The organism is Mesorhizobium sp. M0058 (assembly GCF_040323095.1).
GTDB lineage: Bacteria > Pseudomonadota > Alphaproteobacteria > Rhizobiales > Rhizobiaceae > Mesorhizobium.
Genome location: NZ_JAMYUQ010000010.1, coordinates 111,689 through 164,756, shown reverse-complemented (window position 1 = coordinate 164,756; position 53,068 = coordinate 111,689). Strand labels below are relative to the sequence as shown.

At 63.1% G+C, this 53,068-nt stretch carries 64 protein-coding genes (2 of these 64 cut by a window edge); 30 read left to right on the top strand and 34 right to left on the bottom strand.

The window, feature by feature from the left end; all coding sequences use genetic code 11:
- Positions 1–159 carry the 3' portion of a hypothetical protein gene (locus tag NKJ75_RS18935; protein ID WP_023706483.1) on the top strand. It extends 6 nt beyond the left edge of the window, so the window shows 159 of its 165 coding nt (coding positions 7–165); its start codon lies off the left edge, out of view; the stop codon is at positions 157–159.
- A gap of 58 nt (positions 160–217) precedes the next feature.
- Here NKJ75_RS18935 and NKJ75_RS18930 read toward each other — a convergent pair whose 3' ends face one another.
- Positions 218–724: a DUF1993 domain-containing protein gene (locus tag NKJ75_RS18930; RefSeq protein WP_023690171.1), complete on the bottom strand. Its 507-nt coding sequence runs from the start codon at positions 722–724 to the stop codon at positions 218–220.
- Positions 725–849: 125 nt separating this feature from the next.
- Here NKJ75_RS18930 and NKJ75_RS18925 point away from each other — a divergent pair, with 125 nt between their 5' ends.
- A complete protein-coding gene (locus NKJ75_RS18925) occupies positions 850–1,908 on the top strand; it encodes a DUF1176 domain-containing protein (protein ID WP_023690172.1) in 1,059 nt (352 codons plus the stop codon).
- A gap of 36 nt (positions 1,909–1,944) precedes the next feature.
- Here the strand turns inward: NKJ75_RS18925 and NKJ75_RS18920 are convergent, their stop codons facing one another.
- The 9 genes from NKJ75_RS18920 to NKJ75_RS18880 all read right to left on the bottom strand — a co-directional run bounded on the left by NKJ75_RS18920 (position 1,945) and on the right by NKJ75_RS18880 (position 9,755).
- Positions 1,945–2,496, bottom strand: a complete 552-nt coding sequence (locus NKJ75_RS18920) for a hypothetical protein (protein ID WP_245274158.1) — start codon at positions 2,494–2,496, stop codon at positions 1,945–1,947.
- Positions 2,497–2,619: 123 nt separating this feature from the next.
- Positions 2,620–3,150, bottom strand: coding sequence for an epoxide hydrolase family protein (locus tag NKJ75_RS18915; RefSeq protein ID WP_245265829.1), 531 nt, complete (start codon positions 3,148–3,150; stop codon positions 2,620–2,622).
- A 74-nt stretch (positions 3,151–3,224) separates the two neighbouring features.
- Entirely contained in the window at positions 3,225–4,136 is a 912-nt protein-coding gene (locus NKJ75_RS18910) for an alpha/beta hydrolase family protein (RefSeq protein WP_245260151.1), read from the bottom strand.
- Between the two features lie 185 nt (positions 4,137–4,321).
- Positions 4,322–5,932, bottom strand: coding sequence for an NTP transferase domain-containing protein (locus NKJ75_RS18905; RefSeq protein ID WP_352500036.1), 1,611 nt, complete (start codon positions 5,930–5,932; stop codon positions 4,322–4,324).
- Positions 5,929–6,633, bottom strand: a complete 705-nt coding sequence (locus NKJ75_RS18900) for an XdhC family protein (protein WP_023748573.1) — start codon at positions 6,631–6,633, stop codon at positions 5,929–5,931. Before NKJ75_RS18900 ends, NKJ75_RS18905 begins: the two co-directional genes overlap by 4 nt.
- 2 nt (positions 6,634–6,635) lie before the next feature.
- Positions 6,636–6,974 (bottom strand): XdhC family protein, encoded by a 339-nt coding sequence (locus NKJ75_RS18895; protein WP_023700845.1) that lies wholly within the window; start codon positions 6,972–6,974, stop codon positions 6,636–6,638.
- A gap of 57 nt (positions 6,975–7,031) precedes the next feature.
- A complete protein-coding gene (locus NKJ75_RS18890; RefSeq protein ID WP_023748572.1) occupies positions 7,032–8,297 on the bottom strand; it encodes a vWA domain-containing protein in 1,266 nt (421 codons plus the stop codon).
- A gap of 4 nt (positions 8,298–8,301) precedes the next feature.
- Positions 8,302–9,231 (bottom strand): AAA family ATPase, encoded by a 930-nt coding sequence (locus NKJ75_RS18885; RefSeq protein ID WP_352500035.1) that lies wholly within the window; start codon positions 9,229–9,231, stop codon positions 8,302–8,304.
- Entirely contained in the window at positions 9,228–9,755 is a 528-nt protein-coding gene (locus tag NKJ75_RS18880; protein ID WP_023700848.1) for a flavin reductase, read from the bottom strand. Before NKJ75_RS18880 ends, NKJ75_RS18885 begins: the two co-directional genes overlap by 4 nt.
- Positions 9,756–9,934: 179 nt before the next feature.
- On the opposite strand from NKJ75_RS18880, the gene NKJ75_RS18875 reads away from it, so the two are divergent.
- Both NKJ75_RS18875 and NKJ75_RS18870 read left to right on the top strand, forming a co-directional pair.
- Entirely contained in the window at positions 9,935–11,005 is a 1,071-nt protein-coding gene (locus NKJ75_RS18875; protein ID WP_352500034.1) for a branched-chain amino acid ABC transporter substrate-binding protein, read from the top strand.
- Complete coding sequence (locus tag NKJ75_RS18870) at positions 11,005–12,024, top strand: P1 family peptidase (protein WP_023694138.1); 1,020 nt, start codon at positions 11,005–11,007, stop codon at positions 12,022–12,024. Before NKJ75_RS18875 ends, NKJ75_RS18870 begins: the two co-directional genes overlap by 1 nt.
- Before the next feature lie 7 nt (positions 12,025–12,031).
- Here NKJ75_RS18870 and NKJ75_RS18865 read toward each other — a convergent pair whose 3' ends face one another.
- On the bottom strand, positions 12,032–12,286 hold the full coding sequence (locus tag NKJ75_RS18865; RefSeq protein WP_023669083.1) for a DUF2171 domain-containing protein: 255 nt from the start codon (positions 12,284–12,286) through the stop codon (positions 12,032–12,034).
- 137 nt (positions 12,287–12,423) lie between these two features.
- On the opposite strand from NKJ75_RS18865, the gene NKJ75_RS18860 reads away from it, so the two are divergent.
- From NKJ75_RS18860 to NKJ75_RS18845, 4 genes are read left to right on the top strand one after another with little or no spacing between them, the layout of a single operon-like run.
- Positions 12,424–13,149 (top strand): DUF2259 domain-containing protein, encoded by a 726-nt coding sequence (locus tag NKJ75_RS18860; protein ID WP_352498184.1) that lies wholly within the window; start codon positions 12,424–12,426, stop codon positions 13,147–13,149.
- Between the two features lie 56 nt (positions 13,150–13,205).
- Positions 13,206–13,670 carry a hypothetical protein gene (locus NKJ75_RS18855; protein WP_352500067.1) on the top strand — a complete coding sequence of 155 codons (465 nt, stop codon included), beginning with the start codon at positions 13,206–13,208 and terminating at the stop codon, positions 13,668–13,670.
- Positions 13,671–13,729: 59 nt separating this feature from the next.
- Positions 13,730–15,031, top strand: a complete 1,302-nt coding sequence (purB, locus tag NKJ75_RS18850; RefSeq protein WP_352498183.1) for an adenylosuccinate lyase — start codon at positions 13,730–13,732, stop codon at positions 15,029–15,031.
- Between the two features lie 8 nt (positions 15,032–15,039).
- Positions 15,040–15,768, top strand: coding sequence for a metallophosphoesterase family protein (locus tag NKJ75_RS18845; protein WP_023694134.1), 729 nt, complete (start codon positions 15,040–15,042; stop codon positions 15,766–15,768).
- A gap of 15 nt (positions 15,769–15,783) precedes the next feature.
- Here NKJ75_RS18845 and NKJ75_RS18840 read toward each other — a convergent pair whose 3' ends face one another.
- Positions 15,784–16,599 carry a VOC family protein gene (locus tag NKJ75_RS18840; protein WP_023694133.1) on the bottom strand — a complete coding sequence of 272 codons (816 nt, stop codon included), beginning with the start codon at positions 16,597–16,599 and terminating at the stop codon, positions 15,784–15,786.
- A 194-nt stretch (positions 16,600–16,793) separates the two neighbouring features.
- On the opposite strand from NKJ75_RS18840, the gene NKJ75_RS18835 reads away from it, so the two are divergent.
- Complete coding sequence (locus NKJ75_RS18835; RefSeq protein WP_023694132.1) at positions 16,794–17,348, top strand: RBBP9/YdeN family alpha/beta hydrolase; 555 nt, start codon at positions 16,794–16,796, stop codon at positions 17,346–17,348.
- 19 nt (positions 17,349–17,367) lie between these two features.
- On the opposite strand, the gene NKJ75_RS18830 is transcribed toward NKJ75_RS18835, so the two are convergent.
- Entirely contained in the window at positions 17,368–18,141 is a 774-nt protein-coding gene (locus tag NKJ75_RS18830; RefSeq protein WP_023669090.1) for an HpcH/HpaI aldolase family protein, read from the bottom strand.
- Between the two features lie 127 nt (positions 18,142–18,268).
- Positions 18,269–18,589 carry a DUF1476 domain-containing protein gene (locus NKJ75_RS18825; protein WP_023669091.1) on the bottom strand — a complete coding sequence of 107 codons (321 nt, stop codon included), beginning with the start codon at positions 18,587–18,589 and terminating at the stop codon, positions 18,269–18,271.
- Positions 18,590–18,636: 47 nt separating this feature from the next.
- On the opposite strand from NKJ75_RS18825, the gene NKJ75_RS18820 reads away from it, so the two are divergent.
- From NKJ75_RS18820 to NKJ75_RS18795, 6 genes are all read left to right on the top strand, one after another.
- Positions 18,637–18,759, top strand: a complete 123-nt coding sequence (locus tag NKJ75_RS18820) for a hypothetical protein (RefSeq protein ID WP_280790911.1) — start codon at positions 18,637–18,639, stop codon at positions 18,757–18,759.
- Between the two features lie 105 nt (positions 18,760–18,864).
- A complete protein-coding gene (purC, locus tag NKJ75_RS18815) occupies positions 18,865–19,659 on the top strand; it encodes a phosphoribosylaminoimidazolesuccinocarboxamide synthase (protein WP_013532127.1) in 795 nt (264 codons plus the stop codon).
- Between the two features lie 88 nt (positions 19,660–19,747).
- The gene (purS, locus tag NKJ75_RS18810; protein ID WP_023669092.1) at positions 19,748–19,990 is read left to right on the top strand and encodes a phosphoribosylformylglycinamidine synthase subunit PurS; all 243 of its coding nucleotides are present in this window, start codon (positions 19,748–19,750) and stop codon (positions 19,988–19,990) included.
- A gap of 1 nt (position 19,991) precedes the next feature.
- Positions 19,992–20,660: a phosphoribosylformylglycinamidine synthase subunit PurQ gene (purQ, locus tag NKJ75_RS18805; protein ID WP_023711489.1), complete on the top strand. Its 669-nt coding sequence runs from the start codon at positions 19,992–19,994 to the stop codon at positions 20,658–20,660.
- A 41-nt stretch (positions 20,661–20,701) separates the two neighbouring features.
- Positions 20,702–21,112, top strand: a complete 411-nt coding sequence (locus NKJ75_RS18800; RefSeq protein WP_023697575.1) for a hypothetical protein — start codon at positions 20,702–20,704, stop codon at positions 21,110–21,112.
- Positions 21,113–21,116: 4 nt separating this feature from the next.
- A complete protein-coding gene (locus NKJ75_RS18795) occupies positions 21,117–21,761 on the top strand; it encodes a Pr6Pr family membrane protein (protein WP_023834166.1) in 645 nt (214 codons plus the stop codon).
- Between the two features lie 12 nt (positions 21,762–21,773).
- Here the strand turns inward: NKJ75_RS18795 and NKJ75_RS18790 are convergent, their stop codons facing one another.
- Positions 21,774–22,019, bottom strand: a complete 246-nt coding sequence (locus tag NKJ75_RS18790; RefSeq protein ID WP_023834167.1) for a DUF1127 domain-containing protein — start codon at positions 22,017–22,019, stop codon at positions 21,774–21,776.
- A gap of 93 nt (positions 22,020–22,112) precedes the next feature.
- Here NKJ75_RS18790 and NKJ75_RS18785 point away from each other — a divergent pair, with 93 nt between their 5' ends.
- On the top strand, positions 22,113–23,522 hold the full coding sequence (locus NKJ75_RS18785; protein ID WP_352500033.1) for an aminotransferase-like domain-containing protein: 1,410 nt from the start codon (positions 22,113–22,115) through the stop codon (positions 23,520–23,522).
- Positions 23,523–23,552: 30 nt separating this feature from the next.
- Here NKJ75_RS18785 and NKJ75_RS18780 read toward each other — a convergent pair whose 3' ends face one another.
- Entirely contained in the window at positions 23,553–23,717 is a 165-nt protein-coding gene (locus NKJ75_RS18780; RefSeq protein WP_023669098.1) for a hypothetical protein, read from the bottom strand.
- A gap of 188 nt (positions 23,718–23,905) precedes the next feature.
- Here NKJ75_RS18780 and purL point away from each other — a divergent pair, with 188 nt between their 5' ends.
- The 3 genes from purL to NKJ75_RS18765 all read left to right on the top strand — a co-directional run bounded on the left by purL (position 23,906) and on the right by NKJ75_RS18765 (position 26,991).
- The gene (gene purL / locus NKJ75_RS18775; protein ID WP_023706459.1) at positions 23,906–26,137 is read left to right on the top strand and encodes a phosphoribosylformylglycinamidine synthase subunit PurL; all 2,232 of its coding nucleotides are present in this window, start codon (positions 23,906–23,908) and stop codon (positions 26,135–26,137) included.
- Positions 26,134–26,658: a hypothetical protein gene (locus tag NKJ75_RS18770; RefSeq protein ID WP_023706458.1), complete on the top strand. Its 525-nt coding sequence runs from the start codon at positions 26,134–26,136 to the stop codon at positions 26,656–26,658. Before purL ends, NKJ75_RS18770 begins: the two co-directional genes overlap by 4 nt.
- A gap of 99 nt (positions 26,659–26,757) precedes the next feature.
- A complete protein-coding gene (locus tag NKJ75_RS18765; RefSeq protein WP_010909092.1) occupies positions 26,758–26,991 on the top strand; it encodes a BolA/IbaG family iron-sulfur metabolism protein in 234 nt (77 codons plus the stop codon).
- A gap of 12 nt (positions 26,992–27,003) precedes the next feature.
- Here NKJ75_RS18765 and NKJ75_RS18760 read toward each other — a convergent pair whose 3' ends face one another.
- Positions 27,004–27,813: a phosphodiester glycosidase family protein gene (locus NKJ75_RS18760; RefSeq protein ID WP_023706456.1), complete on the bottom strand. Its 810-nt coding sequence runs from the start codon at positions 27,811–27,813 to the stop codon at positions 27,004–27,006.
- A gap of 160 nt (positions 27,814–27,973) precedes the next feature.
- Here NKJ75_RS18760 and grxD point away from each other — a divergent pair, with 160 nt between their 5' ends.
- Together grxD and NKJ75_RS18750 are read left to right on the top strand one after the other, a co-directional pair.
- Positions 27,974–28,309 carry a Grx4 family monothiol glutaredoxin gene (gene grxD, locus NKJ75_RS18755; RefSeq protein ID WP_023669102.1) on the top strand — a complete coding sequence of 112 codons (336 nt, stop codon included), beginning with the start codon at positions 27,974–27,976 and terminating at the stop codon, positions 28,307–28,309.
- 118 nt (positions 28,310–28,427) lie between these two features.
- Positions 28,428–29,696 carry a multidrug effflux MFS transporter gene (locus tag NKJ75_RS18750; RefSeq protein ID WP_023684881.1) on the top strand — a complete coding sequence of 423 codons (1,269 nt, stop codon included), beginning with the start codon at positions 28,428–28,430 and terminating at the stop codon, positions 29,694–29,696.
- 63 nt (positions 29,697–29,759) lie between these two features.
- On the opposite strand, the gene NKJ75_RS18745 is transcribed toward NKJ75_RS18750, so the two are convergent.
- The 4 genes from NKJ75_RS18745 to rpsD all read right to left on the bottom strand — a co-directional run bounded on the left by NKJ75_RS18745 (position 29,760) and on the right by rpsD (position 32,684).
- Positions 29,760–30,170 (bottom strand): UCP034077 family protein, encoded by a 411-nt coding sequence (locus NKJ75_RS18745; protein WP_023669104.1) that lies wholly within the window; start codon positions 30,168–30,170, stop codon positions 29,760–29,762.
- An 85-nt stretch (positions 30,171–30,255) separates the two neighbouring features.
- On the bottom strand, positions 30,256–31,083 hold the full coding sequence (locus NKJ75_RS18740; protein ID WP_023690198.1) for an inositol monophosphatase family protein: 828 nt from the start codon (positions 31,081–31,083) through the stop codon (positions 30,256–30,258).
- Entirely contained in the window at positions 31,073–31,960 is an 888-nt protein-coding gene (ttcA, locus tag NKJ75_RS18735; protein WP_023690199.1) for a tRNA 2-thiocytidine(32) synthetase TtcA, read from the bottom strand. Before ttcA ends, NKJ75_RS18740 begins: the two co-directional genes overlap by 11 nt.
- Before the next feature lie 106 nt (positions 31,961–32,066).
- Positions 32,067–32,684, bottom strand: a complete 618-nt coding sequence (gene rpsD / locus NKJ75_RS18730) for a 30S ribosomal protein S4 (RefSeq protein WP_023669107.1) — start codon at positions 32,682–32,684, stop codon at positions 32,067–32,069.
- A 387-nt stretch (positions 32,685–33,071) separates the two neighbouring features.
- Here rpsD and NKJ75_RS18725 point away from each other — a divergent pair, with 387 nt between their 5' ends.
- Positions 33,072–33,272 carry a hypothetical protein gene (locus NKJ75_RS18725; RefSeq protein ID WP_023684877.1) on the top strand — a complete coding sequence of 67 codons (201 nt, stop codon included), beginning with the start codon at positions 33,072–33,074 and terminating at the stop codon, positions 33,270–33,272.
- An 83-nt stretch (positions 33,273–33,355) separates the two neighbouring features.
- Here the strand turns inward: NKJ75_RS18725 and NKJ75_RS18720 are convergent, their stop codons facing one another.
- A complete protein-coding gene (locus tag NKJ75_RS18720; protein WP_023684876.1) occupies positions 33,356–33,544 on the bottom strand; it encodes a DUF3008 family protein in 189 nt (62 codons plus the stop codon).
- Between the two features lie 159 nt (positions 33,545–33,703).
- Between NKJ75_RS18720 and NKJ75_RS18715 the strand changes: the two genes are divergently transcribed.
- Positions 33,704–35,086, top strand: a complete 1,383-nt coding sequence (locus NKJ75_RS18715) for an RNB domain-containing ribonuclease (protein WP_023834171.1) — start codon at positions 33,704–33,706, stop codon at positions 35,084–35,086.
- An 82-nt stretch (positions 35,087–35,168) separates the two neighbouring features.
- On the opposite strand, the gene murI is transcribed toward NKJ75_RS18715, so the two are convergent.
- The 3 genes from murI to NKJ75_RS18700 form a co-directional block, all read right to left on the bottom strand.
- Positions 35,169–35,957, bottom strand: coding sequence for a glutamate racemase (gene murI, locus NKJ75_RS18710; RefSeq protein WP_352500032.1), 789 nt, complete (start codon positions 35,955–35,957; stop codon positions 35,169–35,171).
- Positions 35,958–36,102: 145 nt separating this feature from the next.
- Positions 36,103–36,711, bottom strand: coding sequence for a DUF805 domain-containing protein (locus NKJ75_RS18705; RefSeq protein ID WP_023834172.1), 609 nt, complete (start codon positions 36,709–36,711; stop codon positions 36,103–36,105).
- An 81-nt stretch (positions 36,712–36,792) separates the two neighbouring features.
- Complete coding sequence (locus NKJ75_RS18700) at positions 36,793–37,641, bottom strand: RNA methyltransferase (RefSeq protein ID WP_023716001.1); 849 nt, start codon at positions 37,639–37,641, stop codon at positions 36,793–36,795.
- On the opposite strand from NKJ75_RS18700, the gene NKJ75_RS18695 reads away from it, so the two are divergent.
- From NKJ75_RS18695 to NKJ75_RS18680, 4 genes are all read left to right on the top strand, one after another.
- Positions 37,624–37,776: a hypothetical protein gene (locus NKJ75_RS18695; protein ID WP_023756448.1), complete on the top strand. Its 153-nt coding sequence runs from the start codon at positions 37,624–37,626 to the stop codon at positions 37,774–37,776. The genes NKJ75_RS18700 and NKJ75_RS18695 overlap by 18 nt on opposite strands.
- 81 nt (positions 37,777–37,857) lie before the next feature.
- Positions 37,858–39,069: an NADP-dependent isocitrate dehydrogenase gene (locus NKJ75_RS18690; RefSeq protein ID WP_023669114.1), complete on the top strand. Its 1,212-nt coding sequence runs from the start codon at positions 37,858–37,860 to the stop codon at positions 39,067–39,069.
- 10 nt (positions 39,070–39,079) lie between these two features.
- Positions 39,080–39,694, top strand: a complete 615-nt coding sequence (locus NKJ75_RS18685) for a glutathione S-transferase family protein (protein ID WP_023684871.1) — start codon at positions 39,080–39,082, stop codon at positions 39,692–39,694.
- A 14-nt stretch (positions 39,695–39,708) separates the two neighbouring features.
- The gene (locus NKJ75_RS18680) at positions 39,709–40,311 is read left to right on the top strand and encodes a demethoxyubiquinone hydroxylase family protein (protein WP_023684870.1); all 603 of its coding nucleotides are present in this window, start codon (positions 39,709–39,711) and stop codon (positions 40,309–40,311) included.
- Between the two features lie 99 nt (positions 40,312–40,410).
- Here NKJ75_RS18680 and alaS read toward each other — a convergent pair whose 3' ends face one another.
- A complete protein-coding gene (gene alaS, locus NKJ75_RS18675) occupies positions 40,411–43,077 on the bottom strand; it encodes an alanine--tRNA ligase (RefSeq protein WP_286461055.1) in 2,667 nt (888 codons plus the stop codon).
- 270 nt (positions 43,078–43,347) lie between these two features.
- A complete protein-coding gene (recA, locus tag NKJ75_RS18670) occupies positions 43,348–44,451 on the bottom strand; it encodes a recombinase RecA (protein ID WP_023684868.1) in 1,104 nt (367 codons plus the stop codon).
- A gap of 283 nt (positions 44,452–44,734) precedes the next feature.
- On the opposite strand from recA, the gene NKJ75_RS18665 reads away from it, so the two are divergent.
- Both NKJ75_RS18665 and NKJ75_RS18660 read left to right on the top strand, forming a co-directional pair.
- Positions 44,735–45,679 (top strand): carbohydrate kinase family protein, encoded by a 945-nt coding sequence (locus NKJ75_RS18665; protein WP_023834173.1) that lies wholly within the window; start codon positions 44,735–44,737, stop codon positions 45,677–45,679.
- 70 nt (positions 45,680–45,749) lie between these two features.
- Positions 45,750–46,667 (top strand): pseudouridine-5'-phosphate glycosidase, encoded by a 918-nt coding sequence (locus NKJ75_RS18660; RefSeq protein WP_023834174.1) that lies wholly within the window; start codon positions 45,750–45,752, stop codon positions 46,665–46,667.
- Positions 46,668–46,869: 202 nt separating this feature from the next.
- On the opposite strand, the gene NKJ75_RS18655 is transcribed toward NKJ75_RS18660, so the two are convergent.
- Positions 46,870–47,193 carry a TfoX/Sxy family protein gene (locus NKJ75_RS18655; RefSeq protein WP_023669120.1) on the bottom strand — a complete coding sequence of 108 codons (324 nt, stop codon included), beginning with the start codon at positions 47,191–47,193 and terminating at the stop codon, positions 46,870–46,872.
- A gap of 83 nt (positions 47,194–47,276) precedes the next feature.
- Between NKJ75_RS18655 and NKJ75_RS18650 the strand changes: the two genes are divergently transcribed.
- Complete coding sequence (locus NKJ75_RS18650; RefSeq protein WP_023834176.1) at positions 47,277–47,774, top strand: GFA family protein; 498 nt, start codon at positions 47,277–47,279, stop codon at positions 47,772–47,774.
- 150 nt (positions 47,775–47,924) lie between these two features.
- On the opposite strand, the gene sufA is transcribed toward NKJ75_RS18650, so the two are convergent.
- The 6 genes from sufA to sufB form a co-directional block, all read right to left on the bottom strand.
- The gene (sufA, locus tag NKJ75_RS18645; RefSeq protein WP_013532156.1) at positions 47,925–48,305 is read right to left on the bottom strand and encodes a Fe-S cluster assembly scaffold SufA; all 381 of its coding nucleotides are present in this window, start codon (positions 48,303–48,305) and stop codon (positions 47,925–47,927) included.
- Between the two features lie 105 nt (positions 48,306–48,410).
- Positions 48,411–48,797 carry an SUF system Fe-S cluster assembly protein gene (locus NKJ75_RS18640; RefSeq protein ID WP_023709315.1) on the bottom strand — a complete coding sequence of 129 codons (387 nt, stop codon included), beginning with the start codon at positions 48,795–48,797 and terminating at the stop codon, positions 48,411–48,413.
- 21 nt (positions 48,798–48,818) lie between these two features.
- On the bottom strand, positions 48,819–50,060 hold the full coding sequence (locus tag NKJ75_RS18635; RefSeq protein WP_352500030.1) for a cysteine desulfurase: 1,242 nt from the start codon (positions 50,058–50,060) through the stop codon (positions 48,819–48,821).
- A 137-nt stretch (positions 50,061–50,197) separates the two neighbouring features.
- Positions 50,198–51,466 carry a Fe-S cluster assembly protein SufD gene (sufD, locus tag NKJ75_RS18630; protein WP_352500029.1) on the bottom strand — a complete coding sequence of 423 codons (1,269 nt, stop codon included), beginning with the start codon at positions 51,464–51,466 and terminating at the stop codon, positions 50,198–50,200.
- 40 nt (positions 51,467–51,506) lie between these two features.
- Positions 51,507–52,262 (bottom strand): Fe-S cluster assembly ATPase SufC, encoded by a 756-nt coding sequence (gene sufC, locus NKJ75_RS18625; RefSeq protein ID WP_352500028.1) that lies wholly within the window; start codon positions 52,260–52,262, stop codon positions 51,507–51,509.
- 29 nt (positions 52,263–52,291) lie between these two features.
- Positions 52,292–53,068 carry the 3' portion of a Fe-S cluster assembly protein SufB gene (sufB, locus tag NKJ75_RS18620; RefSeq protein WP_352500027.1) on the bottom strand. It continues 741 nt past the right edge of the window, so 777 of the gene's 1,518 nt are visible here — the last part of the coding sequence; its start codon lies beyond the right edge, outside the window — the gene reads right to left on this strand; it ends in the stop codon at positions 52,292–52,294.

Here is a 53,068-nt window from a genome sequence, read left to right as displayed (position 1 = left end):
TTCTTCACTGAAATGTTTGCCCGTCCGCGTCCGCAGGAGCATCTGCGTTATCGTTCCGCACTGGCGTTGCTGCATTCGATGAGCAATGCCGACCGCGCCGACATCGGCATCAAGCCGGCCGACTTCCCGCGCATAGCCCGCGAAATGTCCGTGCGCTGAACCAGCGCGAGACGAGGTTTCCCGGCAGCGACCGGGAAACCTCGGAATGCCGAATTCGTCAACGATTCCCGAGATAGGCACCCTTGGTCAGCGGCACGCCATTGTGGCGCAGGATGTCGTAAGCCGTGGTCACGTGGAAATAGAAGTTGGGCATGGCGACATGCAGCAGATACTGCATGCCTGGCATCGAGGCTTCGCGCTGGCCAAACTTCAGTTCGACCACCCTTTCATCCGAACCCTCGAATTCGGCGGCTGAGAATGACGCCAGCAGATCGAGCGTCTTGGTCAGGCGCGCCTGCAACTCGGCGAAGGTCGCTTCATTGTCTTCGTATTTCGGCACCTCGCGACGGGCCAGCCGTGATGGCGCGCCCTTGGCGTGGTCGGTGGCGACCTGCACCTGCCTGACCAGCGCGTACATGTCGGGCGCCAACCTCGCGGTCAAAAACACCTGCGGGTCGATCTTGCGCTCGGTTGCATTCTGTTCGGCCGCCGACAGCACGCCGGACAGCGCCTTCAGCCTGGCCGAAAACACCGGCACCGAGGCTTCATACATCGATAGTGTCACGTTCAAATCTCCATTGCGGCTGAAGCGCCGACGGCGGGACGTAGCGCCTTCCCGGAGGATTTTTCAAGCGTCACCACGTCGCCGCAATCTCTATGATAGACTCCTTTCGTGGTGGAGATTCTCCGATGAGACGCGTCTTTCTGGCAGCGGCCGCCTTTTGCTCCCTTGCCGCATCCGGCCAGGCTGTGTTCGCCGACGATGAACCGGCAGCCGATGACCAAGCCCCTTACGTCGATGACAGGTCGGACGCCGCAGCCGTCATCCGCTCGCTCTACAGCGCCATCAACCGGCACGAATTCGCCCGCGCCTGGGCTTACTACGGCGATACCAAGCCGGCAAAGGATTTTGATACCTTCGTCAAGGGCTATGACGGCACCGACAAGGTCGACGTCGAAACCGGCGCCATTTCCGATGAAGGTGCGGCCGGCAGCATCTATTACAGCGTTCCGGTCGCCATCCGCGCCACCGACAAGGACGGCAAGGAAGCAGTTTTCGCCGGCTGCTACACGCTGCGCCAGGTCAGCGCTCAGATCCAGGCCCCGCCGTTCCGACCGATCTTTATCGACAAGGGCGCGCTGAAGCCATCCAAGGCCGATTTCGAGGGGGCGCTGCCGCCAAGCTGTGGTGACGGGCCGCCGCCGCCGAAGAAGGACACCGCACTCGAGCACGTGAAGAAACTGTTCGCCGCTGATTATGGCGATCAGTGTGACAAGCAATTTCTCGGCGAGGAGCCGAACATCTTTTCGATCAAATACAAGGCAAAGGACGCGGCTGCCAGCGATCCCGACAAGGAAACGCGGCTTTTCGAGTTCTACTGCCAAGCGGCAGCCTATAACGCAAGTTCGGTCTACTACATGACCGACGAAGTATCGGGCGTGCGGCAGTTGCAGTTCACCGAGCCCGAAATGGATATCCGTTACGAGAACAATGACAGCGACGGCAAACTGCTGGGCATGGATATCATCGGCTTCCGCACAACCGGCTGGGCGGCCAATTCCGAATATGACGAAGAAGCCAAGACGCTGACCACGTTCAACAAATGGCGCGGCATCGGCGACGCCTCGGACAAGGGGATATACCTGTTCCGTAACGGCGATTTCTCCCTCGTCCAATATGATGTGGACGCGTCTTACGATGGCGAGGAGAACCCGCAGACGGTGGTCGACTACAACACCGCGCCGTAGGGGTCTTAGCAGGAACCGCCGCGCTCAAGCAGTCCTTCACATTCGCCTTCTCGTTTCAGGCCGGGAACGCATCGGCCGGAAGAAGGCGCGAATGTCTTCGACCAGAAGACTCGGTTCCTCCAGCGCAGCGAAATGGCCGCCTCGCGGCATCGATGTCCATCGCTGAACGTCAAAGACCCGCGCCACCCAGGATCGAGGCGGCATCGGCAACTCGCGAGGGAAAAGCGCTACCCCAAATGGCGGCGAAACGCGTTCCAGCGTCTCGAACGCAAGAGGGAACAGTCGATTCTCCTTGTAGAGCCGCAAGGACGAGGTGAGCGCGTTGCTGAACCAATAGAGCGAAACATCCGTAAGGAGCGTGTCCATGCCGAAGGTGCGCTCCACGTCACCGTCGCAATCGCTCCAGCTACGGAACTTCTCGATCATCCAGGCTGCGAGACCGATCGGCGAGTCTGTCAGAGCATAAGCAAGCGTCTGAGGCTTCGTGCCCTGCAGATGGGCATAGGCGCCCTCCGTTGCCGTCCAGGCCGCGGCGTTGTCCAGAAAGGCCTGCTCCTCAACGGTGACGGGTGGCAGACCTGCACCCAAGGGTGGCCGATAGCTCCCGGGAATGTAATTGACGTGGACGCCAAGCACGCTTTCGGAATGGAGCCGTGCCATCCAGGCGGAAACGCCCGCCCCGATGTCGCCTCCTTGGGAAGCGAAGCGGTCTTAGCCGAGCCCCCGCATCAACTGTACCCATAACTCCGCGATGCGGCCGGAATGGAAGCCTGGTTCCGTCGGCGCCTGGGAAAAGCCGTATCCGGGCAAGGAGGGAACTACCACGTGGAAAGCGTCGGCCGGGTCACCACCATGGGCAGCTGGGTCTGCCAGCAATGGAATGACGTGTTCCATTTCGATGAACGAGCCGGGCCAGCCATGCGTTATGATCAGCGGCAGCGGCGCCGGTCCGTTGCCTGGCTGGTGGACAAAGTGGACATCTAGGTTGTTCAGCCTCGTCAGATATTGCGGCAGCCGGTTCAGCCGCGCCTCTTGCACTCTCCAGTCGAAGCGGTCTCGCCAGTAATCCGCAAGGCGCTTGATGAACGGCAGGTCGGCCCCATCACTCCAGCCCGCTTCGCTTAGCGGAATTGGCCATCGTGTTGCGCTAAGCCGGCGCTGGAGATCTTCAAGTTGTTCGTTCGGAATTTGGATCTTGAAGGGGTGAGCGTCCATCGCTGTGCTTCCGATCTGTTGGATCATATCAGCCTACCCCAGTAAGGATATCGGCCGAACCATGATCGCCAAAACCAACGGGCACCTCTGGGCCATATGCCTCAGGGCGCTTTTGACAGCATCCAGTTCAACGTTTGGCGCCAGTCCACCATGCGGATCGGCGTGCCGTGGGTGCCCGTTTCAAAACGGACGAACCGGGTCGGATAGGCTTTCGAGTTCGCAATGATGGAGCGGAAGAAGGCTTCCTGTTTCTCCACGGGAAAGACCGGGTCCTTGCTGCCCTGGCCGAAAAACACCGGCACGTGACGCCTGTAAGCCGGGCTCGAAAGGAAGCTGTCATCCCATAGCGAGCCGAGCAGCAGCAGCCCGCTGATGCGCCGTCCGGTATCGTCGCGGCCGGCAAGTTTCCAGCACAGCGCACCACCCATCGAGCCGCAGGCGACGAAAATCTTCGCGTCCGGCGAGGCCTCGGCATAGTGGCCGATCAGGGCTGCGATCTGCGCCGCGCCCTTGTCGCCGAAATCGGTGAAATCGGGTGAGAGATAAAGGCCGCCATTGCCGGCCATCAGGTTCTTGATGCGGTTGAAATTGCCGCCGAAGGTGAAGTCGTCGACACCCTGCTTGCGGCTGCCGCCCTGCCCGTGCAGGTAAAGCACGATGATGCCGGCGCCATCGGTCTTGCCGACAGCGACATGCCTGACATCCCCGGCATCGGTTTTCAGCATCAAATCCTGCTGCACCTTGCGCACGCCGGTGTCGGTATACTGCGCATGCACGCGCTTTTCCGGCACTTCGTCGCGGTCGTTGATGTCGCGCATCTCGCGATAGTCGATGACGGTGTAGGCGCCTTTGTCCGTGGACGAGAGCGTCGCCGGATAGGCGAAGAGGTCATCCTTGTAGGGTTTTAGTTCGAGCGCGTCGGCGTGGGCGGCAGAGAACAGGAAAAAGAGCGAAATCAGAAGGCTATGGAGCGCGGCCGCCCCCCTCTGGGCTGCCGGCCATCTCCCCCTCAAGGGGGGAGATTGGATATCACGCCGCCTTCCGCCAATCTTCAAAGCTGCAGGATAGACGCCGCCATCGAGGCTGCTGATCTCCCCCCTTGAGGGGGAGATGGCCGGCAGGCCAGAGGGGGGTAGAAGCGCTGAGGCAAGTAAAGAGAGAGCCATGCTAAAGGCATGCGTTTTTCGGCTTCGCTTTGTCAATCCTGCAGCACGCCGCCGGCGTCTTCCAGCGCCTCGCGGGTGTCGACATCGATCGACGCGCCGTCGCCGATCTCGACGTCGATGACATCCAGTCCCTCGGCCTCGACCAGATGGCGGGCGCCGGTGTCGCCCTCGAGGTGAGCGATGCCTCCAAACAGCGCGCGTGGCAGCAGCACCGGATTGCCGCGGCGGCCGTCATGGGCGGCACGCACCACTGAGCGGCCGCCGTCCCTACGGAAGGCCTCGATCAACCGGTCGAGATCGGCCGATGAGATACCCGGCATGTCGCCGAGGACGATCATGGCGCCGGCCACCTCGGCTCCAACGCGGGCAATGCCGGCTTTTAGAGACGAGGACAGGCCGTCGGCAAAATCCGGATTGTCGGCGAAGATCACGTCGAGGCCGGTCAAGGCTTGGTGCACCCGCTCACGCTGGTGGCCGGTGACGACAACGGTGCTGGTTGCCTTCGAGGCCAGTGCGCGCTCGACTGTCCGGCGCACCAGCGGTTTGCCGTCGAACAGCGCCAGAAGCTTGTTCGGCCCGCCCATGCGGCTGGAGCGACCGGCGGCCAGAAGCACGATCTCGACCTTCAGCCCGGCTCTCGCCGGCAGCGGCTCGCGCGGCTGCGGCCGGGTCGGGATTTCCATCAAGAGGCCGCCAACGCCCATGCCGGCGATGTCCTTGGCGGTGACGTCGAGGCCGGCGATCAGCCTGTCGAGCACCCAATCGAATCCGTTCTCCTTGGGGCTGCGGGCGCAACCGGGCGCGCCGATGACGCGCTTGCCGTCGAGCGTGCCCAGCACCAGCAGATTGCCGGGATCGACGGGCATGCCCGCGCGGATCACCGTGCCACCTGCTGCCTCGATCGCCGCCGGAACGACATCGTTGAAATCGCTCATCGCCGAGGCGCCGAAGATCACCACCATGTCGTTGTCGCGCGCCAGCGCGGCGGCGGCCTCGGCGACGGGCGCAATTTCGTGCGGCGTGCGGCGCTCCGTCGTCAGCCGGCCGCCGGAGCGTGCCAGCCGCGCTTCGGTGACGCGTAGCGTCTTGTCGAGCACGCTCGCCTTGATGCCGGGCAGCACCGTCTGGATGACGCCGACACGCACCGGCCGATAGGCGTTGACGGCGAAGATCTCGCCGCCGGCGCAGATCTTTGTCACCGCATCGACAAGGGCCGAGGCAACGGCGAACGGGATGATCTTGACCGTCGCCACCATCTGGCCCTGCTCAACCGGCGCGTGCTGCGCCAGCGTGGCGATGGTGATGGTCGGGTCGACCGCATTGATGGCGTCGATCATGGCGGCATCGACGGTGAAGAGACCGGCGGCCTTGGCATGGAGGTTGACGCGGCCGGTCGCGGCCGGTTTTGCCTCGATGTTGCGGTGGGCCATGCTGGCAGCAATCTTTTCGGCCGCCGCATCCTCGCTGAGGTCATCGGCGGCAAGCACCGCCACGACGATCTCGGTAATGCCGGCCGCCTTCAGCACCGCCACGTCCTGCGTGCTCAGCCTGTGCGCCTTGCGGAAACGCCGCTCGCCCGCCGTCGTGGCATGCGCCAGCACCGCGCCTTGCGCCTGATCGATCGGGATCGGCCCGAACTTCACGCCGCCGCGCCTTTGGCTTCGAGACCGCGCGAGCGAAAGGCGTGGATCGTCTGCGCCAGGATGGCGACGGCGATCTCGGCCGGGCTCGCCGCGCCAATGTCGATACCGATCGGTGCGTGGATGCGGGCGATCTGGTCGGCGCTGGCGCCGAGCGCCAGCAGGCGCTCGACGCGCCTGGCGTGTGTTTTGCGGCTGCCGAGTGCGCCGACATAGAAACAGTTGGCGTCGAGCGCGGCCTTCAGTGCGAAATCGTCGATCTTCGGATCATGGGTGACGGCGGCGAGCGCCGTATAGCTGTCGAGCGGCTGGCGCTTCACCACATCCTCCGGCCATTCGGCATGCAGGGCTACATCGGGAAAACGGTCCGGGGTGGCGAAGGCGGTGCGCGGATCGACGATCTCCAAGGGATAGCCGGCGATCCTGGCCATCGGCGCCAGCGCCTGACTGATATGGACGGCGCCGACTACCACCAGGCGCGGCTGCGGCAAATGCGCGTTGAGGAAGAAGGTGCGCCCTTCAGCCTCGACCGAACCGGAATTGCCGGTGCGAAATGCCTTGGCGATCGCTTGCCCGAGTTCCCCGGCAACCTGGTCGCCTTCGCGCACGATGCGGTCGCGGCCGTCGCCGAGATCGGTGACCAGGATCGCGGCGCGGCGGGCCCGGCGTTCGGCATTGAGCGTTTTGAGAGCGTAGGGATCCATGCCTAACCAAGCCGCTCCACATAGACCTTGATGCGGCCGCCGCAGGACAGGCCGACCTGCCAGGCGGTTTCGTCGGCAACGCCGAACTCCAGCATCTTCGCTTTCCCCGAGTCGATGACGTCCATCGCCTCGCTCACCACAGCACCCTCGACGCAGCCGCCCGAGACCGAGCCGTGGAAATTGCCTTCGGCGTCGATGACCAAGTGGCTGCCGACCGGCCTCGGCGCCGAACCCCAGGTCTCGACCACCGTGGCGATGGCAACATCCTTGCCGTCCTTCATCCAACCTTCCGCGATGATCAAGGGGTCGCGGGCCTCATCGAGATAGATGCTGTTGTCCATGATCGCTTGCCTCAAAGTCTGTTTTCTCTGGGAGCCTGTTTTCGGAATCCAATATGGCTATGCGGCGCGCCTGACACCAGCGTCCAGCCAGCGACGCGGATCGACCGAAGCGGCGGATTTCTTGTCCAGCGAGGCGCAGAGGTCGGCCAGCGCATCGAGATTGTGCACCGAGCGGAACTCGTCGACATGAGGCAGCATCGCTCTGACGCCGCGGGCGCGGGCCTCGAAACCGTCGAAGCGCAATAGGGGATTCAGCCAGATCAGCCGCCGGCAGGTTTTGTGCAGGCGATCCATCTCCTCCGACAGGCCGGAAACATCGTCGCGCTCCAAACCGTCGGTGATCAAAAGCACCACCGCGCCCTGCCCGAGCACGCGGCGTGACCAGTGCTTGTTGAACTCCGCCAGCGTATCGCCGATGCGGGTGCCGCCCGACCAGTCCTTCACCGCCGCCGAGCAGTCGGCAAGGGCGGCATCGGGGTCGCGATGGCGCATCTGCCGCGTGAGATTGGTCAGTCGCGTGCCGAAGACGAAGGTGTGCACGCGCCGCCGTTTTTCGGTCAGCGCATGCAGAAAGTGCAGGAAGATGCGCGTGTACTGGCTCATCGAACCGGAGATATCGGCGAGAACCACCAGCGGCGGATGCACTTCGCGGGCTGAGCGGAATTTCGGCAGGATCAGTTCGCCGCCGGTGCGCGCGGCCGAGCGCATCATGGCGCGTGGATCGATACGGCGGCCATGCAGGTCTGCCTTGAAGCGTCGGGTACGGACCATGTCGAACGGCAGCCGCAGCCGGGCAATCGCCTTCTTGGCGTCTGCCATCTCGTCGGCATTCATCTGGGCAAAGTCCTTGCCGCGCAGCACTTCATTCCCGGAGAAGGTTAGCCGGGCGTCGACTTCGATCTCCGGGATTTCCCTGACCGGCCGATTCTTCTCGTGGCCTTCGAACATGGCCTGGCTGACGCGGTTTTCTGCCGCGCGCGGCTTTTGCTTCTCCCTGGTGTCGGGCGCCACCGGCGAGAACATCACCAGAAGTTTCTCGATCAGCTCGCGCGATTTCCAGAACAGCCGGAAGGCTTCGTCGAAAACAGGGTGATCCTCGTGCCGCGACACCAGCACGGCATGCAGCGTCCAGTAGAAATCGTCGCGCGAACCGATGCCGGCTGCAAGCACCGCCTCGATCCCATCCTTGACCGAAGCCGGCCCGACCCGCATGCCGGATTTGCGCAACGTGCGGGCGAAATAGACAATGTTGTCGGCGATGCGCCCGTCTTCCGTCGCCTCTCTGGGGTCGGTCTCTTTGGGGTAAGCACCCGGCGCCTTCACTGCCCTACTCCGCCGCCGCCAGTTCGGCCTTGACCTCATCGAGGATGCGCCGGCCCTCGCCCGCGCCGATGCGGGCAATGTCGTCCTGGTATTTCAACAAAACGCCGATCGTGTCGGAGACGGTCTCGGGATCGAGCGCCACCTTGTCGAGTTCGGTCAGCGCGCCGGCCCAGTCGATGGTTTCGGCGACACCCGGCGCCTTGAACAGCTCGACCCGGCGCAGCTTCTGGATGAACGACACCACTTCCGCGGAAAGTCGGCTGTTGGCCTGCGGCACCTTGCGGCGCACGATCTCCAGCTCGCGCTCGGCATTGGGATAGTCGACCCAGTGATAGAGGCAGCGCCGCTTCAGCGCGTCGTGGATTTCGCGGGTGCGGTTGGTGGTGATGATGACGATCGGCGGCTCCTCCGCCTTGATCGTGCCAAGCTCGGGCACCGTCACCTGGAAATCGGACAGGATTTCGAGCAGGAACGCCTCGAAGGCTTCGTCGGTGCGGTCGAGCTCATCGACCAGGAACACCGGGGCCGCACCCGCCTTGCCGGTCAGCGCATCGAGCACCGGCCGGCGGATCAGGTATTTTTCGGAAAAGACATTGCGCTCCATGTCGGAGCGGTCGACCGAGCCTGCCGCCTCCTCCATGCGGATCTCTATCATCTGCGCGGCGTAATTCCACTCATAGACAGCGGACGAGACGTCGAGCCCTTCATAGCATTGCAGGCGGATCAGCCGGCGGCCGAGTGCCTGCGCCAGCACCTTGGCGATCTCGGTCTTGCCGACGCCGGCCTCGCCCTCGAGGAAGAGCGGCCGCTGCATGCGCAGCGACAGGAACAGCACCGTTGCGAGCGAGCGGTCCGCGACATAGTCCGCGCCGGTCAGGAGATCGAGCGTTTCGTCGATCGTCCGCGGCGCGGGGCGCGGTTTCAGCTCGGTCATTCTTTCTCCGTTGCCGCCTCTGCTCCGCTCTGCAGCACGTGGTAGTCGCGGGCGTGGTAGATCAGCGGCCGCAAATTATCGCCCATGCGCAGGCCTGTCACCTTGCCAAAAAGCACACGATGGGTGGCGAGATCCTTGGTGTCCATCAATTCGCAGTCGAAAACCGCAAGAGCGCCCTTCAGGGTAGGCGCGCCCGTCGATATGACATCCCACTCGCCAAGCGCGAAACGCTCATCGGCCGACAGCCCGGTCAGGCCTGAAAACGCCACTGATAGCGGCTGCTGGTGCGAAGCCAGCGTGTTCAGCGCAAACCGGCCGTTTTGCACGAACAGCTCGTTCTTGGCATTCTCGCGGTTGAGACAGACGAGAACCGTCGGCGGTGTGTCCGACACCGAACAGGCGGCAATCACCGTCGTGCCGCGTTTGCCGGCGGGCCCGTCGGTGGTCACCACATGGACGTGGCCGGCAAAATGCGCCATCGCGTCGCGATAGGCCTGAGGCCCTATGTCGTTCAACTTCAACACCGATGATTTTCCATAAGCGGGAACCCAAGCGTTATATATGGCGGCACACAATAGGCCACAAGCGAAGTGGTTGACGCCAATCCGCAATTCCCGTGTTGCGCCTGGGGCGGGCAGCCTTTAGGTCTTGGCACAAGAGACGCTGGAAGCATGCGACCGGCACGGAGGAATTCGTCGTCAGAATGCGACCCCCAACAGCTGTAATAGCGGCACTGCTCTGGCTGCTGCCGGCAAGCGCCGGCGCGCAGACGCTGCTTGTCGGCGTCGCCGCGCCCCTGTCCGGTCCGTCGGCGATCCTGGGCAAGCAGATCGAGGCGGGTGCTGCCCTGGCAGCAGAAGCCAACGGCGCCGAGATCAGGACGGTCGACGATGCCTGCACCGCCGATGGCGGGGCTGCCGCCGCCAGGGAATTCGCCGCTGCGAAGGTCGATATCGTCGTCGGCTTCCTCTGCACCGAGGCGATCCAGGCGGCGCTGCCGATCCTCAAGGACGCCAACATACCGGTCATCACCGTTGGCGTACGCACCGAAAGCCTGACCGATCGCCGCGCCAAAACCGGCTGGCCGGTCTACCGGCTGGGGCCACGCGGCGACGACGAGCGCAATGCCGTGGCCGGCATCCTGACCCGGCTGTGGCAGAGCGAATTGTTCGCCATCGTCGATGACGGGACCATCTATGGCCGCGAAATCGCCGAGACGCTGCGCGCAGCGGCCGAACAGGCGGCGCTGAAGCCGGTCTTCACAGACACGTTCCGGCCCCAGCTCGACAACCAGATCGGGCTGATCGGGCGGCTGAAGAAATCAGGCGCGACGCATGTCTTTGCCGGTGGCGACGGCGACGACATCGCCATTATGGGCCGCGACGCCGGCCAGCTCGAGGCCGGCATTGTCTTTGCCGGCGGCGAGAATTTGCGCACGCCACCCGGCGATGTGCCTTACGCCGTCGGCACGCTGATGATCGCGCCGCCGGAATGGGCCGATGTCGCCGATCCCAAGGTGCTGGCGGCGTTTACGGCCAAAAACATCGCGCCGGATGGCTATGCCTTGCCGGCCTATGCGGCGGTGGAGATTGCCAAGGCGGCCTCGGCCGCGCCCGAGACCTCGGGCAAGGGGCTGGCCGACGCGCTAACCGGGAACGATTTCACCACCGCGATCGGCCCGCTGCGGTTCGACGACAAAGGCGATCTGAGCCAAAACCTCTATCGCGCCTTCCGCTTCGACGGGACGCGTTTCGTGCCGGCGGAGACGAACTGATGTTTCGCACCGGGCCGCGCAATCTGATCACCGATGTCGCCGGCCTGCGCGTCGGCAACGCGTCGGACGCCAGGCTGAAATCGGGCGTCACCACCGTATTGTGCGACGAACCGGCGGTCGGTGGCGTGCAGATCCTCGGCGGCGCGCCGGGCACGCGCGAGACCGACCTGCTCGAACCGCACAATTCCATCGAGGCGGTTCATGCCGTCGTGCTGTCGGGCGGCTCGGCCTTCGGCCTCGACGCCGCCTCCGGCGTTCAGGCAGCGCTGCGCGAAAAAGGCATTGGCGTCGATGTTGGCGGCTTTCGCGTGCCGATCGTGCCGGCGGCGATCCTGTTCGACCTGCGCAATGGCGGCGACAAGGATTGGGGCCGTTATCCTCCCTACCGCGACCTCGGCTACGAAGCCGCCCAGGCGGCAACAGTCGACTTTCCGCTCGGCACAATCGGCGCCGGCACCGGGGCGCTGAGTTCCGGGCTGAAGGGCGGCCTTGGCTCTGCCTCGACTGTGCTCGACAGCGGCGTCACCATCGGCGCACTCGCCGCCGCCAACCCGACCGGCTCGGTAACGATCGCGCGGACCCGCTATTTCTGGGCGGCGCCCTTCGAGATCGGCGATGAGTTCGGCGGGCTTGGCTATCCCTCGCCAATGCCGGACGATGCCAGGCGGATCCTGTTGAAATACCGCGACAAGCGTGTCGGTGGACAAGCCGAGGCCGGTGGCAACACCACCATCGCCGTCATCGCCACCGACGCCGTGCTGACCAAGGCGGCAGCCAAGCGGCTGGCCATTTCAGCGCATGACGGCTTCGTGCGCGCCATCTGGCCCGTGCACACGCCGGCTGACGGCGATCTGGTGTTCGCGCTGGCGACGGGGAAGAGCGGCATAGAACTCAGCGCCGACGATGCCGTCGATTTCTTTGCCGCCGCCGGCGCCACCATGGCGCGCGCCATCAGCCGCGGCATCCATGCCGCGACGCCGGCCGATGGCGATCTGTTTCCGGTGTGGTCGTCGCGCTGACTTTCAGTCAGGTCGGGTCGGACTCCTCTTCCTCGAAGCTGACCGCGACATCCGAATTCGCCGACAGCCAGACTTTCTGGCCCTCGACCTCGGCAAGCAGGCTCAAGGGAATGTAGTGGTGATGCCCCTGATGGGCGCCCTCGCCGCTGTCGGCCTTGGTCAACTTGATCCGCTCGCCATCGACCCTGTCGACGGTGCCGATGTGAACGCCGTCGGCGCCGACCACTTCCATATGCTCGCGAATCTTGCTGGCCTCAGTCATGGGGTGTTCTCCTTTTGAAAACGATCGACGATAACAAACAGAGGCGAAATTGGATGCATCGCCTTTCGAATAGCACGATGTTTTGACTGTCTCGTGATAGGGAACGATCGAACCACGGCAGGCGGAGCGGAACCCCGATGCGAAATCTCGTCCTGATTGGCGTTTGCCTGCTGGTCCATCTGGCATCCGCCATGGCCGCCCGAGCGGGCGATGTCGCCGAGCTTGAAATCCTCGGCTTCAGCAAGGATGGCGGCGTCTTCGCCTTCGAGGAATACGGTGTGGCAGACGGTTCGGGCTTTCCCTATGCCAATCGCTACTACATCAACACCGCCGACGACACGTTCCTGAAGGGCACGCCAATCCGGGTCCGGCTGGAGGATGAGACCGCCTCGCTCGATACGGCCCGTCAGCAGGCCAGGCAGAAGGGCGAAGCAATCATTGCCCAGGCCGAGCTTACCGCCAACCGCGGCATCACCGCCGGCTTCAACCCGGTGACCGAATTGTCGGCCGACCCGTTCCGCATGGTGGTCAACCCACGGCCGATCTTTTCGCCGGTCGACCCGCCGCTGGAATTCCGGCTGGACGAGATCGGCATGAACGACACCGAAAGCTGCCAGAGCCAGGGCGAGGTCAACGGTTTTCGCCTGCTGCGGATCGAGGCCAGGGATGGCGGCCAGACCCATCTGCTGCATGAGGATAAATCGATCCCGAAAAGCCGTGGCTGCCCGAACGGCTACAGGATCGGCGCGGTGCAGACGTTCTCGATGGACAGCATCAGCGCCTATGCGGTGCTGATCGCAGTGCGCCAATACGGCTTCGAAGGACCGGATTTTCGCTGGATCGCCGTGACCGGACGCCTGTGACATCGCTCGATCAATCCAGTTGGCGCAAGCGCGCCGGAAATCGCGTCAGCCGCGCCATACCATCGGCGGGCGCGGCGCTTGTCGGCGCCTTGCTGTGGGCGATGGCCATGGGCGCCAGCGCGCTGACCGGTCTTTGGCTCGACAATTGGGAGACCCCGGAAAAGATCCGCTTCGTCGTCCTGCTGTTTGCGACCGGCGCGGCATTGGCCTTTCCCGTCGGGTTGTTCGCGGCGCGGCTGGTCTCGCTCGACCGGCATTGGGAGGTGGCGTTCGCCGCCGCCTTCGTCTGCCTGCTTGCCACGACGCTCGCCTTCACCGGCGGGTTGTTTGCGCTGCAATACCGCTCCTATTATGCCGAATGGCACGCGGAGGCCTTCACCGCCCGGTGGGCGTTCGAACTGGTCTTCACCTCGCTGACGGCGCTCTACCCGTTCGTGGTGCTGGGTATCAGGCTCTATTTTCCGCTCGGATTCATCGCGCTTGCCGCCGCCAGCGTGTGGTTTGCACGCCAGCAGCGTTGAGCATTCGGTCCGCCTCTGATAGGAGGCGCACTTAACCACCGACATATCAGGACTGACGGATGATCCCTCGCTATTCCCGGCCGGAAATGGTCGCCATCTGGTCGCCGGAAACCCGCTTCCGCATCTGGTTCGAGATCGAGGCCCATGCCTGCGATGCGCTAGCCGAGCTCGGCGTCATCCCCAGAGAAGCCGCCAAAACCATCTGGGAAAAAGGCGGCGCCGCCCAATTCGACGTCGGCAAGATCGACGAGATCGAGGCCGTCACCAAGCACGACGTCATCGCCTTCCTCACCCATCTCACCGAATTCGTCGGGCCGGATGCGCGTTTCATCCACCAGGGCATGACCTCATCGGATGTTCTCGACACCTGCCTTGCGGTGCAGCTCGGCCGCGCCAGCGATATCCTGCTGGCCGACCTCGACGGCCTGCTCGCCGCGCTGAAGCGCCGGGCCTTCGAGCACAAGGACACCGTCACCATCGGCCGCAGCCACGGCATTCATGCCGAGCCGACCACGTTCGGCGTCAAGCTGGCGCAGGCCTATGCCGAGTTCTCACGCTGCCGCGAGCGGCTGGTGCACGCACGGGAGGATATTGCCACCTGCGCCATATCGGGCGCGATCGGCACCTTCGCCAACATCGATCCCTATGTCGAAGAGCATGTGGCGAAAAAGCTTGGGCTGAAGCCGGAGCCGGTGTCGACGCAGGTCATCCCTCGCGACCGCCATGCCATGTTCTTTGCCACGCTCGGCGTCATCGCCTCGTCGGTCGAGCGGCTGGCGACCGAGATCCGCCATCTGCAGCGCACCGAGGTGCTGGAAGCGGAAGAGTATTTTTCGCCGGGCCAGAAGGGCTCGTCGGCAATGCCGCACAAGCGCAACCCGGTGCTGACCGAAAACCTCACCGGCCTTGCCCGCATGGTGCGCTCCATGGCGCTGCCGGCGATGGAGAATGTGGCGCTCTGGCACGAGCGCGACATCTCGCATTCCTCGGTCGAGCGCATGATAGGGCCGGACGCCACGGTAACGCTGGATTTCGCGCTGTCGCGGCTCACCGGCGTCGTCGACAAATTGCTGGTCTATCCCGACAACATGCTGAAGAACATGAACAAGTTCCGTGGCCTTGTGCATTCGCAGCGCGTGCTTTTGGCGCTGACGCAAGCCGGCGTCAGCCGCGAGGATGCCTACCGCCTGGTGCAGCGCAACGCCATGAAGGTATGGGAACATGGCGCTGATTTCCTTGAGGAATTGTTGGCCGACAAGGAAGTCACCGCAGCGCTGCCCGAAGCCGAGATCCGCGAGAAATTCGACCTGGGCTATCACACCAAGCATGTCGACACGATCTTCAAGCGGGTTTTCGGATAGGATCTTCCATGCGGCTGGCTGTCCTTTCCGACATCCATGGGAATCTGCGCGCGCTTGAGGCGGTTCATGCGCAGATCAAAGACGCTTCTCCCGACATCATCGTCAATCTGGGCGATTGTCTCTCCGGGCCGCTATGGCCTGAAGAAACCGCGCAATATCTGATGGCACAGAATTGGCCGACCGTGCGCGGCAATCACGACCGTGTGCTGGTCGAGCCGCCTGCTTCCGGGTTGGAAGACGTCGATGCTTTCACCCACCAATGCCTGTCCCAGGCGTCATTGACCTGGCTCTCCGCATTGCCGGTCACCCTGTCGCCTGCCCAGGACATCCTGCTTTGCCATGGCAGCCCCAGTGACGACGACGTGTTCCTGCTCGAGGAAGACGGAGGCAGCCACTTCCACCCGTCCAATGAAAAGCAGATCAGGCACAAGCTGGGCAGCGCCGGCGCCGGGCTGACCTTGTGCGGCCATACACATACGCCGCGCGTTGTGCGCTTGTCGGACAACCGGACAATCCTCAATCCCGGCAGTGTCGGCGTCCAGGCATTCCCAGGTTTGACTGTGACCGGCAGTCCGGATGCCCGCTATGCCCTTGCCACGCGCAAGGACAGACAATGGTCGTTCAGCCATCATACGGTCAGCTATGACTGGACCGAGGCGTCCACCCGCGCGACAGCCACCGGCTTCGACAGCTGGGCGCATGGGCTGCTGACGGGCTACGCCGCCACTTCCTTGTAAGAACCGAGCGGGCGCTCAGCCGGCGGCGCCCGGCACGGTGCGGATAACCGTGCCCCACGGATCTTCCCGCGTGGTTTCAGCGGTTGTCTTGTCCGACCGCATCTCGACCCAGGCCAGACCCGAGCGGGACGGATCGCGGCGGCCGGCGCCGGCGCTGTGCCACGAATTGCCACCGATATGATGGTGGTAGCCTCCCGACGACAGGAACACCGCCTGCCCTCCATACTTAGCGACCGTGTCGAAGCCAAATTCGTCGTGCCACCAGGCCTCGGCATCTTCCGGCCGGCCGACGCGCAGATGGACATGGCCGATAATGCTGTTTTGCGGCGCGCCCTGCCAGCCGGCGTCACCGGCCGGCACGCTGCCAACCACGGCGGCCAGATTCAGCCGCTCGGTCGCCATGGCGATCTTGTCGCCGTTCCACTTCCACTCCTGCGGCAGACGGTCCCTATAGACTTCAATGCCGTTGCCTTCGGGGTCGGTCAGGTACAAAGCCTCGCTGACCAGATGGTCGGAGGCGCCCTCGATGCGGATCTTGTTGGCGGCGGCATGGTTTATCCAACGGCCGAGATCGGCGCGGCTGGGCAGAAGGAAAGCGGTGTGGAAAAGGCCGGCGCTGCGCGGATCGTCGGGCTTGGCCGCTGCGTCAGGCTCGATGACCAGCAGCGGGCGCTCGGCAGCGCCCAGCGTGATGGCGCCATCGGCGCGGCTCAATTCCTGCAGGCCGACAACAGCCCGGTAGTAATCGGCAAGTCCTTCGGCGTCGCGCGCCTTCAGGCCCACGCGTGACACGCTGACGGGGGTCGTCGCGGCAAAAGGCAGTTCGCTCATAAAACTCTCCGTTCAGCGGGTTATCCCAGGCCGCGCCACCAGTCTATTCTGTTGTCCATCTCTTCCTGCCTCAAATCGTCGATCCTGATCGTTCACACAAGATGGAAAGAATCGAACAGGTTGTTCACGATTGTGATGCACCGCATGCGTCAGCGCGGGTTGCACGAGACACGGCCGCTCGCTATCTCAGCGCCATGAAAGTCAAAGACGCAGATATTCTGATCGTGCCGGGCTACACCAATTCCGGCCCCCAACACTGGCAGACACGCTGGCAGTCGAAACTGTCGACGGCGCGCCGGGTCGAGCAGGCGGAGTGGTCGAAGCCGGTGCGCGAGGACTGGACGGCGAGCGTGGCGAACGCTGTCAACGAGGCCGAGCGGCCGGTGGTGATCGTTGCCCATTCCCTGGGCGTGGCGGCCGCGGTGCAGGCCATTCCGCAGTTCAGGAAGCCGGTCGCCGGTGCGTTCTTTGTCGCGCCGCCCGACGTCGCCAACCCGGAGATAAGGCCGCGTCACCTGATGACCTTTGGCCCCTATGCACGCGAACCGCTGCCCTTCCCGTCCATCGTCATCGCCAGCCGCAACGATCCGTTCTGCGCCTTCGAGGTTGCCGAGGACATTGCCGGCGCCTGGGGTTCGCTGTTCATCGATGCCGGCGAAACCGGTCACCTCAATGAGGATGCCGGCTTCGGCCCGTGGCCGGAAGGGTCGATGACCTTCGCCAAGTTCCTGACCGACCTCAAGGCCTGACCGGGCAAGGCACCACGCCTCAGCCCTTGATCGAATCGTTCATGCTTTTGATGAGTATCTTTGCGCCGAGCGAAATCAGCGCATGGTCCGAGCCCATCGCCAGCAGCCGGTAGCCCATCGCCACGACGCGGCCGGCAATCGCCGGCTCAACGACGTAGATTGCCGCATGCTTGCCCGCCTTGCGCGTCCGCTCGGCGATGGAGGCGACGGTTTCCATCATGCTTTCCAGCGTCGAATTGACGGTGGCGCCATTCGACCAGGCGATGGAGAAATCCGATGGGCCGAGGAAGATGCCGTCAATGCCCGGCGTGTCGAGGATGCCGTCCAGCGCATCGAGTGCGGCGCGCGTTTCGACCATGGCAAAGGCCATGGTGCGTTGATTGGTGTCGCGCAGCCATTCGGCGTGGTCGCCTTTGCCATGGCGCGGAAAAGCATAGGTCGGGCCCCAGGAGCGCTCGCCCATCGGCGGATATTTCATCGCCGCGGCAAAGAGTTTTGCATCGGCCACCGAATTCACCATCGGTGCAATCACCGCCTCGGCACCGAAATCGAGGGCGCGGCTGGCCATGTCGAAGCGGCCGACCGGAATGCGCACCAGCGCCGGCTTGTTGGCGGCCAGCACCGGCACCAGGCCGCGCAAGACCGAGTCTTCGTGGTGTCCGCCATGCTGCATATCGAGGGTGACGGCGTCAAAACCCTGCTTGGCGATGATTTCGACCGTCAAAGCGTCCGGAACGCCGGACCAGGCGGTGAACAGCGTTTCATCCGCCGCCAGGCGTGACTTCAGGGACATGGGTGCTTTCCTCGTTGGGTAGAGCCTTGTAACAGGCCTACGCACAGTTTCAGCCGGAAAAGGCTGAAAAGGCAAAGAAAAACCGCCCGGCTGGACCGGGCGGTCGATTGGTCCAGCGCTACTCGCTCTAGGTGTTCTTGATCTGCTCGATCGCCTGCGCCATCAGTTCGTCCATGGTGCGGCGGATCTGGTGATCCGACTGGTCGACGCCGGCGGCGTCGAAATCCTTGCGGATCTTGCGGAATACGTCGTGATCGCCGGCTTCCTCGATATCGGAAACCACAACTTCCTTGGCATAGGCGTCGGCGTCAGTGCCGGATTTGCCCAGCTTTTCGGCGGCCCACAGACCGAGCGCCTTGTTGCGGCGTGCGGAAGCCTTGAAGCGAAGTTCTTCGTCGAAGGCGAATTTGCGCTCAAAACCCTCTTCGCGGTCTTTCATGCTGCTCATGGCTTCCCTCCGATGAAATCGATTCGCGTTGGCGATGGATATGTGTGTTGCCGCAGCACAAACCAAAAGGGCGCGGGCCGGTCAATATGCTACATCACTTGCTGCGCTGCGGCATTTCATTCCTGAAAGCGGTCGATGGAAAGGATTTGCCGATTGAGCAAACGCTGTGATTGGGATAGACCCGGCATTGAACCCCACCCGTCGCCGCACCAATTTAGGCAGACGGACAGGAACTGGTCGCTTGCCGCCTGCCCGCAAATCCAGAGAAAAATCAGATGAAAAATCGCCGCCGCATTTATGAAGGCAAGGCCAAGATCCTCTATGAGGGACCGGAACCGGGCACGCTTATCCAGTTCTTCAAAGATGATGCGACCGCATTCAACAAGAAGAAACATGAGGTCATCGACGGCAAGGGTGTGCTCAACAACCGCATTTCCGAGTACATCTTCAACCATCTGAACCGCATGGGCATTCCGACCCACTTCATCCGCCGGCTCAACATGCGCGAGCAGCTGATCAAGGAAGTCGAGATCATTCCGCTCGAAGTGGTGGTGCGCAATGTCGCCGCCGGCTCGCTGTCCAAGCGCCTCGGCATCGAGGAAGGCACCGTTCTGCCGCGTTCGATCATCGAATTCTATTACAAGGCCGATGCGCTCGACGATCCGATGGTGTCGGAAGAGCACATCACCGCTTTCGGCTGGGCAAGCCCGCAGGAGATCGACGACGTCATGGCGCTGGCCATCCGCGTCAACGACTTCCTCTCCGGCCTGTTCATGGGTGTCGGCATCCAGCTCGTGGATTTCAAGATCGAATGCGGCCGCCTGTTCGAGGGCGACATGATGCGCATCGTCGTTGCCGACGAGATCTCGCCGGATTCGTGCCGGCTGTGGGACGTGGCAACGCAGGACAAGCTCGACAAGGACCGTTTCCGCCGCGATATGGGCGGCCTCGTCGAAGCCTATCAGGAAGTTGCCCGCCGCCTTGGCATCATGAACGAGAACGAGCCGCCGCGCCCGACCGGCCCGGTGCTCGTCGCCTCGACCGATGGCCTCAAAGGCAAGCCGCATTAAGTCTTCATTTCTTGACGCAATTCCGGACGGAAAACCGCTTCACACTTTTCCTGGAATTGCTAAGTCTTCGAACAGGAACCTGTCCAGCATGATCAAGGCCCGCATCACCGTCACCCTCAAGAACGGCGTGCTCGACCCGCAGGGAAAAGCCATAGAGCACGCTCTGTCCGGACTGGGGTTCGGCGGCGTCGGCCAGGTGCGGCAGGGCAAGGTCTTCGACCTCGAGCTCTCGGAGACCGACAAGGCCAAGGCTGAAGCCGATCTGAAAGCCATGTGCGACAAGCTGCTGGCGAATACGGTGATCGAGAATTACGCGGTGGAGATCGCTTGATATGAAATCAGCTGTCGTTCTTCTCCCCGGCCTCAACCGCGACCGCGACATGATTGCGGCGCTGACCAAGATTTCCGGGCAGGCGCCGGCGACCGTCTGGCAGACCGACACTGAAATCCCCGATGTCGACCTGATCGCCATTCCCGGCGGCTTCTCCTTCGGCGATTATCTGCGCTGCGGCGCCATTGCCGCGCGGATGCCGGTGATGCGGGCAGTCGCTGAAAAGGCCGCCAAGGGCGTCATGGTCATTGGCGTCTGCAACGGGTTCCAGATTCTGGTCGAGGCCGGCCTGCTGCCCGGCGCGCTGATGCGCAATGCTTCGCTGAAATTCGTCTGCCGAGAGGTGAAGCTCGAAATCGCCAACGCCAACACCATGTTCACCCGCCGCTACCAGCCGGGTCAGATCATCCGCACGCCGGTGGCGCATCACGACGGCAATTATTTCGCCGACGCCGACACGCTTGCCCGTCTCGAAGGCGAAGGACAGGTGGTGTTTCGCTATGCCGAGGGCAGCAATCCCAATGGCTCGATGAACGACATTGCCGGTATCGTCAGCGAGAAGGGCAATGTGCTCGGCCTGATGCCGCATCCCGAAAACCTGATCGAGGCAGCGCATGGCGGAAGCGACGGCCGCGCCCTGTTCGAAGGCGCGCTCGGCATCGCCGCCTGATATCTCTTCGAATTCCTTTCAAAACGCGGGGGCGGTTGACCATGAGACTGATGATTGTTCGCCTAGGTCCCCTGGCTGCTGCCGGCTTGGCGTTGGCGTCCTGCCAGTCCAGCCCGAAGAGCGCGCCGGTCCCCACGGGCAAGAGCGCTTCGCTGCTGGCCATGGAACAGGTAGCGATATCGGCCCACAAATGCTGGATCGCCAGCAAGGATCCCGCCTTCAAATCCTATCAGATGGCCAATGAGCTGAATTCGTTCAGCGGCACGCCCCGCTTCCTGCTGGTGCCGGCCAAGCATTATGGCGGCAAGCCGCTGCTGGTCGTCCAGGCGCAAGGCAATTCCAGCCGCGTCGACGTGTTCGGTCCGCTGATGGACGATCCGCTCGGCGCGCGCATCGGATCCGACATTGCGCGCTGGCAAACGGGCAACCCCTCCTGCAACGCGGCCGCCTGACGCCATGGGCCGCTTCCTGCAGTTTGCGGGATTGGTCATAGGTCTGGCCGGGCTTGTCCTGCAAGCGTGCATCACCATCCCGGCATCGATGGAGGCCGGCCGCAGTTTTCTCGGCTCCATCGTCTTTCTGTTCAGCTTCTTCACCATCCTGACCAACATCGGTGCGGTGCTGGTCCATGTCTCGCTGCTGTCGCCTTCGGGCTACGCCTGGCTGCCCGCCTTTGCCGGACCGCGGATGCGGGCCGGCGTCGCCGTGTCCATCGCGCTTGTCTTCATCGTCTATGCGACGGTTCTGGCGCAGCTCTGGCAGCCGCAGGGGCTGTTCCTGCTCTGTGACGTGCTGCTGCACTATGTGACGCCGGTGCTGTTCGTGCTGTGGTGGCTTGTTGCAGGCGCTGACGGCAGGACACGCTGGAGCGACATTTCGTGGTGGATGGCCTATCCGATCGCCTATCTCGCCTATGCGCTGGCGCGCGCACCGATCGCAGGCGAAGTGCCCTACCCGTTCCTCGACGTTGCGAAAAACGGCGCGGCCAACGTCGCCCTTGCGGCGCTGGCCGTCACCGGTGTTTTCCTGGTGCTGTGCATCCTCGCCGTGCTTGCCGATAAGGGCGTCTCACGCCTCAGGGCTCCGGGCACACGCCGCTGACCAGACTACAAGTTAGTCCCAGAATCGCCTGATGCCTTCGCGGTGAGCGTCGTCACGCGACACACCGATGTCCCTGAGCTGCTCGTCGGTCATTTCGAGCAAAGCCAGGCGGCCGCGACGGCGCTCGATCAGCACGTCGATCCATCGCGCCAGCGATCTGACCACATGCACGATCCGGCCGACAAAGCCTCGCCGGCTGGACGGGCAAGGCCCGACCAATTCAATGCCCGCGCAGCGAATTGTCTCGATTGTATCCATTGTCTTTCTGCCAACCTTGCAAATTGTACCCATCTTGGTACGGTTCTGATATGCATTGACACCCGATCTGGTGCAATATACAGAATTGTCACCATGACAAATTGGCTCCCTGACCTCACCATCGGTTCCGGCCCGCTTTACCAGCGCCTTGCCGACAGCATCGAGTCGGACATCGACAAGGGCGTCATCGATGCCGGGGCAAAATTGCCGCCGCAGCGCGATCTCGCCTATGATATCGGCACGACGGTCGGCACGATCGGCCGAGCCTATCAGCTGCTGCGCGAGCGCGGCCTGGTGAGCGGGGAAGTCGGTCGCGGGACCTATGTGCTGGCGCAGCAATCGGAAGCGTCACCCGAATTCGCCGAGCCTGCCGTGCAAGGCACGCGCTATGTCGATGCGCCGCCCGGCAAACTGCGTTTCGACAGCACTGCCGCGCCCGACATCGGCCAGGGCGCCATTGTCGCTGACGTGCTCTCGCGCACGGTGCAGGAACACCCGCACCAGATTTCGAGCTACACCAGGGATTTTCCGGAGCGCTGGTTCGAGGCCGGCGCCCGGTGGCTGTCGCGCAATTCGTTCCGTCCGGCGGCCGACACCATCGTTCCCACGCTTGGCACGCATGCCGCGGTGATGGCGGCGATTGCGGCACTGACCACGCCGGGCGACTATGTCGTCTTCGAGCACCTCACCTATTCGCAGATCGCCCGCAGCGCCGGGCTGATCGGGCGGCGCATAGCACTGGTGGCATCGGACGAAGAAGGCCTCGATCCCGAGGATTTCGAACGCGTCTGCGCGCAGAAGCACCCGAAGATGATCTTCCTGATGCCGACGGTGCAGAACCCGACGCTGGCGATCCTGTCGGTTTCGCGCCGCGAGGCGATCGCCCGCGTCGCGCGCGCGTACAATGTCATCGTCATCGAGGACGATCTCTATGGCGGCCTGACCGAAGATCCGACGCCGCTCATCGCCGAATATGCGCCCGAGCGCACCATTGTCGCCGGCGGTCTGTCGAAATCGGTCGCGGCAGGTGTTCGCGGCGGCTGGCTCTCCTGCCCGCCCGCCTATCGCCATCGCATCCGCGTCGCCCACAAGATGATGACCGGCGGAATGCCGTTCCTGCTGGCGGAGGTGAATGCGCGGCTGGTGCTGTCAGGGCAGGCTGGCGATATCCGCAAACGCAGCATTGCCGAAATTGCCGCCCGGATCGCCATCGTGCGCGAGACACTGGCCGGTTTCGCCTTCAAGTCACACGGCAGCGTGCCCTTCGTCTGGCTGACGCTGCCCGATCCTTGGCTGTCCGGCACTTTCAGGAGCGCATGCCTCGAAAATGGCGTGCTCCTCGACGACGAGGACGAGTTCAAGGCGGGGCGTTCCGAGCAGGTTTTTCACGGCGTGCGTTTCGGCGTCTCGCAGCCAAGGCGGCGCGAGGACATCACCGGCGGCGTCGCGGTGATCCGGCGGCTGCTGGAGGAAGGCCGCGCCGGCTACGACAGTTCGTCCTGACTCGATCCTCCTGTATCCCGATCTTCAGGTTCAGCCCTCTGCCTTGAAGTTTTTGGCTTCCTTCGCGCCCTTGTCCTTGCCGTGCTTCTCGGCCAGGTCCTTGGCCTGCTTGGGCGAAACGTCGGTGGTCTCGGCAATATGCATGGCCTCCTTGTCGGAGAGGCGATTGTCTTTCTTGCCTTGCTTGGTGGCCATGTCGAAATCTCCTGATTGGTTTGAGGCCTAACGGCCGGGATGCCATAGCGTTCCCCAGCGGCTCCCCGCTACCATCGTCGCCCTGTGGTTTTCCGGCGTTTTTCGTCATCCGATGGGGTGTATCACGCCAAAGCTTGCGATATGAGGGGACTCAAATTCCCCTCTCCCATGGACACCAATCGCCGCCCATGACCATTTCCAATTCCGTGCCGATTACCCCGGAACTCATAGCCGCGCATGGGCTGAAGCCCGACGAATACCAGCGCATCCTCGATCTGGTCGGGCGCGAACCGAGCTTTACCGAACTCGGCATCTTCTCGGCGATGTGGAATGAGCACTGCTCCTACAAATCCTCGAAGAAATGGCTGCGCACGCTGCCGACCACCGGGCCGCAGGTCATCCAGGGTCCGGGCGAGAACGCCGGCGTGGTCGATATCGGCGACGGCGACTGCGTCGTCTTCAAGATGGAGAGCCACAACCATCCCTCCTACATCGAGCCCTACCAGGGTGCGGCGACCGGCGTCGGCGGCATATTGCGCGACGTCTTCACCATGGGCGCGCGGCCGATTGCGGCGATGAACGCTCTGCGCTTCGGCGCACCCGACCATCCCAAGACCAGGCACCTTGTCAGCGGCGTGGTTTCCGGCGTCGGCGGCTACGGCAATGCGTTCGGCGTGCCGACGGTCGGCGGCGAGGTCAATTTCGACGCCCGCTACAATGGCAACATCCTGGTCAACGCCTTTGCCGCCGGCCTCGCCAAGACAGATGCGATCTTCCTGTCGGAAGCCAAGGGCGTCGGCCTGCCGGTCGTCTATCTCGGCGCCAAGACCGGCCGCGACGGCGTCGGCGGCGCCACGATGGCCTCGGCCGAGTTCGACGACAAGATCGACGAGAAGCGCCCGACCGTGCAGGTCGGCGATCCCTTCACCGAAAAATGCCTGCTCGAAGCCTGTCTTGAGCTGATGGCGTCTGGCGCCGTCATCGCCATCCAGGACATGGGTGCGGCCGGCCTCACCTGTTCGGCGGTCGAGATGGGCGCCAAGGGCGACCTCGGCATCGAGCTTCACCTCGACCAGGTGCCGGTGCGCGAAGAGCGCATGAGCGCCTATGAGATGATGCTGTCGGAGAGTCAGGAGCGCATGCTGATGGTGCTGCGCCCCGAGAAGGAAAAGGAAGCCGAGGCGATCTTCCACAAATGGGGCCTCGACTTCGCTATCGTCGGCAAGACCACCGACGATCTGCGTTTCCGCGTCATCCATCAGGGCGACGAGGTCGCCAATCTGCCGATCAAGGACCTTGGCGACAAGGCGCCGGAATATGACCGCCCCTGGGTCGAGCCGAAGAAGCCGGCGGCGCTCGCAGCCGGCGATGCGCCGAAGGCCGACGTTGCCGATGCGCTGTTGAAACTGCTCGGCGGGCCGAACCTGTCGTCGCGCCGCTGGGTGTGGGAGCAGTACGACACGCTGATCCAGGGCAATTCGCTGCAGCTTCCCGGCGGCGACGCCGGCGTGGTGCGCGTCGAAGGACATCCGACCAAGGCGCTCGCCTTCTCCTCCGACGTCACGCCGCGCTATTGCGAGGCCGACCCGTACGAAGGCGGCAAGCAGGCGGTGGCCGAATGCTGGCGCAACCTCACCGCCACCGGCGCGCTGCCGCTGGCGGCCACCGACAACCTCAATTTCGGCAATCCGGAACGGCCTGAGATCATGGGCCAACTGGTCGGCGCGGTGAAAGGCATTGGCGATGCCTGCCGGGCGCTCGGCTTCCCGATCGTGTCGGGCAATGTCTCGCTCTACAACGAAACCAATGGCCAAGGTATCCTGCCGACGCCGACCATCGGCGGCGTGGGGCTGATTGCCGACTGGTCGAAGATGACCCGTATCGGCTTTGCCGCCGAGGGCCAGATGATCCTGCTGGTCGGCGCGCCCCCAAGCTGGGGCAGCCATCTCGGCCAGTCCGCCTATTTCAGAGACATTCACGGTCGGACCGACGGGCCGCCGCCACCCGTCGACCTCGCCCATGAAAAGCGCGTCGGCGACCATGTGCGCGCGCTGATCGCGTCGGGCGTCGTGACCGCGGCGCATGACCTTTCCGATGGCGGCCTGGCGATAGCCCTGGCCGAAATGGCGATGGCGTCCGGCATCGGCGCCACCATTCCGGGGCTCGCCGGCACCGACCCGATCCCGGTCTGGTTCGGCGAAGACCAGGGCCGCTACCTGCTGACGCTGTCCGTCGATCCGCAGAGCAAGGAATGGGACGCCATCCGCGACGAACAGAGCAGGCTCGGCATCTTTGCGCCATGGATCGGCTCGACCGGTGGAAACGAAGTGAAGCTCGGCGATGCCAGGGCGATCCCGGTCAGCGAATTGACCGCTGCCCACGAAGGCTGGTTCCCGAACTTCATGGACAAGTCCAGTTGACCAGCCTGGCAGCCCGGACGCTGATCGCAGTCGTCTTCTGGCCGTCGCTGTTCTTCTTCTGGTTCCTCGGGCCGTTCGTCTTTTTCCTGCTGTCGACGACCTCGAGCGAGGTCTGTCCGCTGCTGGAAAGGCGTGACCAGTTCCTTGAGGCGGCCAATGGCACACTGCAGATGCTGGCCTTGCAAAGTCTGATCTATGCGATCCCCATCGTCTGCCTGGTGCTGTGGAGCCGCCTTTTGCCGAACCCGGCGCGCGCAAGGCATGTCGCCACCTGCATCAAGCTATTTGCCATTGCGGTCATTACCGGCGCGCTGTGGGAATACGGGTCATCGCTGATCTGCGACGGCTATGGCCAACCATTCTTTTCGCCCTTGTGGCAGATGACCAGCTATCTCCCGATTATCACCCTGGCGCTCAACATCCCGCTCTATGTCCTGGTGTTCAGCCTTGGCCGGGGGTTCTCGACCCGCGACGACATTACAGAAGATGGTGTGGTTCACCCGCGGCAGGATGGCCCTTAGACACTGCGTCGCCGACAGAACGGCTTCAACCCGGACCAGAAAGGCTTTAGGCTGCCGTCCGAGTCACTCGTGCCTAGCCGCCCAGAACAGGATTTTGCCATGGCAATGGATGCCCACGACATCGAAAAACTGATCAAGGACGGCATTCCGGACGCCAAGGTGACGATCCGCGACCTCGCCGGTGACGGCGATCACTATGCAGCCGAAGTGGTGGCCGAAAGCTTCCGCGGAAAGAGCCGCGTCCAGCAGCACCAGATGGTCTATGATGCGCTGAAGGGCAATATGGGCGGCGTGCTGCACGCGCTGGCGTTGCAGACCAGTGTGCCGGACTGACGCCAGGCTGGCCTAGCGCGTCGGCGGCTGGCTTGCCAACACGGCAATGATCGGCCCTGCCGGATATCTTCCGCCGACAATCATCCTGTCGCCATCCGACAGCGCGGAGACCGCGCCGTCGAGGAACAGCGCGTTGCGGCATTGTAGCGCGTCGCGAAACAGCCGCGCAAAGCTGCCGAAACTTACCTCAGACCGCGAGATCGCCAGCAAAACGGTGTTTTCATCGCGCACGCCGACGCCGTTGCGGACGTAGCGCGAGGTTCCGTTCGGCTCGAAGCGTGGATGAATCTGGCCATCGATCACCAGCATCGGGCCCGACTGCGTGGCGAAGGCGACATCGGGTTTGGCGGCGGCATAGGCGTTGCTTTCCATGACAGCCGCCTTGCCGTCCTTGCCGACCAGAAAGACGCCGTTCGGCTTCAGGAAGAAATTACCTTCGCTATCGGCAAGGTTGAGCGGCGACTTTTCGCTGCCGTTCTCGACCAGCAGGCCGACCGGCGACAAATCCTCGTGATACATGCCGCCATTCATGGCGAGCAGCACCGGCCTCCCCTCGCCCGCAACCGCCTTGCCGAAGGCCTCCAGCGAGCCGAAGGGCTTGCCGTCGGCACCGACGTGAAAGACAGCGAGGTTGTAGGTCCGCAGGTCGACCGTGCAGACGACATAGGTCACCGCCTCGAAGGCGACATTCCGGCAAGGCGCGGGCAGGTCACCGCCAATGACCAGCGGCGGCGGCTCCGGGCGTCTCGGCCACCAGACAACGGCAATCGCGGCCAGCAGGATGGCGATCAGAAGGGCGGCGCCATATCGTCTTTTCATCATGTCCCGGAGGCTGCAATCGGCAGGGATGCTTGGCCCAAGACAGGCGATCCTTTGCGCCATTTCCGCGACGGCGGCGCAAACATCTTGTTTCGGCCCATCTATGGGTTTATTTGATGGCTATGCTTCGAGCCTGACTCCCACAGGCGTGAAAGGATATCTCATGAGCGGCATCAACGACTACATCGACAGCGAAGTGAAGGGCAACGACGTCGTCCTTTTCATGAAGGGCACGCCCGGTTTTCCGCAGTGCGGCTTTTCCGGCCAGGTCGTCCAGATCCTCGATTACATCGGCGCCGACTACAAGGGCGTCGACGTGCTGACCTCGGCCGAACTGCGCCAAGGCATCAAGGAATATTCGAACTGGCCGACGATCCCGCAGCTTTACGTCAAGGGCGAATTCGTCGGCGGCTGCGACATCATCCGCGAAATGTTCCAGGCGGGCGAGCTGCAGACGTTGCTCGTCGACAAGGGCGTCAGCGTCAAAGCGACAGCCTGATTCTGAGTTGAGACGGGGCAGCCCCGCCCCGGCAAAATGTTACCTCCCCCTATCGGAGTGAGGACGAACTTATGCGCCGGCATGCCGGCGCATATTCGTTTTGAAGATCGGACCCGCCGTGGACCAGCCAGCAAAAGCGCCGCAACAGGCACGCAAATTGCCTATTCCGCGCTGGGAATTCATCGCGCTTTGCGCGGCACTGATGGCGTTGAACTCGCTGGCCATCGACATCATGCTGCCGGCACTGCAGCAAATCGGCGCCACGCTTGGCGTTGAGAATGAAAACCACCGCCAGTATGTGATCACCGCCTATATATTGGGCTTCGGTGGCGGACAGCTTTTCTTCGGACCGATCTCGGACCGGTTCGGGCGCCGCGCGCCGCTCGTTGCCGGGCTGGCGATTTATGTCGTGGCGGCGGCAGCTGCCGCCATCGCCCCGTCATTCGCCGTCCTGCTGCTGTGCCGGCTGGTGCAAGGCATCGGTGCGGCGGCGACCCGCGTCATCGCCGTCTCGATCGTGCGCGACACGTTCGACGGTCGGCGCATGGCCGAGGTGATGTCTCTGATCTTCATGGTGTTCATGGCCATCCCGGTGATCGCGCCTGGGATCGGCCAGTTCATCATGCTGTTCGCAACATGGCACTGGATCTTCGTCACCATGGCCGTCGGAGCGCTGATCGTGTCGGCGTGGTCGCTGCTGCGGCTGCCGGAGACGCTGCATCCGGAGTACCGCCGGCCGCTGACAGTCTCATCCGTCGTCGGTGGTTTCCGCATCGTGCTCACCAACCGCATGGCGCTTTGCTACGCCTTTGCCAGCACCTTCATTTTCGCCGCCATGTTCGGCTTCATCGCCTCCGCACAGCAGATCTATGTCGACATTTTTCATGTCGGCGAATTGTTTCCTGTCATCTTCGCGGGTGTCGCCGGCGTTCTCGCTTTTTCGAACTACCTCAACTCGCGCCTGGTCGGCCGCATCGGCATGCGCCGCCTGTCGCAGAGCGCACTGCTGTTGTTCCTGGTGATCAGCCTTGCCTGGCTCACCGTTTCGCTTCAAATGAAGATGCCACTCTGGCTGTTCATCACCTTCTTCGCCAGCGCGATGCTCCCGTTCGGCGCGCTCGGCGCCAATTTCAACGCGCTCGCGATGGAGCCGCTCGGCCAACTGGCGGGCACCGCGTCGTCCATCCTGGGCTTCATGCAGACTTTTCTCGGCGGCATCCTCGGCACGCTGATCGGCCAGGCCTTCAACGGCACGGTGACGCCGCTTGCCGCCGGCTTCTGCAGCGTCTCGGTCGCGGCCCTGCTGATGATCCTGATCGCCGAGCGCGGCAAGATGTTCCAGCCGCACAACCCACCCATTTCAGGGCACGTCACCGACCTGCATTGAGCAACTGTTCTGCGCTACGAGTTTTATTTGTCTCAGACCGCAGCCACCTTCAAGCGACGCGTTTCAGGATGCGCCGCCAATCACTGCCGTGAAACGAGGGAACAGCGGGCGCCCTGCGATGGCGCCACCCATGCTGTCCGAAAGAGGCATCGGCAGAGCCTTGTCGAGAGCTTCGAGCACGGATGACACAAAGACCCGGTTGAGCGAGGCATCATCTCCCATATGGGAGAAAGTGGCGCGCGGTTTGCCCATCAGCGTGCCGTTTTTGCGAATTGAGAAACTCAGCGTCAGGGTCATGCCAGCACTTCCAGGCGGCGGCTGCCAACAGGCAAAGATCGCGGAAAACATCTCGTCTATGGTATCGACGGGATCGCGACTGCCGCACGCGCGTTCCTGCGATCTTGCCTCAGTGGCGCCAGCGGCGGCCAAGGCAAGTGCAAGCGCCGTTGCAACAATTGCGGACCGATGTTTCATTTCGCAGCTTCCGACTTCGCGAGAGATTGGACACTATAACAGAGCCAATATACTTGACGAAAGCCTCTACCAGCAGTTGGACCGATTATTGCGCCCAGAGTTCCCTGCGCAACTCCTGCCAGCTTTCCTTGTCCGGGGCGACAAGAATGCCGCCGTCGATATGCGAGGGCAGATAGGCGCTGCCGTCGATCCGCGCGGTGTAGCCGCCGGCCTCGGCGTGGATCAGCACACCGACCAGATGGTCCCACGGCATCAGTTTGTTGTAGACGACGAAATGGGCATGGCCGCTGGCCAGAAGACGGTATTCATGTGCCGCGCAGCGATAGCCGAACTGCGACAGGGTCTTGGTCTGGTTGCGCGCCAGGAGCGAGCGTTGCGGTTCCGCCAGATATTGCCAGGAGACGGAGCCGGTCATCTGCGAGATCGGCACGGCATCGGCGACATGCACCGTCTCCAGCGCGCCATGCGCATGGCGGATATGGCTGCCGGCGCCCTTGGCGCCGATCAGCCAGTCCCGGCCTACGGGGTCATGGATGATACCGGCGACGGTTTCGCCCTTGACGACGACGCTCAGCATGACGCCGAAGAGCGGCACGCCGGAGGCGAAGTTGAAGGTGCCGTCGACCGGGTCGACGACGAAGGCGAGGTCGGCATCGCCGAGCCCCTGAAGCAGCGCCGGACTGTCGGAACAGGCTTCCTCGCCGACGATCATCGCCGTGGGATAGCGCTCGCGCAGCCTGGCCGTGATCAGCCGCTCAGCGTTGATGTCGGCCTCGGTCACCAGGTCGGCGGCCGAGGTTTTCTGCCTGATGTCACCCTCGCCCAGCCGGCGGAAGCGCGGCATGATTTCGGCCCTGGCTGCATCGGCGAGAAGCTCGGCCAGCCAGTCGATCGCTTGGTCGTCAAATATCATCGGAAACGTCTTGTCCTGTGCTGAGGCTGCCATTGAGGGCGGCAAAGTCGAACAGCTTTCTGTCAAGCAGATGCGACGGCCTGGTGTTGGACAGCGCGCGCAGCATCGTGTCCTTGCGGCCCGGCATGCGCTTTTCCATGTCGTCCAGCATCGCCTTCATGGCGTTGCGCTGCAGGCCTTCCTGGCTGCCGCAGAGATCGCAGGGAATGATCGGGAATTTCATAGCGGCCGCGAATTTTTCCAGATCGACCTCGGCGCAGTAGCTCAGCGGCCGCAGCACCATGACGTCGCCGTCGTCATTGAGCAGCTTTGGCGGCATGGCGGCAAGGCGGCCGCCATGGATTAGATTCATGAAGAAGGTTTCGAGAATGTCCTCGCGGTGGTGGCCGAGCACCAGCGCCGAACAGCCCTCCTCGCGCGCGATGCGATAGAGATGGCCGCGCCGCAGCCGCGAGCACAGCGAACAATAGGTGCTGCCCTGAGGCAGCTTGTCGGTGACCACCGAATAGGTGTCCTGATACTCGATGCGATGGGGAATGCGATGCGCATCGAGGTAATCGGGCAAAATGTGCTTCGGGAAATTCGGCTGGCCCTGGTCGAGATTGCAGGCCAGCAGCTCGACCGGCAGCAGCCCGCGCCATTTGAGATCGAGCAGCACGGCCAGCAGCCCGTAGGAATCCTTGCCGCCGGACAAGGCCACCAGCCAGCGGTCGCCGGGCCTCGCCATGGCGAAATCATCGACCGCCTGACGGGTCAACCGCAACAGCCGCTTGCGCAGTTTGTTGAACTCGACGGAAGACGGCACGTCGGCAAACAGCGGATGGAAGCCGCCTTCAGCAATCGGTTCAACTGTTTCGATGTCTGCCAGCATGTTCATGGCTTGTCGCTTTCCATAGCCGAGAGTGCCGGATTAGCGGACATGGCCGACAAAGAAAAGGCCGCCTCGACGGGCGGCCCTTTCCGGTATCGCAGAAAGCGATCGATCAGCGCGAATAGAATTCGACGACCAGGTTCGGCTCCATCTGCACGGCGAACGGTACGTCGGCCAGGCCGGGGATGCGCGAGAAGGTCGCGACCATCTTGTTGTGATCGACTTCGATATAGTCCGGCACGTCGCGCTCGGCGAGGCCGACCGCTTCCAGCACGATGACCAGCTGCTTCGACTTTTCGCGCACTTCGACGACGTCGCCCGGCTTGCAACGGTACGAGCCGATGTTGACGCGCTTGCCGTTGACGTTGACGTGGCCGTGGTTGACGAACTGGCGAGCCGCGAAAATGGTCGGCACGAACTTGGAGCGGTAGACGACCGCGTCGAGACGCGACTCGAGCAGGCCGATCAGGTTCTCGGAGGTGTCGCCCTTGCGGCGATCAGCCTCTTCATAGACCTTGCGGAACTGCTTTTCGGAGACATCACCATAGTGACCCTTCAGCTTCTGCTTGGCGCGCAGCTGCAGGCCGAAATCGGAAAGCTTGCCCTTGCGGCGCTGGCCGTGCTGGCCGGGGCCGTATTCACGCTTGTTGACCGGGGACTTCGGGCGGCCCCAGATGTTTTCGCCGAGACGGCGGTCGATCTTGTACTTCGCGGATTCGCGCTTGCTCATCGCATTCCCTTTCAAAACAAACCACCCGGAGCCTCATGGTCCGGGTGAAGGAAACGCGCCCTCCTCTGGCCTCCGTTTTCGAGGCCTGACAGGGTTTTCCCACGCAACGCGGCGGAAAACCCACGGGACACGTCAGTCTAGACAAAACCCAGGAAACGATAAACCTGCTTTCCCGGGCTTGCCATGCAAAAGAAACAACCGGGCATTGCGGCCCGGTGTTGGTGCGCTCGATAAACGGAGATTTGAGCAGAGTCAAGCGCGTCGCTGGCGCTGGGCCCGGCAACCATATCACGTCTTTTGGCGTTGAGTGCCGTGCCGGATGCGGCGGGAGGTTGTTGCGCCGACGGCATTTAGGAAGGGACTGGAGCCAAAGGAGCCCGAAGTCGCATGAAGAAGTTTTTCCTCTCGTTGGTCGGTGCAGCCGTCATGGCCGGGACGATGTCGATCGCCGTGCCCGAGCCAGCGATGGCCAAGCACTGGCAGGGCCACAAGCATCGTCAGACCTGCCATGTCGTGGTGAAGAAGAAGGTCATCTGGCGGCATGGCCACAAGAAGGTCATCCGCTACAAGGTGAAGCGCTGCTGGTGACGTCAGGAGTTTCGGGCTTGGCCTGAATCGAAGAAGCCCGTGGTTTCGGCCACGGGCTTTGTTTATCGACTCGGTTCAATGTTTCAGTCTGCCGATTTCTTCTCCGGCAGGCCTTTGCGCTTGGTCTCTGCGAATTCCTCGAGCTGCTTTTCGCTCATCGAATTGTACATCGACTTCGACGCGCCTTGAAGTTCGCTCTTCCTGGTCTCGCCGCGCTTGGCCGACAGGGCTGCGCCAGCGGCCTTTTGCTGTGCTTTTGAGGTTGCAGGCATATCGGCTCCTCCTTTGCCAGAGGAGGAAACGTTGCGCTCCGGCGACGGTTCCAGCGCTGGCGGTCAACTTCCGTTCCGCGCTCATGCCTGCCCATGGTCGGCCGGCACTGCCGGCAAAACCACCTTCCCGTGCCCGCAACGCCGGTGTAGGACGGCGCCATGAAATCGTTGAACGATCCCTCGCAGGCACTCGCCACCGGCCTCGCGAAAATCCGCACCGAGTTCCATGTGCCGGAGGGATTTCCCCCTGATGTAGTGGTCATGGCACAGACGGCGGCCAGGTGCGTGCCCGACCAGCATGCCGACCGCACGGCGATGCCCTTCGTGACGCTCGATCCCGCGGCTTCCACCGATCTTGACCAAGCGTTTTCGATCGAAGCGAGCGGTAGCGACCTTCTGTTGCACTATGCCATCGCCGACGTAGCCTGGTTCGTCGCAGACGGCGACGCGGTGGATCGCGAAGCCTGGGCGCGGGGCGAAACCCTGTATTTGCCGGACGGCAAGGCCGGGCTCTATCCCCGGGTCATTGCCGAGGGCGCCGCGAGCTTGCTGCCCGGCGGTCCGCGTCCGGCTGTCATCTTCACGGTCCGGATCGCCGACGACGGAGCGGTAAGGCTGGATGGCGCGGAGCGGGCAATCATTCAAAGCCGCGCCAAGCTCGCCTATGACAGCGTGCAGGCCGCCGACGTCCCAGTCGGCTTCGCCGAAATCGCGCGGCGCATGGCGGCGGCCGAAGACCGTCGCGGCGCTTCGCGCGTCGACCCGCCCGAGCAGGAGGTGGAACAGCTTGCCGATGGCACATTCCAGCTTGCGTTCAGACCGCTGCTGCAATCCGAGCAAGACAACGCAGCACTTTCGCTGGCCGCCAACATGGCGATTGCCGACGCCATGCTGGCACACCGGACCGGCTTGTTTCGGGTGATGGCGCCGCCCGATGCTTCCAAAGTGCAAAGACTGCGCAGCGCGGCACGGGCCTTAGGCCTGTCCTGGCCTCCTTCGACCAGCCTGCCCGACTATCAGCGAACCCTCGATCCTGCCAACATGCAACAGGCAGCGCTGATGCTGGAAATCCGCCGCGCCGGCTCCGGTGCGTCCTACCAGCCCTATGAAGAAGGCGTTGTCCCCTGGCACGAGGCGATGGCCGCGACCTATGCCCACGCCACCGCACCCCTGAGGCGGCTGGCCGATCGCTATGTCGTGCGATGCGTGCTGGCCATCGTCAACGGCCAGCCGGTGCCGCAAGCCGTTACCGAGGCGTTTTCCAGACTGCCGAAGGTGATGGGCCGCGCAGGCGCCCGCGCCTCGCAGATCAACCACGCGGCCATCGACCTTGCCGAGGCGGTGATGCTGAGGGGGCGCATGGGTGAAACATTCAAGGCCGTCGTCACCGACGTCGGTGATCGGCGTGTGCGCGTTCAGCTCTCGGACATGCCTGTCGTTGCGAATGTGAAGGCCTCAGGGTTCAGGCAGGGCGATGGCCTGACGCTAAGGCTTGTTTCGGCCGATCCGGATCGACGCGTCATTGTCTTCGAGCCTGCCTAAAGCGCGTCGGCGACGCGCTTTAGTTTTTCGTTTTATGCATGTCGTTGTCCCAAAACCGCTGCGCACTTTTGGGCGACATGCATTAGCGCGCGCTCAATCCAAAACCCTGCATCAGCCGGCTGATGGCGAAATCCGCCTTTCCCGAGGTAAAGACGGCGATGTCGGGCTCGCTTTGCGGCAATGGTCCGTCGACAGCCGGAAGCAGCGACAGAGCACGCCGCGCAATCGCTTCGGCCGGGTCGATCCAGTCGACCGGCCAGGGCGCGGTCTTGCGCATGCGATTGGCCAGAAACGGATAGTGCGTGCAGGCGAGCACGACGATGTCCGTGCGCAAATCGTCATGCTGGACGAAACACGGTGCGATCTCGGCACGCACGGCCTCCTCGTCGACAAAGCCCTCGCGCATGTAGGCCTCGGCCAGTCCGGCGAGATTGTTGCTGCCGACCAGCCGGACATGGCATTTCTGCGCCCATTTGCCGATCAGGTCGCGCGTGTACTGGCGCTTCACCGTGCCCGGCGTCGCCAGCACCGAGACCAGCCCGGACCGGGTGCGCTCGGCCGCCGGCTTGATTGCCGGCACCGTGCCGACAAAGGGATGGTCAGGGAATTTTTCCCGCAACGCATCGATCACCAGCGTCGAAGCGGTATTGCAGGCGACGACCGAAATTTCCGGATCAAAACGGTCGAGCAGCTTGGCGAAGAGCTCGACTATATGGGCCTGCAGCGCCGGCTCTTCCCACGCGCCGTAGGGAAAGGCCTTGTCATCGGCGACGTAGACGAAGCGCCGGTCGGGCATCAGCACGCGCGCTTCGCGCAGCACGGTCAATCCGCCAACGCCGGAATCGAACATCAGGATCGGACGGTGGCTCATTGATATCGGACCATGAAAGAGGCTGGATCAGAAGGCTTGGCGGTCATTGGCCAATGCCGTTCTTCTATCTGCAACCATCATGGTCTTGAAGTGGCGAATGTCAGCAAGTTCTATGCAAAGCCGGCGAAGACGACCTTGCCTCGGCCTAGAGCCCGCGCTTGCCGAAGCCGGCGGGCCGCGGGCGGCCCATAGGCTGGGCGGACGGCACCGAGCGCGTGGCCGGTGTGGCGTTGCGCATGGAAGACTGTGCCGTGCTGCTGGCCATCCGGCCGGATCCCCCAGGCATGGGCGTATCGCCATCGAAATCGAAAACCGATGTCAGTTCGTCGATATTGATGCCCGCCACCGGCTTAGCCACCAGGATCGTGCACCAAAGGCCAAAGATCGACAGCGCAAGCAGGTTCAAACCGCTGGACGTGCTTTCCGGATTGTTGAAATCGATGACCAGCAGCGTGCCTGCCTGCAGAAAGGCGTAGATGGCGCAGAACACGATGTAGGACCACAGGATCCAGGCTTTGCCGTTGGCGTCGCGGCTGCGTCGCCAGGCGATGTTGGCACGCATGACCACAGCCAGGAGGGAAACTATCAGAACCGCGCCTGCCATGCCTTGCCGCGATGGACCGGGCGCCGAGTTGACCAGCCCCTCAAAGCCGATCGTGCCAACGATGTACAGCACAGCAAGAATGGCCTCGAGCAGGGCTACGCCGAGCGAATAGAAGAAGAAGCGCATACGGCCGATTTTGGACGTGAACATTTGCCACCACACCGTTTTGACAACAATGGACGAGAGGCAAATAAAATTCGGTTACTTCAGCCGTTCGAAGCTTAGCGATTTCTAATCTTCTTTGTCTGCCTGGCGTTTTCGCGCAGCGGCCGGCAAACGCCTTGGATCGTCTCCCGGCGAGCCGTCACCGCGCGGCATGGCCGGCGAAAACCGGTCGAGCGACGAGATGATGCCACGCAGCACTTTCAGTTCCGGCTCGGCGAAACCGGCGCGCGTCAAGACGGCGCGCAGATTGTCGACCATCTTGGGTTTCTTGGGCGCCGGGCGGAAATAACCGCGCGCTTCGAGCGCGCCTTCGAGATAGGCAAACAGGCCGTGCAACTCTTCCTTGCTCGCCGGCTTCATTTCAGGACTGGAGAAATTAGTCGCCGTCTCGTCCTCCAGGCCGGATTTCATCCATTCATAGGACATCAACAGCACGGCCTGGGCGATGTTGAGCGACGAAAAGCCGGGATCGACCGGGAAGGTGACGATCTCGTCGGCCAGCCCGACCTCGTCATTGTAGAGCCCAAAACGCTCGCGGCCGAACAAGATGCCGGTGCGCAGGCCGGCTATCTGACGCGCCCTGAGCGCCCTGCCCGCCTCGACCGGACCACGCACGGGTTTGAAGCCGTCGCGCTCGCGCGCCGTGGTGGCGAAGACGAAGTTGAGGTCGGCGACGGCGGACGCCAGGTCGCCGAACACTGTTACGGCATCGATGACATGGTCGGCGCGGCTGGCGGCGGCGCGCGCCTTCTCGCTCGGCCAGCCGTCACGCGGATTGACGAGACGCAACTCGGCAAGGCCGAAATTGGCCATGGCGCGCGCAACCATGCCGATATTCTCGCCGAGCTGCGGCTCGACCAGGATGATCGCCGGCGCGGCGGCGGATGCGTTTTCAGGATGATCGACGGCGGACATGATCTCAATGAACTGCTGTTTGCGGCATTTCAGCGTTCCCTGCCACATCCGCTCGGCAAAATGAAGCTTTTGCAAACACCGGTCGCGGCACAGACGACCCATTCTGCACGGATGGTCGTTTGCGCGGCCAAATAGGCTTTGATATACGCTCCGCATACCCGGCCGAAGCCATGCGGGCGAGGCCGTTTTGTTCCCCAAAAGCGAGGCATTCTTTTCATGGCGAAGATCAAGGTGGCGAACCCGGTCGTCGAGCTCGACGGCGACGAGATGACCCGCATCATCTGGCAGTTCATCAAGGACAAGCTGATCCACCCTTATCTCGACCTGAAGCTCGAATATTACGACCTCGGCGTCGAGCACCGCGACGCCACCAACGACCAGGTGACCATCGATTCGGCCAATGCCATCAAGAAATGGGGCGTCGGCGTGAAATGCGCGACGATCACGCCCGACGAGCAGCGCGTAGAGGAATTCAAGCTGAAGAAGATGTGGAAGTCGCCGAACGGCACCATCCGTAACATTCTCGGCGGCACCATTTTCCGCGAACCGATCATCATGAAGAACGTGCCGCGTCTGGTGCCGGGATGGACCAAGCCGATCATCGTCGGCCGTCATGCTTTCGGCGACCAGTATCGCGCCACCGACTTCCGCTTCCCCGGCAAGGGCAAGCTGACCATCAAGTTCGTCGGCGAGGACGGCAAGGTGATCGAGCACGACGTATACGACGCACCCGGCGCCGGTGTTGCCATGGCGATGTACAATCTCGACGACTCCATCCGCGAATTCGCCCGCGCCTCGTTGAATTACGGCCTGCTGCGCAATTATCCGGTTTATCTCTCGACCAAGAACACCATCCTCAAAGCCTATGACGGCCGCTTCAAGGACATTTTCCAGGAGGTCTACGAGGCTGAATTCGAGGCCGAGTTCAAGGCGAAGAAGCTGTGGTACGAGCACCGGCTGATCGACGACATGGTGGCCTCCGCCCTGAAATGGTCTGGCGGCTATGTCTGGGCCTGCAAGAATTATGACGGCGACGTCCAGTCCGACACGGTGGCGCAAGGTTTTGGCTCGCTCGGCCTGATGACCTCCGTGCTGATGACGCCGGACGGCAAGACGGTGGAAGCGGAGGCCGCGCACGGCACAGTGACGCGCCACTATCGCCAGCACCAGAAGGGCGAGGAAACCTCGACCAATTCGATCGCCTCGATCTTCGCCTGGACGCGTGGCCTCGCCCACCGCGCCAAGCTCGACGACAATGCCGAGTTGAAGCGGTTTGCCGACACGCTGGAGAAGGTCTGCATCCAGACGGTTGAGAGCGGCTTCATGACCAAGGACCTGTCGCTCTTGATCGGTCCCGACCAACCATGGCTGTCGACCACCGGCTTCCTCGACAAGATCGACGAGAATTTGCAGAAGGCGATGGCGTAAGCCGGCAGCCATGGCCAAGCCGGTCGTCTACGGGGCGGACTACAGCGTCTATGTGCGCATCGTCCGCCTCGTGCTGGCGGAAAAAGGCATCGACTACGACCTTGTGCCGGTCGATGTCTTTGCCGCCGAGGGCACTCCCGCCTGGTACTTCGAGCATCACCCTTTCGGCCGCATTCCGGCCGTCGAGCATGACGGGTTTCGCCTGTTCGAAACCAGCGCAATCGCCCGCTATGTCGACGAGGCGTTCGACGGCCCGGCACTGCAGCCAAAAGACGCCCGCACCCGCGCAACGATGAACCAGATCATCGGCATGCTCGACGCCTATGCCTACAGATCGATGGTCTGGGACGTCGCCGTCGAGCGGCTTGAGAAGGAAGCGCCAGACGAGGCACTGGTCGCCAACGGGCTGCGCCAGGCGGAAACGGTGCTGCGGGTGCTCACCGCACTCAAGCCTCCCGGGCCGTGGCTGCTCGGCGACCAGCTGACGCTGGCCGACCTGCATGCGGCATCCATCATCGCCTATTTCGTCAAGGTCGCCGACGGGCAAAAGCTGCTTGCGGCGTTCGCCGACATCCAGGCCTGGTGGGACGGCATCGCAAAACGTCCGAGCCTGGCGGCGGGCTGATATGGGTTCGGGCCATGGCTGACCCATCTCGCCAGGACGCGCTCACCATCGCCAGAATTGTCAGGGTCAACCACGCCGGTGAGTTCGGTGCGATCAGGATCTATTCGGCGCAGATTCTTGTCGCCAGGCGCTTCTGGCCGGATTGCGTGCCATCCTTGTCGGAGATGCTCGGGCACGAGCGCACGCATTGCGCCGCCTTCCGTGCCGCCATGCCGGCGCGGAAGGCGCGACCGTGCCGGGTGATGCAATTCTGGAGCTGGGGTGGCTGGCTGCTGGGTTCTGTCACCGCCCTGCTCGGTCCGCAAGGCATCTGGGCCTGCACGGCGGCGGTTGAAGCGGCGGTGCATCGCCATCTGGACGATCAGCTGTTTTTCCTCGCCAATCGCGACCACGACTTGCAAGGCATCATCCTGGCGATCCGCGAGGAAGAGCTCGCCCATCTCCATCACGCCGAAGAGCAGCTGAAATCGCCCGGCCCGGCGCTGAACTTTTTACGGTCGCTGATTTCGATCGCCACGGACGTGCTGATCTGGCTGTCCACCTGGGGCGATTCCAGCAGAATGACGCGCGCCCTGAAGGCGGCGAAAAGAACTAGACTAGCTAGACGGACCGTCTAAGAGCTGATTGCCGGCTTGCCACTATCAGCCACAGAATGGCAAGCACGGCGGCGAAGGCCGGAAAGCCGCACACGAACCAGATACGACATAGGGTGGCTTTCAGGCTGCCTCCAGCGCCGCCCTCACCGCGGCGATCGCATCATTGGCCTTCGAGGCGTCCGGACCGCCGGCTTGCGCCATGTCGGGCCGTCCGCCGCCGCCCTGCCCGCCCAATGCGGCCGAGGCAACGCGCACCAGATCGACAGCGCTGAAGCGGCCGACGAGATCGTCCGTCACGGCGACCACGACGCTTGCCTTGTTGTCTTCGCCCGCACCGACGAAGACGACGACGCCGGAGCCGAGCGATGTCTTGCCGGCATCGGCCAGCGGCTTCAAATCCTTCGGCGACACGCCGGAAACCGCTTTGCCGAGGAAGCCGATACCGGCGACGGTTTCGGTGGTGGCCGGAGCATCGGCCGCGGCACCACCGCCCAGCGCGAGTTTCTTGCGCGCTTCGCTCAGCTCCTTCTCGAGCTTCTTGCGCTCCTCGAGCAGCGTCTCGACACGCGCCGGCACGTCGGCCGGCGAGATCTTCAGCACGGCCGCAGTTGCCTTCAGGCGCCTGTCCTGCTCATCGAGATGTTTGCGCGCGGCTTCGCCGGTCAGCGCCTCGATGCGGCGCACGCCGGCGGCGACCGCGCTGTCGGAGACGACACGGACCAGGCCGATATCGCCGGTCGCCCGGACATGGGTGCCGCCACAAAGTTCGACGGAATAGGGTCTATTGGCCTTGGCGCCATGCACGCCGGTGCCCATCGAGACGACACGCACCTCGTCACCATATTTCTCGCCGAACAGCGCCATGGCGCCCTCGGCAATGGCGTCATCGACCGACATCAGGCGCGTCGTCACCGGGCTGTTCTGGACGACGATTTCGTTGGCCATGCGCTCGACCTCTTCGAGATCTTCGGCCGAGATCGGCTTGTTGTGCGAGATGTCGAAGCGCAGGCGCTCGGGCGCGACCAGCGAACCTTTCTGCGCGACATGGGTGCCCAGCACCTCGCGCAGCGCCTCATGGATCAGATGCGTTGCCGAATGGTTGGCACGCAGCCGGGTGCGGCGCGCATGGTCAACCTTCAGCTCGACGGCTGCACCTGGCTTGACCGTGCCGTTCGTCACCTTGCCCAGATGCACGAACAGGCCGTCGGCCTTTTTCTGCGTGTCGGAAACCTCGATCGAGAAACCTTCGCCGGAGATGATGCCGGTGTCGCCCATCTGGCCGCCCGACTCGCCATAGAACGGCGTCTGGTTGACGACCACCGCCACCGCGTCGCCCTTGCCGGCGCTATCGACTGTCTTGCCGTCCTTGACCAGGGCCTGGATGAGGCCTTCCGCCTGTTCGGTCTCGTAGCCGAGGAATTCGGTGGCGCCGGCCTTCTCGCGTACAGAAAACCAGATGGTCTCGGTGGCCGCGTCGCCGGAGCCAGCCCAATGCTTGCGCGCTTCGGCCTTCTGCTGCTCCATCGCATGGGTGAAGCCGGCAAGGTCGACCGAGATGTTGCGCTGGCGCAGTGCGTCCTGCGTCAGATCGAGCGGGAAGCCGTACGTGTCATAGAGCTTGAACGCCGTCTCGCCATCCAGCATATCGCCGGCGTGCAGCGTATCTGTCGCCTCCGAGAGCAGGCCGAGGCCGCGCACCAGCGTCTTGCGGAACCTGGTCTCCTCGAGCTTCAGCGTCTCGGTAATCAGCTGTTCGCCGCGCAGCAGTTCGGGATAGGCCTGGCCCATCTCACGCACTAGCGCCGGCACCAGCTTCCACATCAACGGCTCCTTGGCGCCGAGCAACTGCGCATGGCGCATGGCGCGGCGCATGATGCGGCGCAGCACATAGCCGCGGCCTTCGTTCGACGGCAGCACGCCGTCGGCAACCAGGAAGGAGGACGAGCGCAGATGATCGGCAATGACGCGGAAGGAGGCGACCGTCTCCTTGTCCGGGCCCTGCCCGAGCGCTGACGAGGCCGCATCGATCAGATGACGGAACAGGTCGGTCTCGAAGACGCTCTCCACCCCTTGCAGGATGGAGGCCATGCGCTCCAGGCCCATGCCGGTGTCGATCGACGGCCGCGGCAGGTCGATGCGCTCATCCTTGGTGACCTGCTCATATTGCATGAACACCAGGTTCCAGAATTCAAGGAAGCGGTCGCCATCCTCCTCCGGGCTGCCGGGAGGGCCGCCCCAGATGTGCTCGCCACGGTCGATGAAGATTTCCGAGCACGGCCCGCACGGTCCGGTGTCGCCCATAGCCCAGAAATTGTCGGAGGTCGGGATGCGGATGATGCGGTCATCGGAGAAACCGGCGATCTTCTTCCAGAAGCCGGCCGCCTCGTCATCGGTGTGATAGACGGTGACCAGCAGCTTGTCCTTGTTCAGCCCGAACTCCTTGGTGATCAGGTTCCAGGCCAGTTCGATGGCGCGCTCCTTGAAATAGTCGCCGAAGGAGAAATTGCCGAGCATTTCGAAGAAGGTCAGATGGCGCGCGGTGTAGCCGACATTGTCGAGGTCGTTGTGCTTGCCGCCGGCGCGCACGCTTTTCTGCGCGGTGGTGGCGCGCGAATAGGACCGCTTCTCCAGGCCGGTGAAGACGTTCTTGAACTGCACCATGCCGGCATTGGTGAACATCAGCGTCGGGTCGTTGCGCGGCACCAGCGGGCTCGAGGCCACGACCTCGTGGCCCTCCTTGCGGAAATAGTCGAGGAATGTCGACCGGATCTCGTTCACGCCACTCATGACTGCTGCCTTTTCGCGAAAACCGCCGGCACGGCCGGCGGACACTGGTCTCTGCTTTTTAGAAGATTGACTTGGCCTTTTAGCGGGCACGCCCCACCCTGTCCAGAAACACGGAATTGGCCAATCCGGCAACTGCCAAGCCGGCTTCACGCTGCCCAAAAACGAAAACCGCCGGCGCGAAGGCCGGCGGTTTGAAACGCAATACTAAAGAACTCGGTTACTTAAGCATCGGGTAATAGACCGGATTTATGGCCGAACTCTGGCCGTACCCTACATGGCACCGGATTCTTCCTCGAAGCCGTCGTCGCTTTCGCCGCGCTCGGGGCCGCCATTCTCGAGAAACTTCTCGGCAATCAGCCCGGCATTCTGCCGCAGTGCCAGTTCGATCTCGCGCGCCGTGTCGGGATTGTCGCGCAGGAACAGTTTGGCGTTTTCACGACCTTGGCCGAGACGCTGCGAATTGTAGGAGAACCACGCGCCCGACTTCTCGACCACGCCGGCCTTGACGCCGAGGTCGACCAGCTCGCCGGTCTTGGACACGCCCTCGCCATACATGATGTCGAACTCGACCACCTTGAAGGGCGGCGCCAGCTTGTTCTTGACGACCTTGACGCGGGTCTGGTTGCCGACGACCTCGTCGCGGTCCTTGACCGAGCCGATGCGGCGGATGTCGAGGCGCACCGAAGCGTAGAATTTCAGCGCGTTGCCGCCGGTCGTGGTTTCCGGCGAACCGAACATGACGCCGATCTTCATGCGGATCTGGTTGATGAAGATGACCATGGTGTTGGAGCGCGAGATCGAGGCGGTCAGCTTGCGCAGCGCCTGGCTCATCAGACGAGCCTGGAGACCGGGCAGCGAATCGCCCATCTCGCCCTCGATTTCAGCGCGCGGCGTCAGGGCGGCCACCGAATCGACCACCAGAACGTCGATGGCGCCGGAACGCACCAGCGTGTCGCAAATTTCCAGCGCCTGCTCGCCGGTGTCGGGCTGCGAGATCAGCAGGTTTTCGAGGTCCACGCCGAGCTTGCGGGCATAGACCGGGTCGAGCGCATGCTCGGCATCGACGAAGGCGCAGATACCGCCCTTCTTCTGGGCTTCGGCAACTGTGTGCAGCGCCAGTGTCGTCTTGCCCGAGCTTTCCGGCCCGTAGATCTCGACAATGCGGCCGCGCGGCAGGCCACCGACGCCAAGCGCGATGTCGAGGCCAAGCGATCCGGTCGGCACGGTTTCAATCTCGACGACCTGCTCGTTGGCGCCCAGCCGCATGATCGAGCCCTTGCCGAAGGCGCGCTCGATTTGCGACAGCGCCGCGTCCAGAGCCTTTGATTTGTCCACCGCTTTGTCCTCTACAAGCCGCAAAGTATTCTGAGCCATGATACATCACCCCTTGGTCGTCAATGAAGGCCGGACAATCCGTAATCCCTGCCCTATTTGTACCTTTTTTGTTCTCGTTTGGCAAGAGGGGTCAAATATCTGAAAAGCAATCTTTATCCGGATTTGTTCTTTTTTTGTCTCATGGTTTCGTTTCCGGATGTATCCACCATTGGGCCAGGCGCTCCGGCGGTTTGGCTCCGCCCGAATCGCTGGCTTGCTTGCGAAGCTCCGTCGCACAGCCTAGCGCTTGTCTGGTTCGAATAACAAAGGTCATATCGCCTACATGGTGAAATCAGCAAAAATACTGGCGGTGGGCGGCGCCCATATCGACCGGCGCGGTCAGGTGTCCGGTGCTTACGTGCCGGCGGCGTCCAACCCCGGCACGATGCGCGAGGATGTCGGCGGCGGCGTCTTCAACGCGCTGCGCAGCCTCGTGCGGCGCGGCGTCTCGGCCTCGCTTTTGTCGGTGCGCGGCGGCGATGCCTCGGCCGAGACGGTTGCGCGCGCCATCACTGAGGCCGGCATTGCCGATCTGTCGGCGGTGTTCCTCGACCGCACCACGCCGAGCTACACGGCGCTGATCGATCGCGACGGCGAGCTGATCACCGGCTTTGCCGATATGGCGCTCTACGATTTGGCGTTCCCCAAGCAGATCCGCCGCTCCAAGGTGCGCGAGGTGGTCGCCGAGGTCGATGCGGTGCTCTGCGACGCCAATCTGCCATCAACGGCGCTGGAGCGGCTGGTGGGGGTCGCCGCCGGCAAGCCGGTGTTCGCCATCGCCATTTCGCCGGCCAAGGTGGTGCGGCTGATACCGGTGCTGAAGGAACTCGCGCAGGTCTTCATGAACCGGCGCGAGGCCATGGTGCTGGCCGGCGTCGATGCCAATGCCACCGAGCGCGAGACCGTCGACGGACTGCGCTGCAGCGGCCTCACCAGTGGCGTGGTGACGGCGGGCGACGGCCTGGTGCTGGGATTCGACGAAGCCGGCGCCTTCTCTATCCTGCCGCCGGCGCCGAGAAAAGTCGCCGACGTCACCGGCGCCGGCGACGCGCTGGCCGGCGCCACCATCGCTGCCCTGCTGCGCGGCCTGGCATTGCGCCAGGCCCTCCGCGAAGGCGTTGCCGCGGCGACGCTCGCCATCGAAAGTTCGGATGCCGTGCCGGCCTTCACCGCCGCGACCTTCACCGAGGCACTGGCTCTTGTACCCGACGCACAGGAAATGGCATGAGGGCGGCCAATTGCCATTGCCGGAGCGCGACGTCCAAGCGGACGCGCGGATCTCCGGATCGGAGACCATCATGACACCGCAAAGCGCCCGCCCCTTCATCGACATCCACGCGCCCGTGGCCGAGGCGCTCGCCGCTGGCCGCCCCGTCGTGGCGCTGGAAAGCACCATCATCACCCATGGCATGCCTTACCCCGACAATGGCGCCATGGCCGCCAATGTCGAAAAGATCATCCTGGACAATGGCGCGGTGCCGGCGACGATCGCCGTGGTTGCCGGCCGCATCAAGATCGGGCTGTCCGACGGCGAGCGCGAGTCGCTGGCGATGACCGGCGACGCCATGAAGCTGTCGCGCGCCGATCTCGGCTTTGCGGTGGCGCAAGGCCGCACCGGCGGCACCACGGTCGCCGCCACCATGATCGCGGCCGACATGGTCGGGATCAAGGTGTTCGCCACCGGCGGCATTGGCGGCGTCCACAAGGGCGCGGAAAAGAGCTTCGACATCTCGGCCGATCTCGACGAGTTGGCGCGCACGCCGGTCATCGTCGTCTCGGCCGGCGCCAAGGCGATCCTCGACATCGAAAAGACGCTGGAAGTGCTGGAGACGCGCGGCGTGCCGGTGATTGGCCATGGCTGCGAGACGATGCCGGCCTTCTGGTCGCGGCATTCCCCGTTCCGCGCGCCGCTGACCCTGCACAGACCGGAAGAGATCGCGCATTTCTACAAGACCAGGGCGGCACTTGGCCTGGTCGGCGGCATGCTGATCGCCAACCCGGTGCCGCAGGACGATGAAATCCCGGCCGACGAGATGGCCGGCTATATCGAGGCCGCGCAGAAGGCGGCCGAGGCGCAGAATGTGACCGGTAAGGCGGTGACGCCGTTCCTGCTGGGCAAAATCCTCGACCTGACCGGCGGCCGGAGCTTGAAGACCAACATCGCGCTGGTCGAGAACAATGCGCGGTTGGCGGCGAGGATTGCGAAGGCGCTGTAGGATCGCCTACGTCGGCGGGACAGCACCCCCCTCTGGCCTGCCGGCCATCTCCCCCGCAAGGAGGGAGATTAACAGCTTAGCCGCAGGCTCCCATTTTCAACGTTGGTGATTGGCGAAGGCCAATGTGACAACTGATCTCCCCCCTTGCGGGGGAGATGTCCGGCAGGACAGAGGGGGTGGGAAGAAACGCGGCGGTCCCGGTTCACTTCCCCGCCCGCCGCCCCGCCTCATACGCCCGGCGCGCCCACACCCTCATCTCGTCAGGATCATCAAACGCGTCGTCGGGAATGCTCCAGTACGGCATCGCGACCAGCTTGCCGTGGCGGGTGCCGGTATAGGTCCATTGCTTGCAGCCGGCGGCTTCGAAGTCGGGCGCGCTTTGCTCGTCAGCCTTGAGCAGCAATTCGCCGCGCAGCACGATAGCGACGATGACGCCGTCGAAATAGATACCCTTGCCGCCGAACAGTTTTCGGATACTGACCGGGCCGAGGCCTTCGAACAGTTCTTCGATGCGTTCATTGTCCATGCCGCAATCATGTCACCGGGCTTGCCACGGCTGCAACCAAAAACCATGCTGGCAAGTTGAGAGCCATCCGTCGGAGTTTTGTCATGCCGCTGCTGCTCAAGGGATCCTGCCGCTGCGATGCCGTCCATTTCGAGGTGGAGAGCAACACGCCGGTGCCGTTCATGCTGTGCTACTGCTCGATCTGCCGCAAGCAGCAGGGCGGCGGGGGCTTCGCCATCAATCTCGGCGCCGATTACAAGACGCTGAAAATCAAGGGCAAGCGCAATCTCGGCGTCTACCAGGCCGAGATCGCGGACGACGAGCATCCAAACTGCGAGATTTCGACCGGCGAGCGCAATTTCTGCAAGAAGTGCGGTTCGGCGCTCTGGCTCTACGATCCGACCTGGCCGGAACTGGTGCACCCCTTCGCCTCGGCAATCGACAGCGAGTTGCCGAAGCCGCCGGAGAAGGTGCATCTGATGTTGAAATACAAGGCGAGTTGGGTCGAGCCGGTGATCGGCAAAAAGGACAAGGTCTTCGACGTCTATCCCGAGGAATCGATCGCCGACTGGCACAAGCGGACGAAGATGTGGGTGAAGTAAGCAGGGAGGCGCGGAGCGCGACTTCCGATGGTCAGCGCTGCCCCTCATCCGGCCCTTCGGGCCGTTCGTCATTCGAAAAGCCAAGCAATTGGCTTTTCGCCCGCTGCGCGGACCATTTCCTCACCTCCCCGTGAACGGGGAGAAGGAAGATCAGGCCGAAGCGCGCGCCTCAGCCAGCGCCTTCAGGTCGGCGGGCTTCAGTTCGACGGATTCGCCGCAGCCGCAGGCCGAACTCTGGTTCGGGTTGTGGAAGGTGAAGCCGGTGCGCAGCGTGGTCTGCTCGAAATCCATCTCGGTGCCGAACAGGAAAAGGGCAGCCTCGGGCGCGACATAGACATGCGCGCCGTCGCGTTCGATATGGTCGTCCTTGGTATTGGGCTCGGTCACCAGGTCGACCGTGTATTCCATGCCGGCGCAGCCGCCCTTCTTGATGCCGAGGCGAATGCCATGCGCATTGTCGCGCGTGGCGACGATCTCGCGCACCCGGTCGGCGGCCTTTTCGGTCATCGTGATGACGGCGAAGCGTCCCATTCTTTTTCCTCTTCCATTCCATGCAGGTTCAAGGCCTGCCGAATGATTCCTCACCTAAAATGGTGAAGTTTTACCACTGGTGCAAGTGCACCAACCTCAGTCAACCTAGTACCAGCCCACCGCCACCTGCGCCTCTTCCGACATGCGGTCGGGCGACCAGGGCGGGTCGAAGGTCATGTTGACCTCGACGCCGGAGACGCCTTCGACGGCGCCGACGGCGTTTTCCACCCAGCCGGGCATTTCGCCGGCCACCGGACAGCCGGGCGCGGTCAGCGTCATGTCGATCTTGACCGCGCGGTTGTCCTCGATGTCGATCTTGTAGATGAGGCCGAGCTCATAGATGTCGGCCGGGATTTCCGGGTCATAGACGGTCTTCAGCGCCGAGACGATGTCGTCGGTCAGCCGCGCCAGCTCGTCGGCGGGAATGGCCGAGGCGGAAACCAGCGGATTGATGGCTGCTTCCGGCGCGGTGGTGTGGCTCGCATCATCCATGGTCGTCATCCAAAGAACCTGTCACCCGAAGAACTTGCGCGCTTTTTCCAGCGCATCGGCCAAAGCGTCGACTTCGGCCCTGGTATTATACATGCCGAACGATGCCCTGCATGTGGAGGTTACGCCAAAGCGTTTCAACAGCGGCTGGGCGCAATGGGTGCCCGCGCGGACGGCAACACCCTGCCTGTCTATCACCATCGACACGTCATGGGCATGAATGCCCTGCAATTCGAAAGAAATGATGGCGCCCTTGTCCGGCGCGTCGCCGAAGATGCGCAGCGAGTTGATGGCGCGCAGCCGCTCGTGCGCGTAGGTCTTGAGGTCGGCCTCGTGCGCGGCGATGCGCTCGCGGCCGATCTTTTCCATGTATTCCAATGCTGCACCCAGCCCGATCGCCTGCACGATCGGCGGCGTGCCGGCCTCGAAGCGGTGCGGCGGCTCGTTGTAGGTGACGATGTCTTCAGTCACCTCCTCGATCATCTCGCCGCCGCCCATGAAAGGGCGCATGGCCGAGAGAATATCCTTCTTGCCGTAAAGCACGCCGATGCCGGACGGCCCGTAAACCTTGTGGCCGGTGAAGACGAAGAAGTCGCAATCCAGATCCTGCACGTCGATCGGCATGTGCACGGCGCTCTGGCTGCCGTCGACAAGTACGGGAATTCCACGCGAATGCGCGATGCGCACTATCTCCTTGATCGGGGTTACCGTGCCCAGCGCGTTCGACATATGCGTGATGGCGACGAGCTTGGTCTTGTCGGTCAGGCGCTTTTCGAATTCCTCGATGTGGAAGATGCCGAGATCGTCGACCGGCACCCAGACCAGCTTGGCGCCCTGCCGTTCCCGGATGAAATGCCACGGCACGATGTTGGAGTGGTGCTCCATGATCGACAGCACGATCTCGTCGCCCGCGCCGATATTGGGCATGCCATAGCCGTAAGCGACGGTGTTGATGGCGGCTGTCGTGTTCGAGGTGAAGACGATGTTGTCGGTGCTTGGCGCATTGAGGAAACGGCGCACCGTCTCGCGTGCCTTCTCATAAGCGTCGGTTGCGGCATTCGACAGGAAATGCAGGCCGCGATGCACGTTGGCGTATTCCTGGGAATAGGCGTGCTGGATCGTATCCAGCACCACCTGCGGCTTCTGCGCCGAGGCGCCATTGTCGAGATAGACCAGCGGTTTGCCGTAGACTTCGCGCGACAGGATCGGGAAGTCGCGGCGGATCGCCTCGACGTCGTATGGGGTTGTTTCGATCTTCTGGTCCATTACAAGCTCTCTTGAGGCACCGCCTCACTTCGTCACGCACCCCTCACCCGACCGAGCTTCGCTCGGCCACCGCCCGGGGCGAGTCACTTGCCTCGCCCGTCCTTCGGACCCCACAAGGGGAGAAGGGAAAGAGGTGCTTACCCATGGGCCACGAACCAGTCGTCCAGCCTTGTTTCCAGGGCCTCGACGATGGTTTCGTCGTCCAGTTCCTCGATCACTTCGGCCACGAACGCCTTCACCAGCAAGCCGCGGGCGCTCTTCTCGTCGATGCCGCGCGCCATCAGGTAGAACAGATGGTTGTGGTCGATCTCGGTGACGGTGGCGCCATGGCCGCAGATGACATCGTCGGCGAAGATTTCCAGCTCCGGCTTGGTCGAGAACTCGCCATCATCCGACAAAAGCAGCGTGTTGCAGGCCATCTTGGCGTTGGTCTTCTGCGCGTATTGGTGGACGTTGATGCGGCCCTGGAAGACGCCGCGCGCCTGGCCGGTCACGACATTGCGGATCACTTCCGTCGATGTCGTATGCGGCACGGCATGGTCGAGCACCATGGTCACGTCGGTGTGGGTGTCGCCGGCCAGAAGGTTGATGCCGCGCAATTTGAAGTCGGCGCCTTCGCCCGTGGTCTTCACCACGATCTCCTGGCGCACAAGCTTGCCGCCGGCATTCATGAAGAACAGCGTCAGCTTCGAATTCTTGCCGAGATGCGCCTTGAACTGCGCCAGATGGGTGGCCGTCTCCGGCTGTTCCTGGATGATCAGCCAGGTCACCTCGGCGCCTTCGTCCAGCACCAGCTGGCTGACGGAGCTGGCCAGAGCTGCGCCCTCGCCCGCCTGACGCTCGACGATCGCGGCCTTGGCGCCGGCGCCGACACGCACGGGAAAGCGCACATGGGTCTGGCCGCCGGCTTGCAGGTTCTGCAATTCGATCGGCTTTTCCAGTGCTGCGCCATCGGCGATGTCGACGAAATAGCCGTCGGCGACGAAAGCAGTGTTCAGCGCGCCGATGGCGTCATCGCTGCCATAGGGGTCGAGGCCGGGTGCAATCGAGCCGTCGGTCAGCTTTTCCGACAGGCGCTGGATCGTCACGCTCTCGATCGCGGGGAATTTCGCACTCGAGACGCCGTTCAGAACCGCCAGCACGGCGGAACCTTCGACGATGGGCGTTAGCGTTTTGGCGGCGGCCGTCGGATCGAATGCCGGCACCGCGGTCAACAGCCGGCGCAGGTCAGTGTAATGCCAGGATTCGATGCGCCGCGTCGGCAGGCCGTGCTTGATCGCCTCGATGGCGTCGTCGCGCTTCAGCATCACCGCACCGTCGCCCGGCAGCAGCGACAGCCGCTCGCCGAAAGCGTCGATCAACGCCGTTTCAGCCTGGGTGCGCTGGGGTGTCGAATGCATGTTCATAAGCTTGGCCCTGTCTTTTGGTACAAAATGACCTGGCATCTCACGCGGCTTCGCCGATCACGCCGGCATAGCCATTGGCTTCGAGATCGAGCGCCAGCGACTTGTCGCCGGACTTGATCACCTGGCCCTTGTATAGGACATGCACGCTATCGGGCACGATGTGCTCGAGCAGGCGCTGGTAGTGGGTGATGACGATGATGGCACGGTCGGGCGAACGCAGCGCGTTGACGCCGTCAGAGACGATCTTCAGCGCGTCGATGTCGAGGCCGGAATCGGTCTCGTCGAGCACGCAAAGCTTTGGCTCCAGCAGCTTCATCTGCAGGATCTCGGCGCGCTTCTTCTCGCCGCCGGAAAAGCCGACATTGAGCGGCCGCTTCAGCATCGCCATCTCCATCGAGAGCGAGGCTGCCGCCTCTTTCACCCGCTTCAAAAATTCCGGGATCTTCAGCGGCTCCTCGCCGCGCGCCTTGCGCTGCTCGTTCATCGCCACTTTCAGGAATTCCATGGTCGCGACGCCAGGTATCTCCATCGGATACTGGAAGGCGAGGAAGATGCCCGCGGTGGCGCGCTCGGCCGGATCCATTTCGAGGATCGACTGGCCGTTATAGAGGATGTCACCTTCGGTGACCTCATAGTCCTCACGGCCGGCGAGGATGTAGGACAGCGTCGATTTGCCCGAGCCGTTCGGACCCATGATGGCAGCGACCTCGCCGTTTTTCACCGTCAGGTTCAGGCCGCGGATGATCTCGGTGCCGTCATCGACGATGCGGGCATGCAGGTTCTTGATCTCAAGCATTTTTTCTTTCCTGGATATATATTGTCCGGTCAGCCGACCGAGCCCTCAAGGCTGATGCCGATAAGCTTCTGCGCTTCGACCGCGAACTCCATCGGCAGCTGCTGGATGACATCCTTGACGAAGCCGTTGACGATCAGCGCGATCGCCTCCTCTTCCGGGATGCCGCGCTGCATGACGTAGAACTTCTGGTCCTCGGAAATCTTCGACGTCGTCGCCTCATGCTCGAACTGCGCCGTCGAGTTCTTGGCTTCCATGTAGGGCACGGTGTGCGCGCCGCACTGGTCGCCGATCAGGAGACTATCGCAATTGGTGAAGTTGCGGGCGTTGGTCGCCTTGCGGTGCGCCGAGACCTGGCCGCGATAGGTGTTCTGCGAGAAGCCGGCGGCAATGCCCTTGGAGATGATGCGGCTCGACGTGTTCTTGCCGAGATGGATCATCTTGGTGCCGCTATCGACCTGCTGGTAGCCGTTCGACACAGCGATCGAATAGAACTCGCCGGAGGAATCGTCGCCGCGCAGGATGCAGCTGGGATATTTCCAGGTGATCGCCGAACCGGTCTCGACCTGCGTCCACGAGATCTTCGAACGGTGGCCGCGGCAGTCGCCGCGCTTGGTGACGAAATTGTAGATGCCGCCCTTGCCCTCGGCATCGCCGGGGTACCAGTTCTGCACCGTCGAATATTTGATCTCGGCATCGTCGAGCGCCACCAGTTCGACGACGGCGGCATGCAGCTGGTTCTCGTCGCGCTGCGGCGCCGTGCAGCCTTCGAGATAGGAGACGTAAGCCCCCTCCTCGGCGATGATCAG

What these genes read in the sequence shown, in the direction of transcription:
- NKJ75_RS18720 (WP_023684876.1), bottom strand. Translation starts at nt 33,544, where the DNA reads ATGCCTGCAACCTCAAAAGCACAGCAAAAGGCCGCTGGCGCAGCCCTG.
- NKJ75_RS18830 (WP_023669090.1), bottom strand. Translation starts at nt 18,141, where the DNA reads ATGTCCCTGAAGTCACGCCTGGCGGCGGATGAAACGCTGTTCACCGCC.
- NKJ75_RS18705 (WP_023834172.1), bottom strand. Translation starts at nt 36,711, where the DNA reads ATGTTCACGTCCAAAATCGGCCGTATGCGCTTCTTCTTCTATTCGCTC.
- NKJ75_RS18725 (WP_023684877.1), top strand. Translation starts at nt 33,072, where the DNA reads ATGAAGAAGTTTTTCCTCTCGTTGGTCGGTGCAGCCGTCATGGCCGGG.
- sufD (WP_352500029.1), bottom strand. Translation starts at nt 51,466, where the DNA reads ATGAACATGCATTCGACACCCCAGCGCACCCAGGCTGAAACGGCGTTG.
- NKJ75_RS18760 (WP_023706456.1), bottom strand. Translation starts at nt 27,813, where the DNA reads ATGATGAAAAGACGATATGGCGCCGCCCTTCTGATCGCCATCCTGCTG.
- NKJ75_RS18795 (WP_023834166.1), top strand. Translation starts at nt 21,117, where the DNA reads ATGGGCCGCTTCCTGCAGTTTGCGGGATTGGTCATAGGTCTGGCCGGG.
- NKJ75_RS18690 (WP_023669114.1), top strand. Translation starts at nt 37,858, where the DNA reads ATGGCGAAGATCAAGGTGGCGAACCCGGTCGTCGAGCTCGACGGCGAC.
- sufA (WP_013532156.1), bottom strand. Translation starts at nt 48,305, where the DNA reads ATGGGACGCTTCGCCGTCATCACGATGACCGAAAAGGCCGCCGACCGG.
- NKJ75_RS18885 (WP_352500035.1), bottom strand. Translation starts at nt 9,231, where the DNA reads ATGACCGAGCTGAAACCGCGCCCCGCGCCGCGGACGATCGACGAAACG.
- purS (WP_023669092.1), top strand. Translation starts at nt 19,748, where the DNA reads ATGATCAAGGCCCGCATCACCGTCACCCTCAAGAACGGCGTGCTCGAC.
- NKJ75_RS18655 (WP_023669120.1), bottom strand. Translation starts at nt 47,193, where the DNA reads ATGGACAATGAACGCATCGAAGAACTGTTCGAAGGCCTCGGCCCGGTC.
- NKJ75_RS18695 (WP_023756448.1), top strand. Translation starts at nt 37,624, where the DNA reads ATGATCGACGGCGGACATGATCTCAATGAACTGCTGTTTGCGGCATTT.
- NKJ75_RS18635 (WP_352500030.1), bottom strand. Translation starts at nt 50,060, where the DNA reads ATGGACCAGAAGATCGAAACAACCCCATACGACGTCGAGGCGATCCGC.
- NKJ75_RS18780 (WP_023669098.1), bottom strand. Translation starts at nt 23,717, where the DNA reads ATGGCCACCAAGCAAGGCAAGAAAGACAATCGCCTCTCCGACAAGGAG.
- NKJ75_RS18845 (WP_023694134.1), top strand. Translation starts at nt 15,040, where the DNA reads ATGCGGCTGGCTGTCCTTTCCGACATCCATGGGAATCTGCGCGCGCTT.
- NKJ75_RS18870 (WP_023694138.1), top strand. Translation starts at nt 11,005, where the DNA reads ATGTTTCGCACCGGGCCGCGCAATCTGATCACCGATGTCGCCGGCCTG.
- purQ (WP_023711489.1), top strand. Translation starts at nt 19,992, where the DNA reads ATGAAATCAGCTGTCGTTCTTCTCCCCGGCCTCAACCGCGACCGCGAC.
- grxD (WP_023669102.1), top strand. Translation starts at nt 27,974, where the DNA reads ATGAGCGGCATCAACGACTACATCGACAGCGAAGTGAAGGGCAACGAC.
- NKJ75_RS18785 (WP_352500033.1), top strand. Translation starts at nt 22,113, where the DNA reads ATGACAAATTGGCTCCCTGACCTCACCATCGGTTCCGGCCCGCTTTAC.
- NKJ75_RS18640 (WP_023709315.1), bottom strand. Translation starts at nt 48,797, where the DNA reads ATGGATGATGCGAGCCACACCACCGCGCCGGAAGCAGCCATCAATCCG.
- NKJ75_RS18715 (WP_023834171.1), top strand. Translation starts at nt 33,704, where the DNA reads ATGAAATCGTTGAACGATCCCTCGCAGGCACTCGCCACCGGCCTCGCG.
- NKJ75_RS18660 (WP_023834174.1), top strand. Translation starts at nt 45,750, where the DNA reads ATGACACCGCAAAGCGCCCGCCCCTTCATCGACATCCACGCGCCCGTG.
- purB (WP_352498183.1), top strand. Translation starts at nt 13,730, where the DNA reads ATGATCCCTCGCTATTCCCGGCCGGAAATGGTCGCCATCTGGTCGCCG.
- purL (WP_023706459.1), top strand. Translation starts at nt 23,906, where the DNA reads ATGACCATTTCCAATTCCGTGCCGATTACCCCGGAACTCATAGCCGCG.
- NKJ75_RS18800 (WP_023697575.1), top strand. Translation starts at nt 20,702, where the DNA reads ATGAGACTGATGATTGTTCGCCTAGGTCCCCTGGCTGCTGCCGGCTTG.
- sufC (WP_352500028.1), bottom strand. Translation starts at nt 52,262, where the DNA reads ATGCTTGAGATCAAGAACCTGCATGCCCGCATCGTCGATGACGGCACC.
- NKJ75_RS18740 (WP_023690198.1), bottom strand. Translation starts at nt 31,083, where the DNA reads ATGATATTTGACGACCAAGCGATCGACTGGCTGGCCGAGCTTCTCGCC.
- NKJ75_RS18915 (WP_245265829.1), bottom strand. Translation starts at nt 3,150, where the DNA reads ATGATCCAACAGATCGGAAGCACAGCGATGGACGCTCACCCCTTCAAG.
- NKJ75_RS18900 (WP_023748573.1), bottom strand. Translation starts at nt 6,633, where the DNA reads ATGGATCCCTACGCTCTCAAAACGCTCAATGCCGAACGCCGGGCCCGC.
- NKJ75_RS18685 (WP_023684871.1), top strand. Translation starts at nt 39,080, where the DNA reads ATGGCCAAGCCGGTCGTCTACGGGGCGGACTACAGCGTCTATGTGCGC.
- ttcA (WP_023690199.1), bottom strand. Translation starts at nt 31,960, where the DNA reads ATGAACATGCTGGCAGACATCGAAACAGTTGAACCGATTGCTGAAGGC.
- NKJ75_RS18840 (WP_023694133.1), bottom strand. Translation starts at nt 16,599, where the DNA reads ATGAGCGAACTGCCTTTTGCCGCGACGACCCCCGTCAGCGTGTCACGC.
- NKJ75_RS18680 (WP_023684870.1), top strand. Translation starts at nt 39,709, where the DNA reads ATGGCTGACCCATCTCGCCAGGACGCGCTCACCATCGCCAGAATTGTC.
- alaS (WP_286461055.1), bottom strand. Translation starts at nt 43,077, where the DNA reads ATGAGTGGCGTGAACGAGATCCGGTCGACATTCCTCGACTATTTCCGC.
- NKJ75_RS18700 (WP_023716001.1), bottom strand. Translation starts at nt 37,641, where the DNA reads ATGTCCGCCGTCGATCATCCTGAAAACGCATCCGCCGCCGCGCCGGCG.
- NKJ75_RS18665 (WP_023834173.1), top strand. Translation starts at nt 44,735, where the DNA reads ATGGTGAAATCAGCAAAAATACTGGCGGTGGGCGGCGCCCATATCGAC.
- NKJ75_RS18745 (WP_023669104.1), bottom strand. Translation starts at nt 30,170, where the DNA reads ATGAAACATCGGTCCGCAATTGTTGCAACGGCGCTTGCACTTGCCTTG.
- recA (WP_023684868.1), bottom strand. Translation starts at nt 44,451, where the DNA reads ATGGCTCAGAATACTTTGCGGCTTGTAGAGGACAAAGCGGTGGACAAA.
- NKJ75_RS18865 (WP_023669083.1), bottom strand. Translation starts at nt 12,286, where the DNA reads ATGACTGAGGCCAGCAAGATTCGCGAGCATATGGAAGTGGTCGGCGCC.
- NKJ75_RS18860 (WP_352498184.1), top strand. Translation starts at nt 12,424, where the DNA reads ATGCGAAATCTCGTCCTGATTGGCGTTTGCCTGCTGGTCCATCTGGCA.
- murI (WP_352500032.1), bottom strand. Translation starts at nt 35,957, where the DNA reads ATGAGCCACCGTCCGATCCTGATGTTCGATTCCGGCGTTGGCGGATTG.
- NKJ75_RS18875 (WP_352500034.1), top strand. Translation starts at nt 9,935, where the DNA reads ATGCGACCCCCAACAGCTGTAATAGCGGCACTGCTCTGGCTGCTGCCG.
- purC (WP_013532127.1), top strand. Translation starts at nt 18,865, where the DNA reads ATGAAAAATCGCCGCCGCATTTATGAAGGCAAGGCCAAGATCCTCTAT.
- NKJ75_RS18765 (WP_010909092.1), top strand. Translation starts at nt 26,758, where the DNA reads ATGGCAATGGATGCCCACGACATCGAAAAACTGATCAAGGACGGCATT.
- NKJ75_RS18925 (WP_023690172.1), top strand. Translation starts at nt 850, where the DNA reads ATGAGACGCGTCTTTCTGGCAGCGGCCGCCTTTTGCTCCCTTGCCGCA.
- NKJ75_RS18650 (WP_023834176.1), top strand. Translation starts at nt 47,277, where the DNA reads ATGCCGCTGCTGCTCAAGGGATCCTGCCGCTGCGATGCCGTCCATTTC.
- rpsD (WP_023669107.1), bottom strand. Translation starts at nt 32,684, where the DNA reads ATGAGCAAGCGCGAATCCGCGAAGTACAAGATCGACCGCCGTCTCGGC.
- NKJ75_RS18835 (WP_023694132.1), top strand. Translation starts at nt 16,794, where the DNA reads ATGAAAGTCAAAGACGCAGATATTCTGATCGTGCCGGGCTACACCAAT.
- NKJ75_RS18895 (WP_023700845.1), bottom strand. Translation starts at nt 6,974, where the DNA reads ATGGACAACAGCATCTATCTCGATGAGGCCCGCGACCCCTTGATCATC.
- NKJ75_RS18790 (WP_023834167.1), bottom strand. Translation starts at nt 22,019, where the DNA reads ATGGATACAATCGAGACAATTCGCTGCGCGGGCATTGAATTGGTCGGG.
- NKJ75_RS18825 (WP_023669091.1), bottom strand. Translation starts at nt 18,589, where the DNA reads ATGAGCAGCATGAAAGACCGCGAAGAGGGTTTTGAGCGCAAATTCGCC.